Origin of the sequence: Pseudomonas sp. o96-267, assembly GCF_003935465.1 — a bacterium.
Lineage (GTDB): Bacteria > Pseudomonadota > Gammaproteobacteria > Pseudomonadales > Pseudomonadaceae > Aquipseudomonas > Aquipseudomonas sediminis.
Genome location: NZ_RHQP01000005.1, coordinates 1 through 56,011 on the forward strand (window position 1 = coordinate 1; position 56,011 = coordinate 56,011).

General features: G+C 62.3%; 53 protein-coding genes and 2 tRNA genes (1 of these 55 cut by a window edge). 29 read left to right on the plus strand and 26 right to left on the minus strand.

Features of this window, described 5'->3' with window-relative positions:
- Window positions 1–76, minus strand: a tRNA-Gly gene (locus EGJ86_RS04410).
- A gap of 15 nt (window positions 77–91) precedes the next feature.
- Window positions 92–167: transfer RNA gene (locus EGJ86_RS04415), tRNA-Glu, on the minus strand.
- Between the two features lie 243 nt (window positions 168–410).
- Between EGJ86_RS04415 and EGJ86_RS04420 the strand changes: the two genes are divergently transcribed.
- Together EGJ86_RS04420 and EGJ86_RS04425 are read left to right on the plus strand one after the other, a co-directional pair.
- Window positions 411–1,154: a hypothetical protein gene (locus tag EGJ86_RS04420; protein ID WP_125834301.1), complete on the plus strand. Its 744-nt coding sequence runs from the start codon at window positions 411–413 to the stop codon at window positions 1,152–1,154.
- Between the two features lie 58 nt (window positions 1,155–1,212).
- The gene (locus EGJ86_RS04425) at window positions 1,213–1,875 is read left to right on the plus strand and encodes a glutathione S-transferase family protein (RefSeq protein ID WP_125834197.1); all 663 of its coding nucleotides are present in this window, start codon (window positions 1,213–1,215) and stop codon (window positions 1,873–1,875) included.
- Between the two features lie 143 nt (window positions 1,876–2,018).
- On the opposite strand, the gene EGJ86_RS04430 is transcribed toward EGJ86_RS04425, so the two are convergent.
- Together EGJ86_RS04430 and EGJ86_RS04435 are read right to left on the minus strand one after the other, a co-directional pair.
- Window positions 2,019–2,501 carry a GAF domain-containing protein gene (locus EGJ86_RS04430; RefSeq protein WP_125834198.1) on the minus strand — a complete coding sequence of 161 codons (483 nt, stop codon included), beginning with the start codon at window positions 2,499–2,501 and terminating at the stop codon, window positions 2,019–2,021.
- Window positions 2,498–3,388, minus strand: coding sequence for an ATP-binding protein (locus tag EGJ86_RS04435; protein ID WP_125834199.1), 891 nt, complete (start codon window positions 3,386–3,388; stop codon window positions 2,498–2,500). The genes EGJ86_RS04430 and EGJ86_RS04435 overlap by 4 nt, the downstream gene beginning before the upstream one ends.
- A gap of 110 nt (window positions 3,389–3,498) precedes the next feature.
- Between EGJ86_RS04435 and EGJ86_RS04440 the strand changes: the two genes are divergently transcribed.
- Entirely contained in the window at window positions 3,499–5,820 is a 2,322-nt protein-coding gene (locus tag EGJ86_RS04440; protein WP_125834200.1) for a response regulator, read from the plus strand.
- On the opposite strand, the gene EGJ86_RS04445 is transcribed toward EGJ86_RS04440, so the two are convergent.
- From EGJ86_RS04445 to pdxB, 3 genes are all read right to left on the minus strand, one after another.
- Window positions 5,810–6,268, minus strand: coding sequence for a MarR family winged helix-turn-helix transcriptional regulator (locus EGJ86_RS04445; RefSeq protein ID WP_125834201.1), 459 nt, complete (start codon window positions 6,266–6,268; stop codon window positions 5,810–5,812). The two genes, EGJ86_RS04440 and EGJ86_RS04445, sit on opposite strands and share 11 nt — an antisense overlap.
- Window positions 6,265–6,750 carry a glutathione peroxidase gene (locus EGJ86_RS04450; RefSeq protein WP_037002727.1) on the minus strand — a complete coding sequence of 162 codons (486 nt, stop codon included), beginning with the start codon at window positions 6,748–6,750 and terminating at the stop codon, window positions 6,265–6,267. Before EGJ86_RS04450 ends, EGJ86_RS04445 begins: the two co-directional genes overlap by 4 nt.
- Window positions 6,751–6,930: 180 nt before the next feature.
- Window positions 6,931–8,061, minus strand: coding sequence for a 4-phosphoerythronate dehydrogenase PdxB (gene pdxB / locus EGJ86_RS04455; protein ID WP_125834202.1), 1,131 nt, complete (start codon window positions 8,059–8,061; stop codon window positions 6,931–6,933).
- A gap of 150 nt (window positions 8,062–8,211) precedes the next feature.
- On the opposite strand from pdxB, the gene EGJ86_RS04460 reads away from it, so the two are divergent.
- Together EGJ86_RS04460 and EGJ86_RS04465 are read left to right on the plus strand one after the other, a co-directional pair.
- Entirely contained in the window at window positions 8,212–9,585 is a 1,374-nt protein-coding gene (locus tag EGJ86_RS04460) for an MATE family efflux transporter (RefSeq protein WP_125834203.1), read from the plus strand.
- A 39-nt stretch (window positions 9,586–9,624) separates the two neighbouring features.
- Window positions 9,625–10,698, plus strand: coding sequence for a DUF3080 domain-containing protein (locus EGJ86_RS04465; RefSeq protein ID WP_125834204.1), 1,074 nt, complete (start codon window positions 9,625–9,627; stop codon window positions 10,696–10,698).
- Between the two features lie 90 nt (window positions 10,699–10,788).
- Here the strand turns inward: EGJ86_RS04465 and tusA are convergent, their stop codons facing one another.
- Window positions 10,789–11,040, minus strand: coding sequence for a sulfurtransferase TusA (tusA, locus tag EGJ86_RS04470; RefSeq protein ID WP_003460892.1), 252 nt, complete (start codon window positions 11,038–11,040; stop codon window positions 10,789–10,791).
- An 89-nt stretch (window positions 11,041–11,129) separates the two neighbouring features.
- The gene (rlmM, locus tag EGJ86_RS04475) at window positions 11,130–12,185 is read right to left on the minus strand and encodes a 23S rRNA (cytidine(2498)-2'-O)-methyltransferase RlmM (protein ID WP_125834205.1); all 1,056 of its coding nucleotides are present in this window, start codon (window positions 12,183–12,185) and stop codon (window positions 11,130–11,132) included.
- A gap of 256 nt (window positions 12,186–12,441) precedes the next feature.
- On the opposite strand from rlmM, the gene acnA reads away from it, so the two are divergent.
- The 9 genes from acnA to EGJ86_RS04520 all read left to right on the plus strand — a co-directional run bounded on the left by acnA (window position 12,442) and on the right by EGJ86_RS04520 (window position 21,993).
- Complete coding sequence (acnA, locus tag EGJ86_RS04480; RefSeq protein WP_125834206.1) at window positions 12,442–15,183, plus strand: aconitate hydratase AcnA; 2,742 nt, start codon at window positions 12,442–12,444, stop codon at window positions 15,181–15,183.
- Window positions 15,184–15,360: 177 nt separating this feature from the next.
- Complete coding sequence (locus tag EGJ86_RS04485; protein WP_125834207.1) at window positions 15,361–16,926, plus strand: PAS domain-containing methyl-accepting chemotaxis protein; 1,566 nt, start codon at window positions 15,361–15,363, stop codon at window positions 16,924–16,926.
- Between the two features lie 287 nt (window positions 16,927–17,213).
- A complete protein-coding gene (locus tag EGJ86_RS04490) occupies window positions 17,214–17,936 on the plus strand; it encodes a hypothetical protein (RefSeq protein ID WP_125834208.1) in 723 nt (240 codons plus the stop codon).
- Window positions 17,937–18,021: 85 nt separating this feature from the next.
- A complete protein-coding gene (locus tag EGJ86_RS04495; RefSeq protein WP_256672151.1) occupies window positions 18,022–18,645 on the plus strand; it encodes a HEPN domain-containing protein in 624 nt (207 codons plus the stop codon).
- Between the two features lie 593 nt (window positions 18,646–19,238).
- Window positions 19,239–19,475 (plus strand): helix-hairpin-helix domain-containing protein, encoded by a 237-nt coding sequence (locus EGJ86_RS04500; protein WP_177432770.1) that lies wholly within the window; start codon window positions 19,239–19,241, stop codon window positions 19,473–19,475.
- Between the two features lie 31 nt (window positions 19,476–19,506).
- Window positions 19,507–19,869 carry a VOC family protein gene (locus tag EGJ86_RS04505; protein WP_125834211.1) on the plus strand — a complete coding sequence of 121 codons (363 nt, stop codon included), beginning with the start codon at window positions 19,507–19,509 and terminating at the stop codon, window positions 19,867–19,869.
- Window positions 19,870–20,120: 251 nt separating this feature from the next.
- Entirely contained in the window at window positions 20,121–20,822 is a 702-nt protein-coding gene (locus EGJ86_RS04510) for an SDR family oxidoreductase (protein ID WP_125834212.1), read from the plus strand.
- Window positions 20,823–20,870: 48 nt separating this feature from the next.
- On the plus strand, window positions 20,871–21,434 hold the full coding sequence (locus EGJ86_RS04515) for a GNAT family N-acetyltransferase (RefSeq protein WP_125834213.1): 564 nt from the start codon (window positions 20,871–20,873) through the stop codon (window positions 21,432–21,434).
- A 22-nt stretch (window positions 21,435–21,456) separates the two neighbouring features.
- A complete protein-coding gene (locus EGJ86_RS04520) occupies window positions 21,457–21,993 on the plus strand; it encodes a DinB family protein (protein ID WP_125834214.1) in 537 nt (178 codons plus the stop codon).
- A 40-nt stretch (window positions 21,994–22,033) separates the two neighbouring features.
- Here EGJ86_RS04520 and EGJ86_RS04525 read toward each other — a convergent pair whose 3' ends face one another.
- From EGJ86_RS04525 to EGJ86_RS04545, 5 genes are all read right to left on the minus strand, one after another.
- Window positions 22,034–22,741, minus strand: a complete 708-nt coding sequence (locus EGJ86_RS04525) for a type 1 glutamine amidotransferase (RefSeq protein ID WP_125834215.1) — start codon at window positions 22,739–22,741, stop codon at window positions 22,034–22,036.
- A gap of 237 nt (window positions 22,742–22,978) precedes the next feature.
- Window positions 22,979–23,323: a ribonuclease E inhibitor RraB gene (locus EGJ86_RS04530; RefSeq protein ID WP_017679242.1), complete on the minus strand. Its 345-nt coding sequence runs from the start codon at window positions 23,321–23,323 to the stop codon at window positions 22,979–22,981.
- Between the two features lie 319 nt (window positions 23,324–23,642).
- Window positions 23,643–24,404 (minus strand): SDR family oxidoreductase, encoded by a 762-nt coding sequence (locus EGJ86_RS04535; RefSeq protein WP_125834216.1) that lies wholly within the window; start codon window positions 24,402–24,404, stop codon window positions 23,643–23,645.
- Window positions 24,404–25,333 carry an alpha/beta hydrolase gene (locus tag EGJ86_RS04540; protein ID WP_125834217.1) on the minus strand — a complete coding sequence of 310 codons (930 nt, stop codon included), beginning with the start codon at window positions 25,331–25,333 and terminating at the stop codon, window positions 24,404–24,406. Before EGJ86_RS04540 ends, EGJ86_RS04535 begins: the two co-directional genes overlap by 1 nt.
- Window positions 25,317–26,792 carry an NAD(P)/FAD-dependent oxidoreductase gene (locus EGJ86_RS04545; protein WP_177432772.1) on the minus strand — a complete coding sequence of 492 codons (1,476 nt, stop codon included), beginning with the start codon at window positions 26,790–26,792 and terminating at the stop codon, window positions 25,317–25,319. Before EGJ86_RS04545 ends, EGJ86_RS04540 begins: the two co-directional genes overlap by 17 nt.
- A gap of 98 nt (window positions 26,793–26,890) precedes the next feature.
- Here EGJ86_RS04545 and EGJ86_RS04550 point away from each other — a divergent pair, with 98 nt between their 5' ends.
- The 3 genes from EGJ86_RS04550 to EGJ86_RS04560 all read left to right on the plus strand — a co-directional run bounded on the left by EGJ86_RS04550 (window position 26,891) and on the right by EGJ86_RS04560 (window position 29,460).
- Entirely contained in the window at window positions 26,891–27,904 is a 1,014-nt protein-coding gene (locus EGJ86_RS04550; RefSeq protein ID WP_218565871.1) for an AraC family transcriptional regulator, read from the plus strand.
- A gap of 176 nt (window positions 27,905–28,080) precedes the next feature.
- Window positions 28,081–28,959, plus strand: coding sequence for a DNA-3-methyladenine glycosylase (locus tag EGJ86_RS04555; protein ID WP_125834219.1), 879 nt, complete (start codon window positions 28,081–28,083; stop codon window positions 28,957–28,959).
- Window positions 28,960–28,962: 3 nt separating this feature from the next.
- A complete protein-coding gene (locus tag EGJ86_RS04560) occupies window positions 28,963–29,460 on the plus strand; it encodes a methylated-DNA--[protein]-cysteine S-methyltransferase (protein WP_106734348.1) in 498 nt (165 codons plus the stop codon).
- Between the two features lie 22 nt (window positions 29,461–29,482).
- Here EGJ86_RS04560 and EGJ86_RS04565 read toward each other — a convergent pair whose 3' ends face one another.
- The 5 genes from EGJ86_RS04565 to aroC form a co-directional block, all read right to left on the minus strand.
- Window positions 29,483–30,040, minus strand: coding sequence for a histidine phosphatase family protein (locus tag EGJ86_RS04565; protein WP_125834220.1), 558 nt, complete (start codon window positions 30,038–30,040; stop codon window positions 29,483–29,485).
- Complete coding sequence (locus tag EGJ86_RS04570; protein ID WP_037002762.1) at window positions 30,037–30,228, minus strand: PLDc N-terminal domain-containing protein; 192 nt, start codon at window positions 30,226–30,228, stop codon at window positions 30,037–30,039. The genes EGJ86_RS04565 and EGJ86_RS04570 overlap by 4 nt, the downstream gene beginning before the upstream one ends.
- Window positions 30,229–30,289: 61 nt before the next feature.
- Window positions 30,290–30,829, minus strand: a complete 540-nt coding sequence (locus EGJ86_RS04575) for an acireductone dioxygenase (RefSeq protein WP_125834221.1) — start codon at window positions 30,827–30,829, stop codon at window positions 30,290–30,292.
- Window positions 30,830–30,845: 16 nt separating this feature from the next.
- Entirely contained in the window at window positions 30,846–31,997 is a 1,152-nt protein-coding gene (locus tag EGJ86_RS04580) for an MFS transporter (protein ID WP_125834222.1), read from the minus strand.
- A gap of 13 nt (window positions 31,998–32,010) precedes the next feature.
- Entirely contained in the window at window positions 32,011–33,102 is a 1,092-nt protein-coding gene (aroC, locus tag EGJ86_RS04585; RefSeq protein WP_125834223.1) for a chorismate synthase, read from the minus strand.
- A gap of 124 nt (window positions 33,103–33,226) precedes the next feature.
- Here aroC and EGJ86_RS04590 point away from each other — a divergent pair, with 124 nt between their 5' ends.
- A complete protein-coding gene (locus EGJ86_RS04590) occupies window positions 33,227–34,219 on the plus strand; it encodes an alpha/beta hydrolase (protein WP_125834224.1) in 993 nt (330 codons plus the stop codon).
- A gap of 36 nt (window positions 34,220–34,255) precedes the next feature.
- A complete protein-coding gene (locus EGJ86_RS04595; RefSeq protein ID WP_125834225.1) occupies window positions 34,256–35,050 on the plus strand; it encodes a hypothetical protein in 795 nt (264 codons plus the stop codon).
- Window positions 35,051–35,122: 72 nt separating this feature from the next.
- Here the strand turns inward: EGJ86_RS04595 and prmB are convergent, their stop codons facing one another.
- On the minus strand, window positions 35,123–36,043 hold the full coding sequence (gene prmB / locus EGJ86_RS04600; protein ID WP_125834226.1) for a 50S ribosomal protein L3 N(5)-glutamine methyltransferase: 921 nt from the start codon (window positions 36,041–36,043) through the stop codon (window positions 35,123–35,125).
- A 78-nt stretch (window positions 36,044–36,121) separates the two neighbouring features.
- Entirely contained in the window at window positions 36,122–36,250 is a 129-nt protein-coding gene (locus EGJ86_RS25275) for a hypothetical protein (RefSeq protein WP_256579520.1), read from the minus strand.
- Window positions 36,251–36,405: 155 nt separating this feature from the next.
- On the opposite strand from EGJ86_RS25275, the gene EGJ86_RS04605 reads away from it, so the two are divergent.
- The 5 genes from EGJ86_RS04605 to EGJ86_RS04625 all read left to right on the plus strand — a co-directional run bounded on the left by EGJ86_RS04605 (window position 36,406) and on the right by EGJ86_RS04625 (window position 39,174).
- A complete protein-coding gene (locus EGJ86_RS04605) occupies window positions 36,406–37,002 on the plus strand; it encodes a cysteine hydrolase family protein (RefSeq protein WP_125834227.1) in 597 nt (198 codons plus the stop codon).
- 81 nt (window positions 37,003–37,083) lie between these two features.
- Window positions 37,084–37,404: a hypothetical protein gene (locus tag EGJ86_RS04610; protein ID WP_099525452.1), complete on the plus strand. Its 321-nt coding sequence runs from the start codon at window positions 37,084–37,086 to the stop codon at window positions 37,402–37,404.
- Window positions 37,405–37,559: 155 nt separating this feature from the next.
- On the plus strand, window positions 37,560–38,117 hold the full coding sequence (locus EGJ86_RS04615; RefSeq protein ID WP_125834228.1) for a Smr/MutS family protein: 558 nt from the start codon (window positions 37,560–37,562) through the stop codon (window positions 38,115–38,117).
- 77 nt (window positions 38,118–38,194) lie between these two features.
- Window positions 38,195–38,740, plus strand: a complete 546-nt coding sequence (folE, locus tag EGJ86_RS04620; protein WP_125834229.1) for a GTP cyclohydrolase I FolE — start codon at window positions 38,195–38,197, stop codon at window positions 38,738–38,740.
- 65 nt (window positions 38,741–38,805) lie between these two features.
- Entirely contained in the window at window positions 38,806–39,174 is a 369-nt protein-coding gene (locus EGJ86_RS04625) for a glutaredoxin (RefSeq protein WP_125834230.1), read from the plus strand.
- 206 nt (window positions 39,175–39,380) lie between these two features.
- On the opposite strand, the gene ligA is transcribed toward EGJ86_RS04625, so the two are convergent.
- The 4 genes from ligA to EGJ86_RS04645 all read right to left on the minus strand — a co-directional run bounded on the left by ligA (window position 39,381) and on the right by EGJ86_RS04645 (window position 47,026).
- On the minus strand, window positions 39,381–41,777 hold the full coding sequence (gene ligA, locus EGJ86_RS04630) for an NAD-dependent DNA ligase LigA (protein ID WP_125834231.1): 2,397 nt from the start codon (window positions 41,775–41,777) through the stop codon (window positions 39,381–39,383).
- Window positions 41,778–41,836: 59 nt separating this feature from the next.
- Entirely contained in the window at window positions 41,837–42,658 is an 822-nt protein-coding gene (gene zipA / locus EGJ86_RS04635) for a cell division protein ZipA (RefSeq protein WP_099525448.1), read from the minus strand.
- A 213-nt stretch (window positions 42,659–42,871) separates the two neighbouring features.
- The gene (smc, locus tag EGJ86_RS04640) at window positions 42,872–46,360 is read right to left on the minus strand and encodes a chromosome segregation protein SMC (RefSeq protein ID WP_125834232.1); all 3,489 of its coding nucleotides are present in this window, start codon (window positions 46,358–46,360) and stop codon (window positions 42,872–42,874) included.
- 6 nt (window positions 46,361–46,366) lie between these two features.
- A complete protein-coding gene (locus tag EGJ86_RS04645; RefSeq protein ID WP_106735237.1) occupies window positions 46,367–47,026 on the minus strand; it encodes a GntR family transcriptional regulator in 660 nt (219 codons plus the stop codon).
- 610 nt (window positions 47,027–47,636) lie between these two features.
- Here EGJ86_RS04645 and xdhA point away from each other — a divergent pair.
- The 4 genes from xdhA to guaD all read left to right on the plus strand — a co-directional run bounded on the left by xdhA (window position 47,637) and on the right by guaD (window position 54,076).
- Window positions 47,637–49,076, plus strand: a complete 1,440-nt coding sequence (xdhA, locus tag EGJ86_RS04650; RefSeq protein WP_125834233.1) for a xanthine dehydrogenase small subunit — start codon at window positions 47,637–47,639, stop codon at window positions 49,074–49,076.
- Window positions 49,077–49,138: 62 nt separating this feature from the next.
- Window positions 49,139–51,535 carry a xanthine dehydrogenase molybdopterin binding subunit gene (xdhB, locus tag EGJ86_RS04655; RefSeq protein ID WP_125834234.1) on the plus strand — a complete coding sequence of 799 codons (2,397 nt, stop codon included), beginning with the start codon at window positions 49,139–49,141 and terminating at the stop codon, window positions 51,533–51,535.
- Window positions 51,536–51,829: 294 nt separating this feature from the next.
- Window positions 51,830–52,660: a xanthine dehydrogenase accessory protein XdhC gene (xdhC, locus tag EGJ86_RS04660; RefSeq protein ID WP_125834235.1), complete on the plus strand. Its 831-nt coding sequence runs from the start codon at window positions 51,830–51,832 to the stop codon at window positions 52,658–52,660.
- A gap of 111 nt (window positions 52,661–52,771) precedes the next feature.
- Window positions 52,772–54,076 (plus strand): guanine deaminase, encoded by a 1,305-nt coding sequence (guaD, locus tag EGJ86_RS04665; protein ID WP_125834236.1) that lies wholly within the window; start codon window positions 52,772–52,774, stop codon window positions 54,074–54,076.
- Between the two features lie 181 nt (window positions 54,077–54,257).
- On the opposite strand, the gene EGJ86_RS04670 is transcribed toward guaD, so the two are convergent.
- Window positions 54,258–55,025, minus strand: coding sequence for a GntR family transcriptional regulator (locus EGJ86_RS04670; protein WP_024307768.1), 768 nt, complete (start codon window positions 55,023–55,025; stop codon window positions 54,258–54,260).
- Window positions 55,026–55,618: 593 nt separating this feature from the next.
- Here EGJ86_RS04670 and EGJ86_RS04675 point away from each other — a divergent pair.
- Window positions 55,619–56,011: the 5' end (the start) of an NCS2 family permease gene (locus tag EGJ86_RS04675; protein WP_125834237.1), read on the plus strand. Its footprint extends 948 nt past the window's final position; 393 of the gene's 1,341 nt are visible here — the first part of the coding sequence; the start codon lies at window positions 55,619–55,621; its stop codon lies off the right edge, out of view.

Below are 56,011 nucleotides of genomic sequence, written 5' to 3' on the forward strand. Positions count from 1 at the left end.
TGGAGCGGGAAACGAGACTCGAACTCGCGACCCCGACCTTGGCAAGGTCGTGCTCTACCAACTGAGCTATTCCCGCATTACAGCTTGAAAGTGGCGTCCCCTAGGGGACTCGAACCCCTGTTACCGCCGTGAAAGGGCGGTGTCCTAGGCCACTAGACGAAGGGGACACACCCCGGAACATCAAGCAACTTTCCGGCTTCCTTCGCTCTGTTTCTAGCATTGCGCTGGAAGTGGCGCGCATTCTATGGAGCCTTTCGAGGGTCGTCAACCTCTCTCTAAAAAATTTTTAAAATCAAAGACTTCAGCCCAGAAATCGATATGCCACTAGGAGCCATGCGACCAAGCCACTACACTCGGTCGAAAAGTCGATTCTCGAGAGGTCCCAAGCAGTGTCCGCACTCGTGATAACCATGCTGATCGTCGGCGGCATCGCCCTGCTGATGGTGATCGCTTACATCAACCACGCCGTCGAGAACAGCAAGCTGGAGAAAGCGCGCCAGCGCGCCGACCTGCTCGACCGTATCCGTCGCTGCCAGGATATCTCCGAGCGTATACCTGGCCAATTGATGACGCCGCAGCTGAAGCTACTGCTGAGCCAGTTACAGTTGCAGGCCAGCGAACGTTTACTGCCACTGGAGAAACAGAACGCCACCCTTCGGGGCGATATCGACACGCTGAAGGCGCAGGTCGCTCAGGGCGAATCCATTGCCGTGAAGAACCCGCCTCAACCCATCGCCAACGAAGCCAAAGCCAAGGACGTGCGTTTCCTGCTGGAAAACCTGCATGCCCTGATCACCGGTTCGGTTCAGGCTGGCCTGCTACCGGCGGGTGACGGCAAGCATTGGCTCAAGCAGATTCGTCAGATGCTGGTGCTGGTGCATATCGAGTTCTTCAGCACCTTGGGCCAGGCGGCCATGCAGCAGAAACAACCCGGCCAGGCCCGCCTGGCCTTCGAGCGCGGTGTGCAGTACCTGCGCAAGCAGCCTGACGCCACGCCCTATCAGACCCAGCTCAAGCGTTTCGAAGAGCAATTGGCGCGCGCCAATGCCATGGTGCTCAACAGCAGTGCACCCGCAGAGGACGAAGCTAGCCAGTTGACCGAAGGTCTGAAGGACCTGGAAGACGACTGGAAGAAGAAGAACATCTACGACTGAGCAAGCCGTTCGCGCGCCCTCGCTCAGTCGAGCACGCGGACCGCCGCTAGGAGTTGCAATGAGCCTGACCGTATACGGGGCACCGCTGTCCCCCTTCGTCCGCAAACTCTGCCTGTGCCTGATCGAAAAGGGCCTGGATTACGAACTCGAAGTGGTCATGCCCTTCGGCCAGCCTGATTGGTTTCGCGAACTCAACCCGCTAGGCCGAATTCCCGCCTTTCGCGACGGCGACCTCAAGCTGGCTGACTCCAGCGTCATCTGCCAATACCTGGAAGAACGCTACCCCGAGCACACACCGCTGTATGGCGCCGATGCAGAGCAACGCGCCAAGGTGCGCTGGCTGGAAAAATACGCCGACTACGAGCTGGCGCCACTGTGCACCTTCACCGTGTTCCGCAACCGCGTGCTGAAAGCCACCATGGGTCAGCCCTGCGACGAGGAAAAGGTGCAGCAGACGCTCAGAGACAAACTGCCCAACCACTTCGACTACTTCGAGACCACGCTGGGTGATACGCCCTATTTCCTCGGTGAGCAGCTGTCCATGGCCGACCTGGCGCTGGCCAGCCAGCTGATCAACATGGAGCATGGCGGGGAAACCCTGGATGCCAGCCGCTGGCCGAACCTGATGGCGCACTACGAGCGCATCAAGAACCGCGCATCCACGCAGCAACTGCTGCCGCGTGAACTGCGTACGCTGGAGAAGATCGGCGCCAAGCGCTGAGCCTGCTTCGTAGGGTGTGCCGTGCGCACCGATTGCGAAACCAGCTTCGGCGACGCCTCAAGCCGGCAGTGCGCGTGGCGCACCCTACCGGACCGAGCTCAAACCGCCGTATCGCCTCCGACAGAGCGGCACCATGGGCGTATTCAGCAGTCGCTGGCAGCCAGGAAGACCGCTGTCAGCGCTTCGATGCCAGCCTGATCCACTGCGGTGAAACGCCCTACCGACGGACTGTCCAGATCCAGCACGCCAATCAGGCGGCCGTCCTTGACCAGGGGCACCACCAGTTCGCTGTTCGACGCACTGTCACAGGCAATGTGTCCTGGGAAAGCATGCACATCCTCGACTCGCTGGGTTTGCAGGCTGGCCGCCGCTGCGCCGCAGACACCACGACCGAAGGCGATGCGCACGCAGGCCACCTTGCCCTGGAACGGGCCAAGCACTAGTTCGCCATCCTTGACCAGATAGAAGCCAGCCCAGTTCAGGTCGGCCAGCTCGTGAAACAGGAAGGCGGAAAACTGCGCGGCATTGGCAATGAAATCACGCTCGCCGGATAACAGCGCCTGCAACTGTGCAGTCAGCAGCGGATAGCCATTGAGGCCATCACCCGTCTGGGAAAGATCGATCATGCCTGTTGCTCCAGCAGTTGCAGCCCGACCCAGTGGCGGGCGAATTGATAAGCGCAGCGGCCATTACGGTTACCACGACCTAGCGCCCAGCGGATGGCGGCCTTTTCCAGCGCCTCGTCCCAGCTCCATTTCAGCCCGACCTGACGCGCCTGCACGTCCACCCAGTGGCGCACGACGATCAGGAAGTGATCCTGAGTGAAGGGATAGAACGACAGCCACAGGCCAAAACGGTCGGATAGCGCGATCTTGTCCTCCACCGCCTCGTTGGGATGCAGCTCGCCGTCGACCCTCTTCCAGTTCTCGTTGTCACTCTGATGCTCGGGCACCAGATGGCGACGGTTGGACGTGGCGTACAGCAGCACGTTGTCCGGCGCCTGTTCCAGCGAGCCGTCGAGCACGCTCTTGAGCACACGGTAGTCGCCCTCACCCGCCTCGAACGACAGGTCATCGCAGAACAGTACGAAGCGCTGCGGCAGGCCGGCCAGCAACTCGACCACGCGCGGCAGGTCAGCCAGGTGATCGCGTTCGATCTCGATCAGGCGCAGGCCGGCCTTGGCGTGCTCAGCGAGCAGTGCACGCACCAGCGACGACTTACCGGTGCCGCGCGCGCCCCAGAGCAAGGCGTGGTTGGCCGGCATGCCGCTGACGAACTGGCGGGTATTGCGCGCCAGTTGCTCGCGCTGGGCATCCACACCCAGCAGGTCGCTCAGCGACAGATCGAGACTGACATCCAGCGGCAGCAGGTAGCCGCTGCGCCCATCACGCACCCAACGCGCCGCCACGCACTTGCTCCAGTCCACTTCCGGACGCAGTGTAGGCAGCAGGGGCTCGATGCGCTCCAGCACCTGTTCGGCGCGGGCGAGAAAATCCAGCAATCGGGAATCCACGATCTACTACTCCTTTTGCGCAGAACCGCACGTTGCAGGCTCTGCCGGTACAGGGTCGCTATCAGCTATGCTTGGCAAGCGCCCAAGGATCAGAGACGACGCACGCATTCATGGATATATCGCTCACCAATCGTCTGTCGTTCAAACAGGCCGGTCTGACCGTCCTGGTGGCGTTTATCCTTGGTACGCTGCTCAGCGTCACCCAGGTGGCGGTCGATTATGCCAGCGAAGAGGCCTCCATCAACCGCGAGATTCGCGCGCTGCTGGAAATCAGCCACAACCCCGCCGCCCGCATCGCCTACAACATCGACGCCGAACTGGCCCAGGAGCTGGTCCTCGGCCTGCTGCGCTCCCCTGCGGTGACCCGCGCGGAACTGATCGACAACAGCGGCCTGGTTCTGGCCAGCGTCAGCCGTCCACGCAGCGAAAGCCGTTATCGGGTCTTGAGCGACAGCCTATTCGGCGCCCAACGGCAGTTCCAGGACCCGCTCCACGTCAGCCACGCCCCCGACGAGGCCCTCGGTTTTCTGCGCCTGGAGGTCGACACCTACGCCTTCGGCAGCCACTTCCTGAAACGCTCGATGCTGACCTTGCTCACCGGGTTCGCGCGCAGCCTGCTGCTGTCGCTGATCCTGCTGGTGCTGTTCTATTTCATGCTGACCAAACCCCTGACCGGGGTGATTCGCGCCCTCAGCGAACGCAACCCGCAGGACCCGCAGCATCGCCCGGTGCCCTGCCCCAAAGGCCATGAGCACGACGAGATCGGCACCCTGGTCGAGGTCACCAACCGCCAGTTGTCGAACATCGCGCTGGAGATCGAGCAACGGCGCAACGCCGAGGATCGCCTGACCCAGTATCTGAGTGAATTGGAAAACATCGTCTCGGCCCGTACCGCCGAACTCAAGGCGACCAACGTGCGCCTCAGCCAGTCCAACGCCGAGCTGGAAACGGCGCGCACCACCGCCCTGAACATGGCGCAGGCGCGCTCGGCCTTCCTGGCCAACATGAGCCATGAGATCCGCACCCCGCTCAACGGCCTGCTGGGCATGCTCGCACTGGCCCTGGACGGCCCGCTCAGCGCCGAGCAGCGTCAACAGCTGGGTATCGCACACGACTCCGGCAAGGTGTTGGTGGAGTTGCTCAACGACATTCTCGACCTGTCCAAATTCGAAGCTGGTCAGCTCGAACTGGAGGAAATCCCATTCGACCTCGGCGCCCTGGCCGAAGAAACCGCCAGCTTGCTGTCGCAGAACGCCGCCAACGCCGTGGAGCTGACCTGCCTGATCGATCCGGCACTGCCGGCGCAGGTGCTGGGCGACCCGACGCGAGTGCGCCAGATCGTCAGCAACCTGCTATCCAACGCGCTCAAATTCACCCGCTTCGGTCGCGTCGACCTGATCGTCGCCTGCGCTGTGGACGGCATCAGCATTCGCGTGCGCGATACCGGCATCGGCATCGCCGAAGACGCCCAGGCGCGTATCTTCCAGCCCTTCGCCCAGGCAGAAGTGGGCAGCACCCGTGAGTACGGCGGCACCGGGCTCGGCCTGGCACTGACGCGGCGCCTGTGCGAGGCAATGCACGGCAAGCTGAGCCTGCAATCGAAAGAAGGCTTCGGCAGTGAGTTCTGCGCCGAGCTACCGCTGCCTGCCCATGTACAAGCCAGCTCACAACCGGCGCTTGAGGGCCGCATCGTCGCGCTGACCCCGGCCAGCAGCGGCCTGCAACAGATGCTCAGCCAGTGGCTGCCCGCTTGGGGCCTGAGTTATCAGCGCCTGGATACCGATGCCAACCTGCACGGCGTGGAGGCCGACCTGCTGATCAGCGATTGCCCGGAATGCCTGTTCGGCATTCGTCCGGCGATGAGCACACCGGTGTTGCTGGTCACCGCCTACGGCAACTTCCTGCCACATGAGCAGGCACAACGCCTTATGCCGCTGCTGCAGATCGCCCGCCCAGTGTCGCGCAATGGGCTGCTACAGGAGCTGCGGCACGTCCTGCACAGCGACGATGGCGACGTTCACAGTAGTGCCCAAGCGCAGCCTGTGCGAGAAAGCAGCGCACGCGTATTGCTGGTCGAGGACAACCCGGTCAACCAGATGGTCGCCAAGGGCATGCTGGGCAAGCTCGGCTATCAGGTGCTGGTAGCCGGCCATGGTGGTGAAGCGCTGGAGGTTCTGGAGCAGGAACCTGTCGACCTGATCCTGATGGACTGCAATATGCCGGTGATGGATGGCTACGAGGCCAGCCGGCGCATTCGCAGCAACGGGCGCTGGCCGCAGTTGCCCATTGTCGCCCTGACCGCCAATGCGCTGTCCGACGAACGCGAACGCTGCCGCGCCGCCGGCATGAACGACTACCTGGCCAAACCCTTCCGCCGCGAGGAACTGGCAGCCATTCTGGATACCTGGCTGCCCGCCGACCTCACTCGCTGAGCCTGGCCAACAGGCGATCCAGACTGCGGCGCAGCCCTTCCATCTCCAGCAGGTCCTGATCATCGAACTGGCAGAGCAGCTGCGCCTTCAGCGGCAAGACCTGCGCCTGGAGCGCCCTACCAGCATCGCTCAAGGCCAGATGCACCTCGCGTTCGTCCACCTGCGCGCGACGGCGCTGCACCAGCCCCATCTGCTCCAGACGCTTGAGCAGCGGCGTCAGGGTCCCGGAGTCCAGTTGCAGGCGTTGCCCGAGTGCCTTGAGCGTCGGCTGCTCAGGCGCCCGCTCCTGCCACTCCCACAGCACCAGCATCACCAGATATTGCGGGTAGGTCAGGCCGAGGCCGTCGAGCATCGGTTTGTAGGCGCGAATCACCGAGCGTGAAGCGGCGTAGAGCTTGAAGCACAGCTGGTTGTCCAACTGCAGCCCAGCGGTATCGAAAGCACTCATTTCAGCAGGGCTTCGATCTCGCTGCTCAGCTCTTCGGGCTTGGTGGTCGGGGCGAAACGCTTGACCACCTGGCCATCCTCGCCAATCAGGAACTTGGTGAAGTTCCACTTGATGCCCTGACTGCCCAGCAGGCCCGGTGCGCGCTTCTTCAGCTGCACGAACAACGGGTGAGCATCGCTGCCATTGACGTCGACTTTCTTGAACAGCGGGAAGCTGACGCCGAAGTTCAGCTCACAGAATTCCGAGATGGCACCCTCGTCGCCCGGCTCCTGCTTGCCGAACTGATTGCAGGGGAAACCGAGCACCACCAGACCCTTGTCCTTGTATTGCTGCCAGACGTTTTCCAGGCCCTTGTACTGCGGGGTGAAGCCGCACTTGCTGGCGGTGTTGACCACCAGCACGGCCTTGCCGCCGAAGTCAGCCAGGGTCTTCTGCTCGCCCTTGATGGTGGTGACCGGGATATCGAAAAGCGCGTTGCTCATGGGGAATCGTCCTGAATGGGCTGAAAGTGACGAACAAGGTAGCGAGCAATTAAATTGCATGCAATTTAATAAATGCAAAATAAGGCGCATGGATAGCGCCTTATCGTAGGGTGTCGCGGGGCCACCTAGGCTGTGCGCACCTCGGGGCTCTGCGATATCAGCCGGTGCGCACAGCGCACCCTACACAAGGGTCGCGCCCAAGGCTCGCACCAGCGCAGCCAGTGGTAATGAGTCACCCTGGATGCGCACATGCAGACCATCGATTTCGCGGCGCATGGGGTAATGCTTGCGCAGGCGGTCGAAGCCGGCGCGACGCGCATCGGCATCGCCGACCAGGCTACGGCGAAAATCCGCATCGTCGCGCCGCGGGTCGTACACCGAGCGGCAAATACTGGCCAGCGCCCATGTCGGATCGGCGCTGCTATCGATACTCAACTCGCTCAACCAGGGCGCCGGCAGCAGATCGGCCAGACTCACCTGCTCAGCCACGCCCAACGCTCGGCAGCAGGCCTGGTAGATCTGCGCTGTGCCACGCAGCTTGCCGTCCAGGCTGTAGCCGGCAACGTGCGGCGTCGCCAATTGGCACAGGGCGGCCAGCTCGACATCGGCCTGCGGCTCGCCTTCCCAAACATCCAGCACGGCCTTCAAGTCAGGTCGCTGCGGCAACAGGCTGCGCAGCGCAGCGTTGTCCACCACGGCGCCACGGCTGGCATTTATCAGCCAGGTGCCGGGTTTGAGTGCTGCCATCCGCGTCGCATTGAACAGATGGCGCGTCGAAGCATCCAGCGGCGTGTGCAGGCTGATCACATCGCATTCGTCGATGATCTGCCCCAGGCTGACGAAGTCGCCTCCCTCGGCAGCCTGGCGCGGAGGGTCACACACCCGCACCTGCCAGCCCAACCCCTGCAAAAGAGTCACCAGACGTCCACCGACCTGTCCCGCGCCCACCACGCCATAAACGCGCGCAGCCGGGTCGACGCCCTCGCGCTCGGCCAAAGTCAGCACGCTGCCCAGCACATAATCCACCACGCCACGGGCGTTGCAGCCAGGCGCACTGCTCCAGGCGATGCCGGCCTCGGCGAAGTAATCGAGATCCAGATGGTCGGTGCCGATGGTGCAAGTGCCGACGAAGCGCACCCGGCTGCCTTCGAGCAAGGCGCGATTCACCTGGGTCACCGAGCGCACCAGCAGCAGGTCAGCATCACGCACATCGGCCGCACTGATGCTGCGCCCCGGCAGGCGACGGATGCTGCCGAACGCAGCGAAGAACTCATCGAGCAGGGGAATGTTTTCGTCGGCGACTATGTGCATGGCAGGCTCCATCAGGCAGGTCGTCATTCTAAGTCAGCCGACACCTCAGCGTCGCCCCACAGGCCGCCAGACAGAGGGGCAGATCGTTCTTTCCTGACCGCTAAGTCAAGGCGTAGACTACGCGGTTTCCTGTTATCCCGAAGAGTCGAAATGTCCACCGACACCCGCCTTGGCCGCGTGCGCACGGAACTGCGCAGCCTGCTCATTCTGGCCACGCCGATCATCATCGCCCAGTTGGCGCACACCGCCATGGGCTTCGTCGATACGCTGATGGCCGGGCGCGTCAGCCCGCAGGACCTGGCAGCCGTGGCGCTGGGCAACTCGATCTGGGTGCCGGTTTTCCTGCTGATGACCGGCATCCTGCTGGCCACCACGCCCAAGGTGGCGCAGCGCTTCGGCGCTGGCGAAGAGGCCGATATCGGCCCGCTGGTGCGTCAGGCACTCTGGCTGGCGCTGGCCGTCGGCGGTAGTGCTGCGGCGCTGCTGTGGAACGCCGAGTTCATCCTGCGCACCATGAACGTCGACCCGGCGCTGATCACTCCGGCCATGGGCTACCTGCGCGCCGTGGCCTGCGGCTTCCCGGCGGTGGCGCTGTATCACGTGCTGCGCTGCTTCAGCGATGGCCTCGGCCACACCCGCCCGGCCATGGTGCTGGGCATCATCGGCCTGCTGCTGAACATTCCTGCCAACTACATCTTCATCTACGGCAAGTTCGGCCTGCCGGCCATGGGCGGTGTCGGCTGCGGCTGGGCGACCGCGCTGGTGATGGGCTTCATGCTGATCGGCATGCTGCTCTGGGTGAAGTGGGCGCCCTACTACCGCAATAGCGCGTTGTTCACCCGCTTCGAATGGCCGCAGTGGACGGTGATCAAGCGCCTGCTGAGCATTGGCGTCCCGATCGGCATCGCGGTGTTCGCCGAGTCGAGCATCTTCGCAGTGATCGCTCTGCTGATCGGCGGGCTTGGCGCCACCGTGGTGGCCGGGCACCAGATCGCGCTCAACTTCAGCTCCATGGTGTTCATGATCCCTTACTCATTGGCCATGGCCGCCACCGTACGCGTCGGTCAGGCGCTGGGCCGTGGTCAGCCGCGCGAGGCGCGTTTCGCTGCCGGGGTAAGCATGGCGGCGGCGCTGGGCTACGCCTGCGTATCGGCCAGCCTGATGTTCCTGCTGCGCGAACAGATCGCGCAGATCTACACGCCGGACAAAACGGTGATCGCCGTGGCGGCAACACTGATCGTCTATGCGGCGCTGTTCCAGTTCTCCGATGCCATTCAGGTGACTGCGGCCGGCGCGCTGCGTGGCTACCAGGACACGCGCATCACCATGCTGCTGACCCTATTCGCCTACTGGGGCATCGGCCTGCCGGTGGGGTATGCGTTGGGGCTGTCCGACCTGTTCGGCGAGCCCAGCGGGCCCAGCGGCTTGTGGCAGGGCCTGGTGGTGGGTCTGACCTGCGCCGCGGCGATGCTCACCGTGCGCCTGGCGCGCAGCGCACGCAAGCGCATTCGCCGGGCCGCCTGAGTAATTGGATAGGCAGGAGATCAGCTCTAGACTGAGCGCATGATTCGACCAGCCCTGCTCCTCTGCCTACTTCTGCTCGCTGCATGCGGCCCGGCCAACGACGGCCTGGCCCTGCAGAGCGATTACCTGCAACGCCTGCAACGCTCGCTCGATGCTGCTGACGTCAACGCCTTCGACAATCGCAGTGTCAGCCAGTACCGCCTACCGGCCCGGCGTGAGCGGCTTAGCGAGATTCCCGAGTTGCGTATCGGCCTGCTCGATCTGGTGATCGATGCACGGCGCTGCCCGCATCTGCAGCAACTGATCAGCCAGCGTAACAGCAGCCTGGGCAAGCAACTGATGCCCAGCCAGCGCCTGGGCTACGAAGGTGATCTGCTGCGCGCCATCGATGACTGCCTGCCCCATCTGCAGGAAGACTCCAGCCTCAAGACCACGCTGCAACACCTGGCCAGCGACAAGCGCCAGCAACTGCCCGCAGTATTCTGGAATGCGCTGAACGGCAGCCCGGAGTTCGAGAACTATCTGCGTTTCGCCGATCAGGCCTTGCCGGTGGACACGCTGGAAGACAGCGCCGCGCTGGGCGCATTGCAGCGACTGGCCAGCATCGGAGCCGCCCTGCCTGCACAACTACCACCGAATACTGACGAGCTGGAGCCGCTGTTCTTTGCCCTCTATGCCAGCGAACAGGGCAGCCAGTTGATCACCAGCCTGGCCAGCCTGCGCCACACCCTCGACGTCGGCAGCGAGATGCTGGAGCAGCGCCAACAGGACCGCCCCCTTTGCCCACTGGGCCAGGCGACGCCGCGCGGGCGCATCCTGCAGAACATCTTCGTCAAGTTCTATGCCGGTGGCCTGCAGCCTTATCTGACAAAGGTCGACCAGCGCGGCCAGCAGTGGCAGGCGGCGCTGCTGCAATTGCAGCGCATCGACGGCATTCCTCCAGCCACCCGCGAGCACCTGCAGCGGCTGGCCGGCGAGCAGGATTCGTTATGGCAGGATTTCCGCGCCGCCACGGCGCGTCACGTCAAGGCCTGGCAGACACTACTGAACAGCTGCGGCCTGGCGCCGGGACAAGCAGGCTGGAACAACGCTGAAAAAGACGCAGAGCCGTAGGGTGCGCCGCGCGCACCAACAACCACAGATAACCCGGATCAAGGCACATCACCGGTGCGCACGGCGCACCCTACATGCGACATGCGTCGCCTAGTCGGCCTTCTTGCGAATCCAGTACAGGTAGGTGCCGTCTTCCTCGGCCTGACCGAGCAGCTCGTGACCGAGAAACACGCAAAACTTGGGAATATCACGGCGGGTCGACGGATCGGTAGCGATCACCTTGAGCAGGCCGCCCGGCGACAGGTCGCGCACCTTGTTGTGCAGCATCATCACCGGTTCCGGGCAATTCAGGCCGCTGGCGTCGAGCAGGTCATCGTGGTTGAGGGTCAGGGCTTCGGACATAAGGGGCTCCACAAACAGGCACGCATTGTCGCGCAAAGCTGACCTCCAGGTCACCTGCGCGCACAATCCTGAGACCTACATGCAGACAATCACTTGCCATGCCGACGCAGGTGGCAGGTCACTTCTTCACGGTCGTGATACAGCTGCTTGCAGCCGATGCTGACCTTCAGGCCGCGCTCGACCAGCCCCGATTCGATGCGATCGAGCAGGCGCCGAACCTCGGCGTAGCGCTGCTTCATCGGCAGCTTGAGGTTGACCACCGCCTCGCGGCACAGCCCCTCGCCCAGCCAGGTTTCGATCATCGCTGCCGTGCGCGCCGGTTTCTCGACGATATCGCAGACCATCCAGTGCACCGGATGCCGTGGTCGGAAGGTGAAACCATCAGCGCGCTGATGCACTACAAAACCGGAGTACATCAGGCTTTCGGCCATCGGCCCGTTGTCCACGGCGGTGACGCGGATTTCCCGATTGACCAGTTGCCAGGTCCAGCCGCCGGGCGCAGCGCCCAGGTCAACTGCGGTCATGCCGGGCGCCAGGCGCTGATCCCACTGCTCGCGCGGGATGAAATGGTGCCAGGCTTCCTCCAGCTTGAGCGTTGAGCGGCTCGGGGCCTCGCGCGGAAACTTCAGGCGCGGAATGCCCATCGGCCACATCGCCTGGTTGTCCGCCTCGGCAATGCCGGCGAATACCTCACGGCCGCTCTTGAAGGTCAGCAGCAGGCGCGGCTTCTTCGCGTCGTCCACCAGCTTGCCGGCCTTGAGCAGCGCCTTGCGCAGCGGCGCCTCGAACTTCTTGCAGAAGGTCGAGAGTTCCTTGCCGTCGTTGGTATCCACCACTTCCAGCCACAGGCTGCCGCACACCGGGTAATCAGCAAGCGCCTCCAGCAACACGCTGATACGGTCGCTTTCCGGTAGGCTGACGTAGGCCCCACGCGCCCATTGCCGCGGGAAAATCAGCTGATTGAAACGCACGCTGCGCATCAGCCCTTCGCAATCGGCCGCCTCGCTGCAGACGAACTCGGCGCACGCGCTGCCGGGCTTAGTCTTGGAGTAGCCTGGTACATCCAGGCGTGCAGCGAGGTCGGTGATCTCGGCGCACACCTCCCCTTCGAAACCGGGGCGGCAATGCAGAAACAGGGTATTCATCAAAGGCTCTCCTCGAGGCGCGCATGATACCCGAGACCGGAACCCAGAGCCGCTAAACCTGTCCAGCTATACATGTGCTGCCTACAGACATGAAGCCGCCAGTCATCGCGTTTCGATGAAATCCGGCCATCCAGACCGGGCAGCACATAGCAACCGATAAAGGATATGCGCTAGCCAGACCGCTCAAGCCGAACTAGCTTGAAGGTCTGCCGCCATCAGACACAGCCCGAACCGTGCGGGCCCAAGGAGATGTGCAATGCCCTCCCTCGATAGCCTGAACTGCCGCCGCGAACTGAAGATCGGCGACGCCACTTACCACTACTACAGCCTGCCCGAGGCTGCCCAACGCCTCGGCAACATCGACCGCCTGCCCAAGTCGCTCAAGGTGCTGCTGGAGAACCTGCTGCGTAACGAAGACGGCCAGACCGTGCAGCCGCAGGATCTGCAAGCCATGGTCGACTGGCTTGACCAGCGCGCCTCCGACCGCGAGATCCAGTACCGCCCGGCGCGCGTATTGATGCAGGACTTCACCGGCGTGCCGGCGGTGGTCGACCTGGCCGCCATGCGCGACGCCATGGCCAAGGCCGGCGGCGATCCGCAGCGGATCAACCCACTGTCGCCGGTGGACCTGGTCATCGACCACTCGGTGATGGTCGACCGCTATGCCTCCTCCAGCGCCTTCCACGACAACGTCGAACTGGAAATGCAGCGCAACGGCGAGCGCTACGCCTTCCTGCGCTGGGGCCAGCACGCCTTTGACAACTTCAGCGTGGTGCCGCCGGGCACCGGCATCTGCCACCAGGTCAACCTCGAATACCTGGCGCGCACCGTGTGGACCAAAGAAGAAGACGGCGCCACCCTCGCCTACCCCGACACCCTGGTCGGCACCGACTCGCACACCACCATGATCAACGGCCTCGGCGTACTCGGCTGGGGCGTCGGCGGCATCGAGGCGGAAGCGGCCATGCTCGGCCAGCCGGTGTCGATGCTGATTCCCGAAGTGATCGGCTTCAAGCTCAGCGGCAAGCTGAAAGAAGGCATAACCGCCACCGACCTGGTGCTCACCGTCACCCAGATGCTGCGCAAGAAAGGCGTGGTGGGCAAATTCGTCGAGTTCTACGGTGACGGCCTGGCTGACCTGCCGTTGGCCGACCGCGCCACCATCGCCAACATGGCCCCGGAATACGGCGCCACCTGCGGCTTCTTCCCGGTGGACGAGATCACCCTCGGCTACCTGCGTCTGTCCGGCCGACCAGACGCCACCGTGCAACTGGTCGAGGCCTACAGCAAGGCCCAGGGCCTGTGGCGCGAGCCAGGCGCCGAGCCGCTGTTCACCGACAGCCTGAGCCTGGACATGGGCAGCGTAGAAGCCAGCCTGGCCGGGCCGAAACGCCCGCAGGATCGCGTCTCGCTGGGCCAGGTCAGCCAGGCCTTCGACGATTTCGTCGGCCTGCAGCTCAAACCGGCGGCCAAAGACGAAGGCCGCAGGCTCAGCGACGGCGGCGGCGGTACCGCCGTGGGCGGCGACAAGCAGAGCGGCGAAGTCGACTATGAAGACGACGGCCATACCCATCGCCTGAAAGACGGCGCCGTGGTGATCGCTGCCATCACCTCCTGCACCAACACCTCCAACCCCAGCGTGATGATGGCCGCCGGCCTGCTGGCCAAGAAGGCCGTGGAAAAAGGCCTGCAGCGCCAGCCCTGGGTCAAGAGTTCGCTGGCCCCCGGCTCCAAGGTGGTCACCGAATACTTCGACGCTGCCGGTCTGACGCCCTATCTGGAGAAGCTCGGTTTCGACCTGGTGGGCTACGGCTGCACCACCTGCATCGGCAACTCCGGCCCGCTGCGCGAGCCCATCGAGAAAGCCATCACCCAGGCCGACCTGACCGTCGCCTCGGTGCTCTCCGGCAACCGCAACTTCGAGGGCCGCGTGCACCCGCTGGTGAAAACCAACTGGCTGGCCTCGCCGCCCCTGGTCGTAGCCTACGCCCTGGCCGGCAGCGTGCGCCTCGACCTGACGCGTGACGCCCTCGGCACCGGCAAGGACGGTCAACCGGTATATCTGAAGGACATCTGGCCGACCCAGGCCGAGATCACCCAGGCCATCGCCCAGGTCGACACCGCGATGTTCCGCAAGGAATACGCCGAAGTCTTCGCCGGCGACGAGAAATGGCAGGCCATCGCCGTGCCCAAGGCCGACACCTACGCCTGGCAAGGCGACTCCACCTATATCCAGCACCCGCCATTCTTCGAGAACATCGCTGGTGACCCGCCACGTATTACCGATGTTCGCCAGGCGCGCATCCTCGCCCTGCTTGGCGACTCGGTGACCACTGACCACATCTCGCCGGCCGGCAACATCAAGGCCGACAGCCCGGCCGGGCGCTACCTGAGCGAGCACGGTGTGGACAAGGCCGACTTCAACTCCTACGGCTCGCGTCGGGGTAACCATGAAGTGATGATGCGCGGAACCTTCGCCAACATCCGCATCCGCAACGAAATGCTCGGCGGCGAGGAAGGCGGTAATACCCTGCACGTGCCCAGTGGTGAGAAGCTGGCGATCTACGACGCCGCCATGCGCTATCAGGCCGAAGGCACGCCGCTGCTGATCATCGCCGGCAAGGAATACGGCACCGGCTCCAGCCGTGACTGGGCGGCCAAGGGCACCAACCTGCTGGGGGTCAAGGCGGTGATCGCCGAGAGCTTCGAGCGCATCCACCGCTCCAACCTGGTGGGCATGGGCGTGCTGCCGCTGCAGTTCAAACCCGGTACCGACCGCACCAGCCTGAAACTGACTGGCAAGGAAGTGCTGGCCATCGAAGGTCTGGAAGGCGTGGAACTGCGGCCGCAGATGCCACTGACGCTGATCATCACCCGTGAAGACGGCACGCATGAGGAAGTCGAAGTGCTGTGCCGCATCGACACCCTCAACGAGGTCGAGTACTTCAAGGTCGGCGGCATCCTGCACTACGTGCTGCGCCAGATGATCGCCAACTGATGCACCTGCCCTGCCGCGCCACGCGGCAGGGCCTCACCGTCGGGCCAAGGACGGCTCATGCCGTGACAAAAATGTGACGTCATTCAAAAAGCGTTTACACTCGCCAAAAATGGATTCAGCCCTCAACTTTGCCGTCCGTCGGCCGATGACAGGGCATTACAACGACGGATACCTGCCATGCGTAACAACCAGCCGGTCACTCAGCGTGAGCGCACTTTTCCTGCGCAACAACGCCTGATATCCACCACCGATCTCAAAGGGCAAATCACCTACTGCAACGACGCCTTCGTCGACATCAGCGGCTTCAGTCGTGAAGAACTGCTGCGCGCGCCACACAACATCGTGCGCCACCCGGATGTACCGTCCGCCGTGTTCGAGCACATGTGGACGACCCTGAAAAAGGGCCGCCCGTGGATGGGCATCGTCAAGAACCGCTGCAAGAACGGTGACCACTACTGGGTCAACGCCTACGTCACGCCCGTGACCGAAAACAACCAGGTCATCGGCTACGAATCCGTCCGTGTCAAACCGACCGCCGAGCAAGTCCGCCGCGCCGAAACGCTCTACGCCCGAATCAACGCCGGCAAGTCGGCCGTTCCAGCCAGCAACCATTGGCTACCCATCGTCCAGGCGTGGATGCCCTTCATCCTGGTCAGCCAGATCGGCTTCATGATCGGCCACTGGATGGGCAGCAACTGGGGCTTCATCCTCGCCGCTGTACTCTCCGTGCCGCTGGGCCTGGCCGGCATCGCCTGGCAGACGCGCGGCGTCAAACGCCTGCTGCGCATTGCCGAGCAAACCACATCCGACCCGCTGATCGCGCAGATGTACACCGACAGCCGTGGCGCCGAAGCACGCCTGGAAATGGCCATGCTCAGCCAGGAAGCACGCCTGAAAACCTGCCTCACCCGCCTGCAGGACACCGCCGAGCAACTCACCCTGCAAGCGCGTGAAGCCGACAAGCTAGCGCACAACAGCTCGGCTGGCCTCGAGCGCCAGCGCAGCGAGACCGAGCAGGTCGCTACCGCCGTCAACGAAATGGCCGCCCCCACCCTGGAAGTAGCGAGCAACGTCGCCCGCACCGCCATCGCCACCCAGGAAGCCAACCGCCTGACCAGCGAAGGCCGCACCATCGCCGCAGAAACCCGCGAAGCCATCCAGCGCCTGTCGCAATCGGTCGGCGATACCGGCGAGACCGTGACCCGACTGGCCCAGGACAGCAGCGAAATTGGTGGCGTGGTCGACGTGATCAAAGGCATCGCCGACCAGACCAACCTGCTCGCCCTCAATGCCGCCATCGAAGCTGCTCGCGCTGGCGAGATGGGCCGCGGCTTCGCTGTAGTGGCTGATGAGGTGCGCTCGCTGGCGCAACGCACCGCCGAGTCCACCGAACAGATCCACGCGCTGATCGCCAAACTGCAGCGCACTGCCGAAGAGGCCGTGCTGACCATGGAAATCGGCCGCAAGCAGGCCGACGAAGGCGTCGAACGCGTGCTGCAGGCCGATCAGGCGCTGTCCGGCATCAGCGACTCGGTGGCCAATATCGCCGATATGGCCAACCAGATCGCCGCAGCGGCGGAGGAGCAAAGCGCCGTCGCCGACGAGATCAACCAGAACATCACCACCATCGCCCAACTGGCCGACCAGACCGCCGGCGAAGCCAACGACACTGCCAAACTCAGCGAGGCCCTGACCAACACCGCACAGGGCCAATACGCCCTGGTCGAGCGCTTCAACCGCTGAAACAAAAGGCGCCGCGGCTCACCGCTGCGCCTCCCTCCTCCCCGCCCGGCGTTTGTAGGAGCGAGCTTGCTCGCGATCTCCCTACGCCCTTCCCAACCGTCCCCGCTTTCGCGTAATTGCCACTTGCCAGCAGTTATCTGACATGGTGTATAACCTCCCAAACACCCCATCGCCTCGCTACCTCCCGCAACCTAGAGAAGGATCTTGAAAATGGCCAGGAAGGTTATTCACCAAAGCCACCAGCAGGTTATGCACCATTTGGTGTCTATTTATAGTTAGGTATCACAATGGATCGATTGAGATATCTCGCACTAAATAATGAAATAAATTCGTCGCCGGGCATAAAATATTTGTCACGCAGAAAGGTTCGTGAATTTACTTACAATATTTTTTCTACCAACAGAGATCTATTGCTTTCGGCATGCGCAAAGCTTGACTCTCCAGAAAGTGCTATACGCCTCATGACACCCGACAACTACAAAGAAGGTACGGCTGCCCACATGGATGTCATGTGTCACTTCCATAATTTCTTAGCTGCAGCAAAAACTCTTGTAGATCACACTAGGTGCTTTATAACAGACCACTACAAAAACACACCAATTGAACAAGCATATAATCAAAAAATTTCATCAGATATCGCTAACGATGATCTAGTAAGGTTTGTGCAGGACCTTAGGAATTACATGCTCCACAAGGCCCTCCCACACTCCAGCATCTCCATAAACATTAAAAAAACAGGAAAGATCAACAGCAACAACATCAAAACATCTGTACACATCAATAGAGAAAAAATAATTCATTGGGAAAAATGGACCGCGCCCAGCAAAAAATATTTATGCAATGCGCCAGCCGAAATTAAAATATCCGACATTGCGATGAATTATGGTAAAAAGATAAGTGATTTCCATAACTGGCTTGACGCACGCATAAACAAATATCACGCTAAGGACTTAGCTCATCTAGAGTTTTTAGAAAAGCAACTAAGGCTAGTCACCAGCGGGCAAACCTAACAAATTTTGAAGCCGCTCGCTTCGCTCACTCGGGACGGGCCAAAGCCCGCCCCTTAACCAAACGTCATAAATCCAAGGAGAGATCGTGCCATCGAACGCACATAGCAAGTTTCTAAAAACCATAAAGCGGTGCGAGTCCTTGGTTGATTCCTACAAGCAGTTGCAGGCGATTGACCAAGCGAATGGTGTTGCGGTCCCCACCCCAAAGGATATTGTTAGAGGTGCAGTTGTGCTGGCTGTCGCTGCGCTGGACACGTATGTAACCGACGCGTTCTCAGAAAAATTGGTTCCTTACCTTCAGAGATATAAACCAGACGATGAGCTGATTGAGCTTCTTTACAAATCCGGCTTGGATACCAAAGAGGCTCTGGTTCTTCTAGGGATGGAAAGGCCATACCGACGTATAAGAACCCTCATCGAGAATTACTACGGCTCATATACGACTCAGAAATTTGATGTGATTGACCAGATCTTTAGACCATATCGATTAGCGAACGTCACGGAAAACGCAGCACGGAAAAGTGGAAAGCCATCAATTAAGACATCTGTGGGTAAGCTGGTTGAGCGAAGGCATCAAATTGCTCACGCAGGAGATTACAACAGGCACGGCCGAATTATTGACATCAATGAAGAGCAAATTGCAAAGCGAATCAAACACCTTGAATTGCTGGTGACGAGCATGGATGAAATACTGTGCAACAGGGTGTAGCGAATTATAACCATGCATTGCATGCGGACAAGCCGCTGCAATGCGGTGTTATGCAATGGTTTACAACTCAATCGCACCTAAAGGGAGATAGATTCATGCACGATAAAAGTAAATTCTTCTCTGATTACTCTACGACTGAAAATAAACTCTCTAAAGAGGTTCGAAGGGAAATTTTACTCTGCGCGAATCTTTCAGAGGAAAGTAAATTCTTTGGCGCTTGTCGAATACTTCAAGATCTACGCAAATGGGAAGCAGGACAGCTTTCTAAAACGAGGTTATCGCTCTCTCCTCGAGCACTCCTGAATACAAAGGAATATTGAATCAAATTAGTTATGCCAGAAAGCTGGTATCCCAAAGTTTAAATATCTCAATAAAGACCGATAAAATTGCTGAACTCTGGATTATCAGCAGCGCCACACTAAAAAGAAAGGCAATAATAAGAAAGTGGAGTGGTGAAATATCCGAAATTAATTATTGCTTACAGCAGTAAACTCATAATTCTAGAGCAATTCCTAACAGCATTAAAATTGATCGATTCGCTCACAGAGACGGACTAAATCCCCCCGTCAGTCAATGTCCCGGTAACAATCCCAATGCCCTTCCCAACAGATGAACACCAAGCCCTTCTAGACGTTAAAGGCGTAGGCCCTACCGTCGTGCAACGACTCGAACAGATCGGCATAAACTCCTTGCCGGAACTGGCCGAAGCCAGTGTCGGCGATATCGTCACCGCAGTAGCCGGTCAGTTGGGCTCGACCTGCTGGAAAAACAGCCCACAAGCACGTGCGGCTATCCAGGCCGCCATCGACCTGGCCAAATCACGTCAGTAACTCCCTCTCTTTTACCGCCAAGGAATCCGGCATGCCTGCCCACGAGAAGATCAACTACGTCGAATACCCCACCCGCGACCTGCCGGCAACCCAGGCCTTCTTCCAGGCCGCTTTCGGCTGGCGATTCACGGACTACGGCCCCAATTACGCAGCTTTCGCTGATGAAGGCCTGGATGGCGGTTTCTTCAGCGCCGAGATGTCCGCGCGCAGCGACAACGGCAGCGCGCTGATCGTGTTCTATAGCGCACAGCTGGAAGACACCCTGGCCAAGGTCGAGGCCGCCGGTGGGGAAATCGTCAAACCGATCTTTGCCTTCCCCGGAGGCAGACGCTTTCACTTCGTCGAGCCGGGCGGCAATGAATTTGCCGTATGGTCGGAGCCGGACGGCCAGTAGTCGGCCCTCGAATCCGTAGCCCCCTGCTGCAACCGTCGTTCCCGCCCAAGCGGTTACCCAGAACAACTCTCTGGGCTCCCGCCTTCGCGGGAACGACGGTGAGAGCAATCCCCCACACGATAAGTGCTTGTCTGGCATATCCCGTTTGACCCACCACCAGTTCCCCACTTAACGTCCCAGTCTTCCTCTCGGGCGAGCGTTACCCTCGCCGGAGCCATGGAAGAACCCAGCATGAATCAAGGAGGCACAGGATGCGCATCATGGTGATCGGAGCCAGCCGAGGTCTCGGCCGTGCGCTGGTAGACGGCTTGGCGCAAGGCCACGAGTTGATCGGAATTTCCCGTAACCGCCCAGCCGATCTGCCTACAGGCATCCAGTGGATCGAGGCGGATATAAGTGATCCACTGCGGGCCGTGGACGCCATCGAAGCACAGTCGCCTCAGCGCCTGGACGCGATCATCTACAACCTGGGGATCTGGGAAACTCGCGCGTTCGAGGATGACTACAGCTTTCTGCAGGACGACGACGCGCAGATTCTCGAGATGGTCAGCGTCAATATCGGCGCGACCTTGCTACTGCTCAAACGCCTGCTACCGCGCCTGCTCGGCGGCGCCAAGCCGCAATTGATCCTCACCGGTTCCACCTCGGCCCTGCCACAGAGTGGCCGCCCGGAAGTCACCTTTGGCGCCAGCAAGTTCGCCCTCAAGGGCATTGTCGAGACCCTGCGCGAAGGTTTTCGCGATCATCGTCTGGCCGTCACCTGCCTGCAACTGGGCTACCTCAATACCCAGGATGGCCTGCAAATACCGGTTGAACAGGCGGCGCAAAATGGCGAAGGTCAGCTGATTCCGTTGCACGATGTCGTCGCTCTGGTGCAAACCCTGCTGAGTCTGTCCGATGCCAGTTACGTGCGTGAGCTGGTACTGCCAGCCATCGCCGACGAGCGCTTTTGAGCACCTGAGCACCTGAGCACCTGAGCACCTGAGCCTCGAGGAAATCCGATGCCCGATCTTTCCGTCACTCTGACGACGCCACGTCTTGTCCTGCGCCCTCTGCAAGCAGCGGATGCTGCGGCGTTGTTCGCGATCTTTTCCGATCCGCAAGTCATGCAGTACTGGAACACGCCACCTTGGAACTCCGAAGCCGTGGCGCAGGATTTCATCCGCGCCGAGCAACAGGCCATGCACGATGGCCAACGCCTGACCCTGGCTATTGTCGACAGGGAAAGCGCAGAGCTGATCGGCAAATGCCTGCTGTTCAACTATGAGCCGGTGTCGCGTCGTGCAGAGATCGGTTTTGGCATTGCATCGTCTGCCTGGGGCAAGGGTTACGTTCAGGAGGCGGCTGGCGAGCTACTGCGCCATGGTTTCGAAGCTCTGGAACTGAATCGTGTCGAGGCTGAAATCGACCCAACCAACAGCGCCTCCGGTCGTGCTCTGGAGCGCCTGGGCTTCAGCCAGGAAGGATTGCTACGTCAGCGTTGGATCATCGACGGACAGGTGTCGGACTCGGCACTCTTCGGGCTCCTGAGCGAAGATTGGCGCAGCCGCCACAGTCAACGGTAAGTCGTACGCAACAGGTGAAAACATGCAGAGAATCGACCATATCCGCCTGATGGCACGCTACAACAGCTGGATGAACGAACGGCTCTACACAGCGGCTTCCACCCTGCCTGACGAAGCGCTGAGTGCCGAGCGCGGTGCGTTCTTCGGCTCGATCCTCGGCACGCTCAATCATCTGCTGGTGGCTGACCGTATCTGGCTGGGGCGCTATAGCGCACACCCGGCGAACTTCCGGGCATTGCGGGCGCTCGCAGAGCTGGAAGCTCCGACGCGCCTGGATCAACCGATGGGTGCGGATATACGCGAGCTGGCCGCACTGCGTAAACAGCTGGACAGTTACATCGAAGCCCTGGCCGCCGAGGTGGGCGAAGAGCAGCTGGATCAGCCGCTGAGCTATCGCAACATGAAGGGTGTGGCCGCGCAAAAGCACTTCTTCGCCCTGCTGATGCATCTGTTCAACCACCAGACGCATCACCGCGGGCAGGCTACGACGCTACTAACCCAAGCGGGCGTGGATGTGGGTGTGACCGATCTGCTGGCGTTGATCCCTGACGAGCTTTGAGCTGCGGCCAAGTGCCGATGGCGCCTCGCCCTCTCCAGGCTCAAAGGCCAGCCAGTTTCAGCCAGTGTGCGTAGAAACCTTCGGCAACCTGGTTCAATGCCCTGACCTTCTCACTCAGGTCGTCACGCATCTCGGCGATGCTCTGCTGGCTGGGCTGGCTAGCATCGAGCAGATGCGCCCAGTCATCGAGCCAGAGTTCGATCAGCTCTTTTGTCATCTCCGGATGGCCCTGCAGCGCCAGCACCTTGTCACCCCAGGCGAAAGCCTGATTGTCGCACCACTGGCTACTCAACAGAGGCTGGGCGCCGTCAGGCAGCGAGAAGGTGTCGCCGTGCCACTGGAAGATGCTGAACGCTGCAGGCAGATGCGCCAGCCAGGGGCTATCGACAGCCTCTGCACGACGTTGCATGTGCTGCCAACCCGCTTCGGTGTAGGGCATGCGACGGACGCTGGCACCCAGTGCCTTGGCCAGCAGCTGGCCGCCCAGGCAGTGACCGATGATGGGAATGTCGTGCTCGATAAAGCGCTGCAACGCAGCCACTTCGTCGGCGATCCAGGGCAACGGGTCATTGACGCTCATCGGCCCGCCCATCACGGCGACCGCCTTGGGCCGCTCCAGGTCGTAACCGTGCAGTTCACCCAGATCGACGCGCAGCACGTCGAAACTGCAGCCACGCGCCTGCAGCACCTGCGCCAGGTGAGCTGGTGGGCAATAATCGATATGAGTCAGGATCAGAACATCGGCCATAGCTACCTCCGCCGCGCAGTCTGCGCGAGAAGGATTGGCAAGTCGAGGTGGGCTGGGAGTTGAAGCCATCGGCCGGACAACCGGCCGATGGTCTGAGCTGATGGACGCCGCTGCATCCACATTTGAGGATGTCCTGAAAAAGCCAGCTATCGTCACGCCCGCGAAGGCAGGAGCCCAGATAATTCGCTGGTTCTGGATGCCCGCCTGCGCGGGCATGACAACTTTTTCAGTGTTTCCCTAACGCATGGCTGACGCTTTCACCTCCTGGGTAACGCCCCAGCCATCCATCTTGCCGCCCAGCGGGACGACGATGGACTCCAGGTCATGTTCGAACTCGCCGATACCGGCATGGGTGGCATACATCACTTTGCTGATTTGCAGGTGCCAGATGCCGTCCTCACGGGCGGATATCTGAGCGTTGAGCGACTCGCCGCGAAAGTTTCTGGCCGCCGTTCTGGCCCGTTCTTCGTCGGGAAAGATGGCGTAGAACTCGATCGGGTGAAACTGGGCGAAGTCGAATCCCCCTTCTTTCATCCGACGCAGCACCGATGTGCTGGAGTCTTCGTGGAAGGCTGTGCTCATAAACGACCCCCTCTCAGGCTATGGATGGATTAACCGCTTTCCCAATGCGACCGCCCTACAGACGGTGTCGCGGCCTCTACCGGAAACCTCTGAAAACGCCCAGCGTCTAAAGAAGCCACCAATTGGCGCCGCCCCGAGAATCGAGCTGGTGCTCGATGTGTCTACTGCAAGCGTATCGACGACTGCCCGACAGAACGCCGGGCTGAAAACCGTCACCCCAAGAGTAGCCGCTAAACGCGAGGTTGGCGTCGCCCAGAAAGCCTTTGTGACAAAGCCGACGACCGACGGCAATTGGCCAGCCTGCACGCCTCGCCGGAAATCATGAACGACTGAGCCAGGCCATCAGTAACCTGTTGATCCAGCCCGGCGTGATCTGCCCAAGGTTGAACAACAGCCCGAACTGTAGCCCCACCGGGCGATGCACGGTGCTGGCGTGGGCCTGCTTCCAGGCCGCTTCGGCGATCTGCACAGCGTCCAGGCGCACGCCCAGGCGACGCATCACTGGCGGACGCTGCGCCTGGCTGCGCACCATCGGCGTGTCGACGAATGGCGGCATCAGGTCACCCCCGCGGCTGCCGTATTCGCGCCATTCCAGCTCCAGCGTCTCGGTCAGGCCGCGTACGGCGAACTTGCTGGCCGAGTAACTGGCGAGCTGTGGCACGCCGTAAAGCCCCGAGACCGAGCCCATGTTGATCACCTGCGCCTCTGGCGTGGCCTTGAGATAGGTGAATGCCGCATGGCAGAGGTTGAGCACGCCGAGCACATTGATCTGTACCAGGCGCGTGTGCTGCTCCAGCTCGATATCGGCGAAGGCACCGGTGTGCAGAATGCCCGCGCCGTTGAACAGCAGGCGCAACTGGCCGCCGCTCTGCGTGCAGAAGTCGGCCAGCGCGATTTTCACAGCCGCGGCATCGACTACATCCAGCGACGCATGCCAGGCACCGCCCAGTTCGGCGGCCAAGGCCTCCAGTGCCTTTTCATCGACATCCAGTAACCCGACCCGCCAGCCCCGCGCGTAAAACAGCCGCGCGGTGGCGGCGCCAATGCCCGATGCGGCGCCGCTGATAAGGATGTTGTTCATCACATGCCCCGCTCACGGAGAAAAGCCACCACGCGGGCAATGGCGTAATCCGCCGCTCGTAACATGCCGACATGCGCCTGGAACACGTGCCACAACCCCGGATAGCGCTCCAGGCACAGGTTGACCCCAGCCGCTTTGGCGTGCTCGGCCAGGCGCAGGCTGTCATTGAGCAACAACTCGTCTTCGCCTACCTGGATCAGCGTCGGCGGCAGTTGGCTGAGGTCAGCGAACAGCGGCGACAGGCGCGGATCATTGCGCGGCAGGTCGTCCGGGCAATACAGCTGCGCGGCCTGTTCAATCCAGCTGGGGTGGAGCAGCGGATCGCCGGCAGGCGGCTCGTGCATATGCTCGCCGGTGAAGTCGGTGACCGGCGAGAAGCACACCAGGGCGGCGGGCGCCGGCAGACCGAGTTCGATAATGCGCAGGCAGCCGACCAGGCTCAGGTTGCCGCCGGCCGAGTCGCCGCCAATGGCGATCTGTTCGGGTCTATAGCCAGCGTCCAGCAGCGCCTGGTAAGCCGCCACCACGTCATCGCGTGCAGCGGGATAGGGATATTCCGGCGCCAGGCGGTAATCCAGGGCACAGACCTCAAGTACAGCGCGTTTGGCCAAGCTGGCGCAGATGCCCCGGTGCGTGTCCGGCCCGCCGATCATGAAGGCGCCACCGTGCAGATAGAGCAGCACACTGCCGCTGCTGGCAGGCGGCCGATGCCATTCGCAAGGGCGCCCGGCCAGGGTATCGGCGCTGCGCGTTACGCCACGCGGCGTCAGGGTGATGGTGGTAAGCACGCGCAATATGCGGCGCTGCGCCGGCACGGGCATCGGTGGCCGCACCAGACCGCGAAAGAACAGACGCAGAAAACCGCGCAACAGGCCGCGCAGCAACATCTGCTCGGCGGCTGGGGCTTTGAAATCAGCGGACGCAGTCATAGTCGGCAAGCTCCGGAGTACGGGTCATGAGGCGATAGGTGAAGGTGAACCCCGGCCAGTTGTTGGTGTTCTTGCCGGTAGCGGTCTTGTACCAGCTGTCGCAGCCCTGTTCCCATATCGTTCGATGGGTCGCCTGTTGCAGCTCCGCGTTGTAGTGCCGTTGCACCGTCGGGCGCAGATCGAGATAACGCAGCTGCTGTTCGCGCAGCACCTGCAGGCAGCCCAGCACGTAGGCGTACTGGCTCTCGAGCATATACAGAATGGAGTTGTGGCCGAGGTTGGTGTTCGGCCCATAGAGCAGGAACAGATTGGGAAAGCCGCTGACGCTGATGCCCTTGTAGGCCTCGGCGCCCTCCTTCCAGGCCTGATTCAGCTCCAGCCCGTCGAGGCCGCGAATGCGCATCGGCGCGAGGAAGTCGGTGGCGGTGAAACCGGTGCCATAGATCAGAACATCGCAGGAGTGCTCACGACCATCGGCCGTCACCAGGGAATGCTCGCGCACCTCGCGAATCGCCGCGTCGACGATCTCGACATTGGCCTGCGCCAGCGCCGGGAAGTAGTCGTTGCTGATCAGGATACGTTTACAACCCATGGGGTAGTTCGGCTGCAACTGCGCGCGCTTGCCAGCATCGGGCATATGCCGCTGCAGGTGGCGGGTGAAGCTATGGCGAAACAAGCGCATCAGCCAGGGAAAACGAATAAAGGCCAGCGCCCGCCCCTCGTGATGCAGGTATTGCAGGAGGCGGTCGGCGCGCTGCAGCAGGGGCAAACGCTGTTTTAGAGCAATTTCCCAGGGCCGATACGTACGATCCGGCTTGGCCAGCACATAGGCCGCCGAACGCTGAAACAGGCTCAGGCTGGCCACCTTGGGCTGGATCTGTGGCACGAACTGGATCGCCGAAGCGCCGGTGCCGATTACCGCCACGCGCTTGCCGGTCAGATCCAGATCATGCCGCCAGCGCGCCGAGTGAAAGGCCTCGCCACGGAAATGTTCCAGCCCGGGCAGTTTCGGGTAAGCCGGCCGATTGAGCTGGCCGCAGGCACTGACCAGCGCCTGCGCCTCGATCACCTCGCCCCCTGCCAGCTCGACACGCCAAATGCCGCGCTCGGCATCGAACTCGGCGCCGAGCACTTCGCTGTTCAGGCGGATGTGCGGACGCAACCTATGTTTCTCCACGCACTGCAGGATATAGGCGTGGATTTCCGCCTGCGGCGCGAACTTGCGCGACCAATCGTGCTTGGGCTCGAAGGAAAAGGAATACAGGTGCGAAGGCACATCGCAGGCGGCGCCCGGATAGCTGTTGTCGCGCCAGGTACCGCCGACCTCGCCAGCCTTCTCGAGCAACAGGAAGTCGTCCTCCCCGGCCTTGCGCAACTGCATGGCCAGACCCAGACCGGCAAAGCCGCTGCCGATGATCAACACGCGCCAGAGCGCGTTCGTACGGGGGTTGTTGTTCATTGTGATGACCCGTGTATGACGATGAGCTGATGCTACTTGCCTCGCCCTGCCCGGGTTATGGCATAGTCGGCCAGGATATTGTGATTTTCGGACAATCTATGCCATCTCCCTGGCCTGCACGCCGCAGTATCACCAGCATTCAGCTGCTTACCCAGCTGGGGCTCGATCTGGGTCTGAGCCTGGACAAGTGCCTGCATCAAACAGGGCTCAGCCCGGTGCAGTTGGCCAGCCTGAACGGGGAGATCGAGGCGCAGCGTGAGCTGCAGTTGATCGCCAACCTGATCGAGGCGCTGCCCGCAGTCGAAGACCTTGGCCTGCAGGCCGGTCGGCGCTACCACCTGACCACTTATGGCGCCTGGGGTTACGCCATTCTCAGCAGCGCCACGGTGCGCCAGGCCGCTGAGCTGGGCCTGCGCTATCACGGTCTGACCTACGCCTTCACCCGCATCAGCCTGAACGTGGATGTTGCCGTCGCCAGCCTGAATTTCGACGACAGCGCCCTGCCCCCGGCGCTGCATGATTTCATCGTGCAGCGCGATATGGTCGGCGCCCTGGTGGTCGTGCGTGAATTACTCGGTAGCACGCTACGACTACTGGATGTGGAACTGCGTCAAGCCGCACCGGCCGATACAGCGCCGTTCATCGCAGCCTTCGGCCAGGTGCCACGCTTTGGCGCGGCGTGCAATCGCATGGGCTTCGCCGCCGAGTTGCTGGACAACCCACTGCCACGGGCCAACCCGCAACTGGTCAGCGCCTGCGAGCAGCAATGCCAGGCATTGCTGGCGCGCCATCAATGGCATCAGGGTGTGGCCGGACGCGTGCGCCAGTTGCTGTTGCAGTCGCCAGGGCAGATCGCCGATATGGAACAGGTTGCGGAGCGCCTGCACCTGAGCAGCCGCACCCTGCGCCGGCGCCTGATCGAAGAAGACACGAGCTTCCGAGCCCTGCAGGACGAGGTACGCCAGGCGCTGGCCGAAGAGCTGCTGGCCGCCGGCGGCCTGAGTCTGGAAGAGATTGCAGAACGACTGGGGTATGGCGAGCTGTCGAATTTCATCCACGCCTTCAAGCGCTGGAAAGGCGTAACGCCGGGGCGTTATCAACGTGGCACCTAAGGGTTTGCGGTGTCCCTGGTGCGCGCGGCGCACCCTACCAAAAGCTCATCCGTCCGAACCTTGGCCCTCCGATACGCGCTTCATGTAGGGTGCGCCATGCGCACCGGCCAGGCCGTCAGAGTTTGAAAGTCATCTTCACGCTGACAAGCCGCAAACGCCGCGCTAGGGTGCCAGCCATGAACATCATCACGCTGCTTCTGCCCTACCAACCGCCCTGGGACTGGCAACAGTTCCACAGCCATTTCGCCCTGCGCGCGATTCCCGGGCTGGAGTCACTGAGCGCGGACAGCTACAGCCGCGGCTTCAGCATCGACGGCACACCCGGCTGGTTTCGAGTTGCCCCGTTGCCAGGGCAGAACTCGCTGGAACTGCGCTGTCGCCTGGCCTCGCCCTCGCATCTGGATCAACTCGAACAGCGCGTGCGGCGCATGTTCGATCTCGACAGCGAGCCCGAGGCGATTGCCCTGCACCTGAGCGCTGACGAACTGCTCGCGCCGCTGCTGCTGCGCAATCCCGGCCTGCGCCTGCCGGTGGCGTTCGATCCGTTCGAACAGGCGGTGCGCGCCATCGTCGGTCAGCAGGTCACGGTCAAGGCGGCGGTCACCATCGTCGGGCGTCTGGTGCAGCGTGTCGGCACGCCGATCGAGACGCCGGAAGCGTTGGGCATCAGCCATCTATTCCCTTCGCCGAAGGCGCTTGCCGAGGCCGACCTGACCGGTATCGGTATGCCCGGCAAGCGTGTGCAGTGCCTGCAGCACTTCGCCGCGCGCATCGCCGATGGCAGCCTGAAGCTTGATCTGGAAGAAGGCAGCCTGGCACTGATCGAGCGATTGTGCGCCCTGCCCGGCATTGGCCCGTGGACAGCGGAGTACATCGCCCTGCGCGCATTCGGTGAGGCCGACGCCTTTCCCGCAAGCGATCTGGGTCTACTCAAGGCGCCAGTGTGGGGAGCGGAAGGTATCGACGCACGGCGCCTCAAAGCTCACGCCGAGGCCTGGCGTCCGTTGCGCGCTTATGCGGCGGCGCATCTCTGGCACAACTATTCGGGAGGCTGAACCATGCATTACCGCCATCACGACAGCCCTGTTGGCCCACTGTTTCTCGCGGCCGATGAAAGCGGCCTGCAACTGCTGCTGATGGAGCTGGACAGCCGGCCCTGGCGCATCGAAGACCATTGGCAGCCCGCTAGCCGTGAGCTGGACGCCGTGTGTAGCCAGTTGGACGAATACTTCGCCGGCAAGCGCCGCCAGTTCGAATTGCGCCTGGCGCCGAGGGGCACAGCATTCCAGCAGGCGGTCTGGCAGGCGCTGCTGGCCATTCCCTACGGCCGCACCTGCAGCTATTCGGAGCTGGCCAATGTCATCGGGCGGCCGCAGGCAGTACGCGCGGTGGGAACGGCCAATGGCGCCAACCCCATCTCCATCATCGTGCCCTGCCATCGGGTGATCGGCCGTGACGGTAGCCTGACCGGTTATGCCGGTGGCCTGCCGCGCAAGCAGCAGCTACTGGAACTCGAGGGCGTGTTGCAGCCGGCTCAGGCGCAACTGGCTTTGTAACCGGACTCTTTACGAAAAGTGTCTAGGGTGCGGGTATGCGCGCCAGAGGCTCAGCACGCGGACGTAGGGGCAAAGCCAGAATCAGCCCTTCGCCCGAAGCCGGAAAGATGCCGGTCAGGGCGGTGATATTGACCTGATGAGAAATCAGCACCAACGGCGCGCCAGCAGGCAGTTGGTTGATCGAGCGAATCAGCTCGGCGGTCTGCTCGGCACCATCCTCGGGCGTGCCGAAGAACGAATCCAGCGCAGCAAATGATTGTACCGGGCCGCGCTGCATGCTGCTGGCCGTGTCCAATGCGCGGCACCAGCGACTGCTGAGAAGCCGCGGCTGTTCGATCCCCTGACGTGCGAGCAACTCGCCCCAACGCCGGGCCTCGGCACGCCCTTGAGCGTTGAGGTTGCGCTGGGTTTCGCATTGTCCAAGGCGGAAGCTAGCCGGGTCGCCCGTACCCGGCGCCGTGGCATGACGCATGAGTATCAGCGCGCGACCTTCACGCAATGCCTGCCAGGCGTCGGCGTTATCTGCTGCCACACTTAACAGCGGCAGCAGCGCCAAGGCCAGCAGCCACAGACGCCTCATATTCTGACGTTACCGCGCGGCCCCATCAGCGCCCAGATGATCAGGCCGATTACAGGCAACAGCACGATCAGCAGAATCCATAGAATCTTGATTCCAGTTTCCGCGTTGCTCTTGACCACGTTGATGATGGCCCAGATATCCAGGGCGAGGATGACCAGGCCAATCAGGCCATTGAAGGTAGAACCCATGACGACACTCCTGTCTGAAAGGTTACCTTCATAGGATAGCTGGCCACCGGCGCGGGTTCCCTTAGTCACCGAGCCTGGCAAATCGGCTGGCGATATCGTCGTCGGTGCGCACCGGTGCGTCCTCGCTGGCGCGCAGGCGCACCACCAGCGCATGCGGTTCCTCCCCCAGGTCGACCCAGTAGCGGGTACCCGCTGGCAGCGACAGCAGGTCGCCCTTCTCGCCCTGCAGCATGTAGACGTGATCGTCGATGTGCAGGCTGAGCTGGGCGAAGCCACCGAGGAACAACCAGGCACTGGCCGTCGATTGCGACTGCTCATCCAGATGACGCGCACGCAACTCCAGTTTCTGCGGATGGTTGCGCTGCAGGTTGAACAGCTCCTGCTGCACATAGCCTTCCTTGCCCATGAACGCCTGCAGCCACAGACCATAGGCTGCGTCGAACTCGGCCTGCTCGCAGCCGGGGCGCAACGCAGCCGGCAGCTCCACCTGGCGATAATCGATGCCCGCCGCCGCCAGGGTGCTGGCGATGTCGTCGGCGTGGTTCAGTATCTTGTTCGGCAGTTCCGAGGAGGTGTGCTGGTAGACGGCGAGGCTGCTCATGAAGGGTTCACTCGATTCAGGGCCGCTCGGGCGGCAGACGGGTGGCAATGATGAAGGCGGCTAGCAAGGCTACCAGACTGGCGATGGCGAAGGTCCAAGCCGGGCCTAGGCTCTTCCAGCTGTAACCGGCATACAGCGCGCCCAACGCACCGCCAATCCCGGCCAGACTGACATACAGTGCCTGGGCCTGGCCCTGCTGGCGATCGGCGAAACTGCGTTGCACGAAGTGAATGCACGCTGCATGAAAAGCGCCAAAAGTGGCGGCGTGCATGCACTGCGCCAGCAACAGCACCGGCAGGTACTGGGCCAGGTTGCCCAGCAGCAGCCAGCGCACGGCGGTGATCAGGAAGCTGGCCAGCAACACGGTGCGCAGCGAGTAACGCTGCAGCAGCCGCGCCATGACCAGGAACAGCAGAATCTCCGCCACCACCCCCAGCGCCCAGAACAACCCGATGGCGCCGCGGCTGTAGCCAACACCCTCCAGGTGCAGGGTCAGGAAGGTGTAGTACGGACCGTTGCTCAGTTGCATCAGCCCGACGCAAGCGTAGAACGCGAGGATGCCGGGGCGACGCAATTGGCGCAGAAAACCATCCGACTCCAGCGTGCTAGGGCGCAGCACAGGCTGCGCATTGGGCACCCACAAACTGCTGGCGACGATACCGGCCATGATCACCAGCAGCGCTGCCGGATAGGCATCCAGGCTCAGCCATTCGAACAGCAGGCCGAGGCCGACCACGGCAACGATGAAGCCGATGCTGCCCCACAGGCGAATCTGGCTGTAGCGCGCCGCCTGCTCACGCAGATGGGCCAGGGTGATGACCTCGAACTGTGGCAGCACCGCATGCCAGAAGAAAGCGTGAGTGGCCATGATCAGCGCCAGCCAGGCGTAGCTCTGGCTGAAGAAGATGCCGGCGAAGCAGACCAGGGTGCACAGCGCGCCGAAGCGCACGATCAGCAGGCGCTGACCGGTGTGGTCACCCAACCAGCCCCACAGGTTCGGTGCCAGGCAGCGCATCAGCATGGGAATGGCGATCAGTTCGCCGATCCGCGCTGGGGAAAAGCCCAGGTGGTCGAAGTACAGCGCCAGGAACGGCGCCGTACCCCCAAGCAGAGCGAAGTAGAAGAAGTAGAAACCGGACAACCGCCAGTAAGGCAGGGCCCCGCTCATGCCGCCGCCCGGATCACAGCTGCGGCAGCACCGGCGTGGTGACGCGCACGTCGGCATTCTGCCCACGGTGGCGCAGCAGATGATCCATCAGCACGATGGCCATCATGGCCTCGGCAATCGGTGTGGCACGAATGCCCACGCAGGGGTCGTGACGGCCCTTGGTGATGACGTCCACCGGGTTACCGTCGACGTCAATGGAGCGCCCCGGCGTGGTGATGCTGGAGGTCGGCTTGAGCGCCAGGTGAGCGACGATCGGCTGGCCGCTGGAGATACCGCCGAGAATGCCGCCGGTGTTATTGGAGAGGAAACCCTCCGGAGTCAGCTCGTCGCGGTGCTCGGTGCCACGCTGGGCAACGCAGGCGAAACCGGCGCCGATCTCCACGCCCTTGACCGCGTTGATGCTCATCAGCGCGTGGGCCAGCTCGGCATCTAGACGGTCGAAGATCGGCTCGCCGAGGCCCGGCATCACCCCTTCGGCAACCACGGTGATCTTCGCGCCTACCGAATCCTGGTCACGGCGCAGCTGATCCATGTAGGCCTCGAGCTCCGGCACCTTGTCCGGATCGGGGCTGAAGAAGGCGTTCTCTTCCACCGAATCCCAGGTCTTGAACGGAATCTCGATGGGGCCAAGCTGGCTCATGTAGCCACGGATGACAATGCCCTGGCTGGCCAGGAACTTCTTGGCGATAGCACCGGCCGCCACGCGCATAGCGGTTTCACGCGCCGAGCTGCGGCCACCGCCACGGTAATCGCGCAGGCCGTACTTGTGGTGGTAGGTGTAGTCGGCATGGGCCGGGCGGAACAGGTCCTTGATCGCCGAGTAGTCCTTGGACTTCTGGTCAGTATTGCGGATCAGCAGGCCGATGGAGCAACCAGTGGTCTTGCCCTCGAATACGCCGGAGAGAATCTCCACCTCGTCGGTTTCCTGGCGCTGCGTGGTGTGGCGGCTGGTGCCCGGCTTGCGGCGATCGAGATCACGCTGCAGGTCTTCCAGAGAAATCTCGACACCCGGCGGGCAACCGTCGACGATGGCGACCAGCGCCGGGCCATGGCTTTCGCCAGCGGTGGTGACGGTGAACAGCTTGCCGTAGGTATTGCCGGACATGGGAAGACACTCCGCGAGATTCAGCATCGGCCTGCCACTGCGCAGGCCCGATTCACAAGGTGGGCGAGTATACCTGCCACCTACTTGCAGTTCACCCCGAACCTTGTCCAGCCGAGCGCGTCCAATGCCAGTCTGCCACTACCCTACCCTCATCATGCTACGAGCCCTGCTCTTGTCCCTCACCCTGATCACCGGCCTGGCCCAGGCCAACACCACCCGACAACTGCCCATCAGCCTCGACACCGACCAGGGCACCCTGTACGGCAGCCTGCTGGTGCCGCAAAGCGACAAACCGGTGCCGGTGGCGCTGTTGATCGCCGGCTCCGGTCCCACGGACCGCGACGGCAACAACCCAGAGGGTGGCCATAACGATGCATTGAAAAAGCTGGCCCAAGTGCTGGCGCGTAATGGCATCGCCAGCCTGCGCTATGACAAACGCGGCGTGGCCGCCAGCCGCGCCGCCACACCGGACGAAAAGGACCTCAGCGTCGAGCGCTATGTGGCCGATGCCGAAGGCTGGGCCAAGCTGCTCAGGGACGATCCGCGTTTTGATCGACTGATTCTCATCGGTCACAGCGAAGGCGCAATGATCGCCAGCCTGGCCGCGCCTGGCAGCCAGGCCAATGCGCTGGTATCCATTGCCGGCCCCGCCTATCCGATCGGCCAGGTGCTGGACATGCAACTGGCCATGCGCCTGCCGCCGCCGTTGCTGGACGAGAGCCGGCACATCCTCGCCAACCTGATCCGCGGCAAGCTGCAGCCCAAGGTCCCCAAGGAACTACAAGCGATCTATCGCCCCAGCGTACAGCCCTATCTGATCAGCCTGCTGCGCCAGGACCCGGCGGAAAACTTCGCCGCGCTGCAGATACCCGCCTTGATCGTGCAGGGCACCCACGACGCCCAGGTCAGCCCGGACAACGCCGAGGTACTCAAGCAGGCCATGCCCGATGCCGAGCTGGCGTTAATCCCCAGCATGAACCACGTCATGCGCATCACCCCCGCGCCCTGGAACGAACAGCTAGCGTCCTACGACGATCCGCAGCTACCCTTGGCCCGTGCGCTGGGCGAACGGATCGTGTCCTTTATTCGCTCCAGTGCTGAGGAAAATGGCCGATAACGCATCGAAGGCCACCAAACAGTACACAGGACGCCCATGAGCGAAAACCCGGCCCCGGAGGCGCAAGCCGCCGACGCAGTCGCAGGCGAGACGCCCGCCGCGCCGCATCCCTGGACTGACCTGCCAGCCGAGCAGTTCAGCCTGCTGCGCCTGGCGCCACTGCCGGTCGCCCGGGAGACCGGGCCGCGACCGCTACGCGTCGGTCAGCTCGGCCGCGGGGAGCGCCACGCCAAGGATCTGAGCCTGCTGCGCCTGACCATCCAGGTGCCAGGCCAACGCCTGCATCGGCAGAACAACCTGCTGGAAGGCTGGGCCGATCATCAGCGCAAAGAAGTTCGCTTCGGCCCGGACAAGGGCCTCAGCGTGGAGCCCGCCAACCACGGCCTGGGGCGTTTTCTTATGGCACAGGGTATCGCATGGGCGCGCAAGCAATACGCGCACTACCAGGTCGAGGGCGGCGCCCTGCCGACCAAGGACAACTTCAACGAAGCGGCCCGCGCCCGCCGTGACCACGCGCTGAAAGCGCAGGGTTTCACCATCGAGTACAGCGACCCGTTGCAGCTCAAGCCGTTCTACAGCGCACCGCGGGTCAGCTCGCTGCACGGCGACTGGCATGCCGAGAAGGTGCAGATCATCGAGTTGCTGGATGCTGCCGCGATGCTGCAGCAGGCCGACCAGACGCTACAGGAGCAGGACGTCAAACTGCGAAAACTGGAAGATCGGCTCGAACGCCTAAAGCGCGAGGACAGCGGCCTGCGCTTCACAATCACCTGCCTGGTGGCGTTCAGCCTGTTTCAGGCCGGCCTGCTGATCTGGATCGCCACACGCTAGTGGCCCTTGGTGCGCGCGGCGCACCCTACGTCTGCCGTAACTCCCGCAGGGTGCGCCGTGCGCACCGGGGTATCAGCCTTCGATACGCGAACGAAACAATTCCTGATGCTCGCGGCACTGCTTGGCCGCCAGCAGGAACACGCCGTGCCCGCCACGCTGGAAGTCCAGCCAGGTGAAGTCCACTTCCGGGTAAAGCGCTTCGACATGCACCTGGCTGTTACCCACCTCGACGATCAGCACACCACGCTCGGTCAGGTGATCGGCCGCTTCAGCCAGCATGCGTCGCACCAGATCCAGTCCATCAGCACCGCAGGCGAGGCCCATCTCCGGCTCGTGCTGGTATTCGGCCGGCATGTCGGCGAAATCCTCGGCGTCGACATAAGGCGGGTTGGAGACGATCAGGTCGAAACGCTGCCCTGGCAACCCGGCGAAGCCGTCGCCCTGCACGCAGTAGACGCGATCCTCCAGGCCGTGGCGCTCGATGTTGAGGTTGGCCACTTCCAACGCGTCGAACGACAGATCGCCCAGCACCACTTCCGCTTCGGGGAATTCGTAGGCACAGGCGATACCGATGCAGCCGGAGCCGGTACACAGGTCGAGAATGCGCGCCGGTTCGGTCGGCAGCCAGGGGGCGAAATGACGGTCGATCAGCTCGGCAATCGGCGAACGCGGCACCAGCACGCGCTCATCGACGACGAAGGGCAAACCGCAGAACCAGGCTTCGCCGAGCAGGTAGGCGGTGGGCACACGCTCTTCGATGCGGCGCTTGAGCAATGCCTGCAAGTGGGCATGCTCGTCGTCTTCCAGGCGGCAATCGAGGTAGGCGTCGGAAATTTCCCAGGGCAGGTGCACCGCGCCAAGCACCAACTGGCGCGCCTCGTCCCAGGCATTGTCGGTGCCGTGGCCGAAAAAAAGTTGCTCGGCCTGAAAACGGCTGACGGCCCAGCGGATGTAATCACGCAGGGTGCGTAAACGGGTAGTGAGAGCAGTCACGGGCGGCCTCCGGGTGAAAAGTGCGGAAGTTTAGCCCAGTGCGGGTGGCTAGCGCATGAATGGCAGGTTAACGAATGCTCATAACCGCTCGCGCTTCTTGCGCAGCGCATCGTCATCAGGACGGCGTAGCTCGCGCAGAACGGCGATGGCCACAGCGATGGAGAACAACAGCCAGAAATGCGGTGAATATTGCGACAAAAGTGACATGGCAACTCCTTTTGCGTACGACCCTGAGTCCTTCAGGGCAGTTCCGATTCTGCGCCGGCAAAATGCTCCGAGCAAGCCTTGGCGCAGATAGAGGTTCACAGAGCGCTCTGGCAAGCGGACAATGGCACATTATCACCATCAGCCAGGAGCCCGAGATGTCCCATCCGCAAACCATGTTCCAGCTCACCGGTCGTGGCCACGCGCCGGCCAGCCTGAACAATGCGACCCTGCTGATCATCGACGCTCAGGAAGAATACCGCAGCGGCGTGCTTGCGCTGCCGGGCCTGGACCCTGCATTGGCCGAGATCGCCAACCTGCTGGCAGCGGCGCGCAGCGCCGGTGCCGACATCGTTCACGTCAAGCACCTCGGCATTCCCGGCGGCCTGCTCGACCCCAGCGGCCCGCGCGGTCGTCACCTGCCGGAAGCGGCCCCGCTGGCTGGCGAGATCGTCGTTGAAAAACGCCTGCCCAATGCCTTTGCCGGTACCGAGCTGCATGATCGCCTGCAGGCACTCGGCCACCTGGACCTGATCGTCTGCGGCTTCATGACCCATTCCAGCGTCAGCACCACCGTTCGCGCCGCCAAGGACTATGGCTACCGCTGCACTCTGGTCGACGCTGCCTGCGCTACCCGCGACCTGCCCGCACCAGATGGCAGCGTGATTGCCGCCGCCGAAGTGCATCGCATCGAGATGATCGCTCTGGGCGATAACTTCGCCACCCTGGTACCGAACGCCAAGTCGCTGGTGTGAAAGCGGTAGCAGTCTTGCCAGTGCAGCGGAACCTGAGTGCGACCAGCCGGTCATACCGCCGATAAACCAAAGGAAATCGGAATGAAGCTGTCCGACGATTTCGATGCACGCCGCCTGCGCCCGCGCCAGCCGAGAAACTGGCGCCTGCGTATCGGAGCCGGCCTGGGCGCCCTGCTCGCAGCCTTCGGTATCCTCCTGGCGATGGCCGGCGTCGCCTCGCTGGCGGGTCGTGCGCCAGTGCTGGGCGCGCTAAACGATTCCACCGGCGAGGCTATCGTCCTGCTGTTATTCGGTCTGTTCCTGCTGTGGGCCGGCATCGCCTTCTGGCGTCGCTGCCGCAGACGTCTGCGTCGCCCCAGCGATTTGAGCCTGTCGCCATCGCTGATGAAAAAGCGCGACTGACCACCCGAAGACAGCCCCCGACAACTTTAGGAGCTGGCTTGCCAGCGATGCTTTTCGCTGATCGCGCCTGACAATCCTGCACCTACAAATTCGTCTTTCTACGCTTACACCGCTGGCATTTAGGTAAAATGCCAGCCTGTTTCGTGGAGCCACCGATGCAAGACGACGACTTTTCCCTGTTCCAGGCCGAGCTGCGCGGCGTCAAGCCGCTCAAGCACGACCGCGCCGATACCGGCAAACCCAAAACTGATCGTAAACAGTTCAACACCCTGCGCCAGGCTGCGACCATCAGCCAGGGCGAGATCAAGGTGGATGGCCTGTCTGATCAGTTCGTCATCGACGTGGGCGCCGAAGACCCGCTGTACTGGGCTGGTAACGGCGTGCAGGACGGCCAGATGCGCAAGCTCAAGCTGGGCCAGATCCCCTTCGACGGCAGCCTCGACCTGCACGGTATGAGCGTTGAGAAGGCGCGTGACACACTGTGGGAGTTTCTTGCCGAAGCCACCAAGCTGGAGATCCGCTGCGTGCGCGTCACCCACGGCAAGGCGGTCCGCATGGACGGGCGCAAGCCGATGATCAAGAGCCACGTGAACACCTGGCTACGTCAGCACCCGCAAGTACTGGGCTTCAGCTCCTGCTTGGCCAAACACGGCGGTACTGGCGCGGTGTACATCATCCTCAAGCGCACCATGATGGATGGTCGCGACGAGTAATCAGAGAATCTGGCACTCTTGCCAGGCCCCTGTCGGCGCCCTACCCTGCGCCCATTCGATACCCAACAGGATTTTCCATGTCCCTGGAACAACAGTACACCGCGATCCTTGGCAAACTGGGCGAGGATGTCTCTCGCGAAGGCCTGCTGGACACGCCCAAGCGCGCCGCCAAGGCCATGCAGTATCTCTGCCGTGGCTACCAGCAGACGCTGGAAGAGGTCACCAATGGCGCGCTGTTCAGCTCCGACAACAGCGAGATGGTGCTGGTGAAGAACATCGAGCTGTACTCGCTGTGCGAGCATCACTTGCTGCCGTTCATCGGCAAGGCGCATGTCGCCTACATTCCCAACGGCAAGGTGCTGGGCCTGTCCAAGGTGGCGCGTATCGTCGACATGTACGCACGCCGCCTGCAGATACAGGAAAACCTCAGCCGGCAGATCGCCGAAGCGGTCGAGCAGGTCACTGGCGCCCTCGGTGTGGCGGTGGTCATCGAAGCGCAGCACATGTGCATGATGATGCGCGGCGTGGAGAAGCAGAATTCCTCCATGGTCACCTCGGTGATGCTCGGCGAATTCCGCAGCAACCCGGCGACCCGCGGCGAATTCCTCAATCTGGTTCGTTGAGCCAATTCTCAGACGACGGCCGCTCACTTCGGTGAACGGCCGTCGGCATTTCAGGAGTTAGAAACATGTTGCTCAAAGCCCTTCGTATCGGCCTGGGTCAGCTCGTCGTGCTCGTCGACTGGATCAGCCGCCCGCGCAAGCTCAAGCGCAGCCCCGAAGCGCAGGCCGAGGTCGAGCGCGCCACGGCCAACCTGGCGCTCTACCAGTTCCACGCCTGCCCGTTCTGCGTCAAGGTACGCCGCAATATGCACCGCCTGAACCTGCCGGTGCAGTTGCGCGACGCCAAGAACGATGCTGAACATCGTCAGGCGCTGGAGCAGCACGGCGGCCGCATCAAGGTGCCGTGCCTGCGCATCGAGGAAAACGGCCAGAGCACCTGGTTGTACGAGTCGAAGGCGATCATCGCCTACCTGGATCAGCGCTTCGCTGGTTGAGCCAAGCTTTCCGCAGGAGCCGCTTTTGAGTAAAGGATCGCCGGCAAGCCGGCTCCTACAGGTTCAGAATTCGGCACCTGAACTTCGTCCAGTCCTGCTGACTCTCGAGCGATCCGGCACTGGTTTTCGCGGCTGAAGCCGCTCCTACAAGATCGGCGTATCTTCGCCTGTTTCTGTAGGAGCGAGCTTTGCTCGCGAACAGCTCCCTAGAGGTCGATGCCGTAAGCCTTGAGCTGGTCGAGGAACTGCGCTTCGTCCAGTACCTTCACCCCCAGCTCGCTAGCCTTGGCCAGCTTCGAACCGGCACCCGGCCCTGCGACGACGCAATGGGTCTTGGCCGACACCGAACCAGCCACCTTGGCGCCCAAGCTCTCCAGCTTTTCCTTGGCCACGTCGCGGCTCATCACTTCCAGGGTGCCGGTGAGCACCCAGGTCTGGCCGGCCAGGGGCAGGCCTTCAGCGACTTTCTTCTCGCTTTCCCAGTGCATGCCGAAATCGCGCAGTTGCTGCTCGATGGCACGGGCAAGAACCTGATTATCTGGATTAGCAAAGAATGCTCGCAAAGACTGCTTGGCCTTCTCGTTCACCCCTGACAAGGTGTTCAACTTCAGCCATTGCCCGTCGGCATCCTTGTCGATCAGCCTCGCTACCTCGATCAGTGCATCTAAGGTTTTGAAGCGCTCCGCCAACTTCTGAGCCGCTCCGGGGCCGACACCTGGAATATTCAGCTTGTCGAGCATGCCCCCAAGGGTGGCGACGGCCGAAAACTCGGCGCTCAGTTCTCCCTCCTCCTGCAGTTCGAGGCCGCATTCGCCCAATAAGGCGCTGATCACCTGCTGGTTGTGCGCGTCCTCGAAGAAGCTGTGGATCTCGTGCGCGACTTCCAGACCAATGTCCGGCAAGTAGGTCAGCACCTGTGGCAGCGCCTTGCGCACGCGCTCCAACGAGGCCAGAGAGCGCGCCAGCACCTTGGCGGTTTCCTCGCCTACATCGGGAATACCTAGGGCGTAGATAAAGCGCGCCAGGGTCGGCCGCTTGCTGTCCCTGATGGCCGCCAGCAACTTGTTGCTGGACACCTCGGCGAAGCCTTCCAGACCGATGATCTGCTCGAAGGTCAGTTTGTACAGGTCGGCTGGCGACGCGATCAGCTTCTCGTCCACCAGTTGCTCGATGGTCTTGTCGCCGAGGCCTTCGATATCCATGGCGCGACGCGAGACGAAGTGGATGATCGCCTGCTTGAGCTGCGCCTGACAGCTCAGGCGACCGACGCAGCGATACACCGAACCTTCGCTGAGCGACTCCTTGCCCTTGCTGCGCTTGACCAGTTGTGTGCGCTCCACGGCTGAACCGCACACAGGGCATTGCTCGGGGATATGCACCGGGCGCGCATTATCCGGGCGACGCTCGGGCACCACCGCCATCACCTGCGGGATCACGTCGCCAGCACGGCGGATGATCACCGTGTCGCCGATCATCACGCCGAGGCGCGCCACCTCATCCATGTTGTGCAGGGTTGCATTGGCCACCATCACTCCAGCCACCTTGACCGGATTTAGGCGCGCCACCGGCGTCACCGCGCCGGTACGCCCGACTTGGAATTCCACGTCGAGCAGCTCGGTCAGCTCTTCCTGCGCCGGGAACTTGTGGGCGATGGCCCAGTGCGGCGTACGGGCGCGGAAGCCCAGCTGTTGCTGGTCCTCGATGTTATTGACCTTGAACACCACGCCATCGATGTCATAGGCCAGGCTCATACGTCGCTGACCGATATCGCGGTAGTAATCCAGGCAGGCCTCGACGCCCTTCGCCAGCTTCAGTTCGCGGCTGATGGGTACGCCCCAGGCTTTCAGCTGCTGCAACATGGCCACCTGGGTCCCCGGCAGTTCGCCGCTAACCTGGCCGACGCCGTAGCAGCAGAACTCCAGCGGGCGGCTGGCGGTGATCTTCGGATCGAGCTGGCGCAGGCTGCCGGCAGCGGCGTTACGCGGGTTGGCGAAGGTCTTGCCGCCGCTATCGGCCTGGCGTGCGTTGAGCTCCTCGAAGCCGGACTTGGGCATGAACACCTCGCCACGCACCTCCAGCACCTGCGGCCAGCCCTCGCCCTGCAGCTTGAGTGGCACGTTGCGGATGGTGCGCACGTTGCTGGTGATATCTTCGCCGGTGCTGCCATCGCCACGCGTAGCACCGCGCACCAACTGGCCATTCTCGTAACGCAGGCTGACGGCCAGGCCGTCGAGCTTGGGTTCGCAGCTGTATTCGATCTCGGCGCCGCCGCCGAACAGATCACCGCCCGGCACGCCAAGGCCGTTCTGCACACTGCGGTCGAAGGCACGCAGGTCGTCTTCCTCGAAGGCGTTGCCCAGGCTAAGCATCGGCACTTCATGACGCACCTCGCCGAAGGCGCTGAGGGCTTCACCGCCGACGCGCTGGGTCGGCGACTCCGGCGTAACCAGCTCAGGGTGATCTGCTTCCAGCGCCTGCAGTTCGCGGAACAGGCGATCGTACTCGGCGTCGGGTACGCTCGGCTCGTCCAGCACGTAGTAACGGTAGTTGTGCGCGTCCAGTTCGTTGCGCAGTTCGGAAATACGTTGGGCGGCGTCGGTCATGCTCGGTCTCTCAAACGAAAAGAGCAGCCTCGGCTGCTCTTTTGCAATGCACTGATGTTTCAGCGTTTCTGGGTCAGCTGCCGGCGCTCGAATTCGACGATGCGCTGGCGATAGTGTTCGATGGTTTGCGCAGTCATCACGCTGCGCTGGTCATCCTTCAGCTCGCCGCCCAGTTCGTGGGCCAGCTTGCGCGCGGCAGCGACCATCACGTCGAAGGCCTGCTTGGGATGACGCGGGCCAGGCAGGCTGAGGAAGAAGCTCACCGCGCGAGTGCTGAAGCCTTCGATGTCGTCCAGATCGAAGGTACCCGGCTTGAGAGCGTTGGCCATGGAGAACAGCACCTCACCATTGCCAGCCATGCTTTCGTGACGATGGAAAATATCCATCTCGCCGAAGCGCAGGCCACTTTCGAGGATGTTCTGCAGCAGAGCCGGGCCCTTGAAACCGAAATCATCGCGGGCGACCACGTTGATCACCAGCACCTCTTCCACCGGCGCGGCATCAGCGGCTGGCTTGGCGGCTTTTTTTGGCTCGACGGGTTCGTCATCGACCGGATTGAGCAGAGTCGGCACCGGCTCATCGACGGCCAGGTTGAGGTCTCCTTGCTGCGGTTCGTTGCGTGGACGACGCGGCAGATCCTTGGCAGTCATCGACGGCAGTTCGTCTTCGTCCAGCTGCGGCTCGTGGTCGCGATTGACCACACGCGGCGGGCTGAGAAGGTCCGGGTCACTGTCGTCATCAGGCATGTTGGCGAAGCTGCGGTCGAGCTTGAACTTGAGCCTGCCCTTGCCACCGCGCATACGGCGCCAGCCGTCGAAAAGAATGCCAGCGATAACGATGATGCCAATAACGATCAGCCACTCGCGCAGACCGAATTCCATGAAATACCTGACCCTTAATAATTCTGGTGAAAAAAAGATCCAATCAACCGGATCACAACTCAACTATAAAACGCGACGCCAACTTGATGTTCTATCTGACGTTTTCCGCGTGTAACAAAAGTGGGCAATAAGCTAGCACGACGAAAGGCAACTTTACACAGGGAGCCACATAAGGTTTTGCCTATATTCAGTTAATCTCGCGGCGCTCTGCCATCACGCCTCCACCATCGCTAGCGCCTCCTCGACATCCACCGCCACCAGGCGCGAACAACCCGGCTCGTGCATGGTAACCCCCATCAGTTGGTCGGCCATTTCCATGGCGATCTTGTTGTGGGTGATGTAGATGAACTGCACCGTCGCCGACATCTCCTTGACCAGCCGCGCATAGCGCCCGACGTTGGCGTCGTCCAGCGGTGCATCCACTTCGTCCAACATGCAGAACGGCGCCGGATTGAGCTGGAAGATGGAAAACACCAATGCCAAAGCGGTCAACGCTTTCTCTCCACCGGAGAGCAAATGAATGGTGCTGTTCTTCTTGCCCGGGGGCCGCGCCATGATGGTTACACCGGTATCGAGTAAATCTTCGCCGGTGAGTTCCAAATAAGCGTTGCCGCCACCGAAAACTTTTGGAAAGAGCGCCTGCAAACCGCCATTGATCTGATCGAAGGTGTCCTTGAAACGATTGCGCGTTTCCTTGTCGATCTTGCGGATGACGTTCTCCAGGGTTTCCAGCGCCTCGACCAGGTCGGCGTCCTGAGCATCCAGATAGCGCTTGCGCTCGGACTGCTGCTGATACTCGTCGATAGCCGCCAGGTTGATCGGCCCGAGACGAGCAATACGCGCGGCCATGCGCTCCAGCTCTTCTTCCCAGGCGCTTTCCGTGGCCTCGGCCGGCAGCGTGGCGATCACCCCGTGCAGGTCGTAATTGTCCTCGGCGAGCTGGTCGGCCAACGCCTTGCGCCGTACGTTGAGCGACTGCCAATCCATGCGCTGCTGCTCCAGCTGGCTGCGCAGCAGTTGCGCCTGCTGCTCGGCCTGGGTGCGGCGTTTCTCGGCATCACGCAACTCACGATCGGCATCTTCCAGCGCCAAACGCGCCTGACGCAGCTCGTCGTCCACCGCCATGCGCCGCTCGAGAAGCTCTTCGAGCTTGATACGCAGCTCTTCCAGCGGCGCCTCGCCCTCTTCCAGATTCAGCGACAACTGCTCGCGCCGCTGATGCAGGCGCTCGGCCTGCATCTCCAGGCGCTCCAGCGCCTGACGGGTGGAATCGTGCTGCGCCTTAAGCGAACCGACGCGCACCGCCAACTGGTGCGCATGATCCTTGTGCTGGCGGGCCTCCTGGCGCACACGGTCGAGGCGCTCGCGCAGGTTGTCGCGGCTGGCCAGCAGGCTTTCGCGCTGCTCGTTATCCAGCGCCATGGCGTCTAGCGCGTCCTGCAATTGCAGGCGCGACTCGCCCAGTTGTTCCTGCTCGATCTCACGCTGCTCGGCGGCCTCCTGCAGCTCGTCCTGCAGACGGCGGCGGCGCAAGCCCAACTGCTCGGCCTTGGCCTGGCTCGCGGACAGCTTGGCTTTCAGCTCAGCCAGCTGGCGCGCCAGTTCCTGGCCCTGACGGCGCTGCTGCTCGCGTTGCTCTTCCTGACGACGTTGATCATCGCGCAGCGCCAGCAGGCGCTCATCCAGTTGCGCCAGGGCCGCTTCACGCTCTTCGCGCTCCAGTTGCAGACGATCCAGCTCCTGGCCACGCGCCAGCACGCCACTGTCGGCTTCAGCAGTACGGCGTACGCGCAGGAAGTGTCGGCCGACCCAGTAGCCGTCGCGGCTGATCAGGCTTTCGCCTTCGGCCAGTTGCGCACGGGCGGCCAGCGCCTGCTCCAGCGATTCCACCGGACGCACACTGGCTAGCCAGGGCGACAGATCATGGCTCGATTCCACCTTATCCAACAGACTGCCGGCGCGGCGGGCACCACCCGCAGCCGGGCTGGCCAAGCGCAGCTCGCCCTGCTCCAGCGCGGAGAAATCCAGGCCGGCGAAATCATCCAGCAGCACGGCCTGCAGGTCGGCACCGAGCACGGTCTCGACCGCTAGCTCCCAACCGGACTCGACGCGCAGGCCTTCGGCCAGACGCGGACGCTGCAGCAGGTTCTGCTCGCGCAGCCACTCGCCAGCGCCCTGCCCCGGATCGAGCGCAGCCTGTTGCAGCGCTTCCAGCGACGCCAGGCGACCGTTCAGACGTTGCAGCTCGCCTTGCGCCTGCTGCTGGGCCTGGCCGGCCTGCTGCAATTCCTCGCGCAGTTGCTGTAGGCGCTCGGCCTGCTGTTCTTCGGCCAGTTGCAGCGCTTCATATTCCAACTCACCGGCAGCGAGCTGTTCGTTCAATTCGAGAATGGCGGCGTCTTCGGGATCGGCCGCCAGTTGCTGCAATTCTTCGTTGAGGCGGCGCTGGCGTTCGGCCAGACGCTCCAGGCTCTGCTCCAGCTGGGCGATGCGCGATTGCTGCACTTCGGCCTGGCGGCGCGGTTCGGCGCTGCGCTGGTTAAAACCGTCCCACTGTTCCTGCCAGCCATGCATGGCGGCTTCGGCCTCTTCCAGGCTGGCGGCGGACTCCTCGGCAGCGGCCGCGGTCATCTCCTGCTCAGGCAGGAGCATCTCCAGCTCTTCGCCCAGGATGGCCAGCAAGGTTCGGTCGTGCCCCAGGTGCGATTCGGTTTCCAGGCGCGCCTTTTCCGCTTCGCGCAAATCGTCCTGCAATTGGCGCAGGCGCTGCTGGCCGTGCTGGATGCTCTGCTCGACGCGGGCGATATCGCCGCCCACCGAGTAGAAACGGCCCTGAACCAGATTGAAGCGTTCCGACAATTCGTGATGGCCGTCGCGCAGGCGCTCGATGCTGGCATCGGCACTGCGCTGCTCAGCCACCAGGGCCTCGAAGGCCACTTCCTGATCACCGATCACCTGCTCGCGACTGCCGACCTGCTGGTTCAGGGTCTGCCAGCGCAGGGCCAGCAGTTGTGCCTTGAGCTGGCGCTCCTCGGCCTTGTATTCCTGGTACTTCTCCGCCGCCTGGGCCTGGCGGTGCAGGCGCTCGAGCTGGCGCTCCAGCTCTTCGCGCAGGTCGGTCAGGCGTGCCAGGTTTTCCTGGGTGCGGCGAATGCGGTTCTCGGTCTCGCGGCGGCGCTCCTTGTACTTGGAGATGCCGGCGGCTTCCTCGATGAAGTTGCGCAGCTCCTCGGGCTTGGCCTCGATCAGCTTGCTGATCATGCCTTGCTCGATGATCGAGTAGCTGCGCGGCCCCAGGCCGGTACCGAGGAAGATATCGGTGATATCGCGGCGCCGACACTTGGTGCCGTTGAGGAAATAGGTGTTCTGAGCGTCGCGGGTGACCCGGCGGCGAATGGAAATTTCGGCGAAGGCGGCGTACTCGCCCACCAGCGAATTATCGCTGTTATCGAAGATCAGTTCGATGGAGGCCTGAGTCACCGGTTTACGGGTGTTGGAGCCGTTGAAGATGACGTCGGTCATCGACTCGCCACGCAGGTTCTTCGCCGAGCTTTCGCCCATCACCCAGCGCACGGCGTCGATGATGTTCGATTTGCCGCAACCGTTGGGCCCGACCACCGCCGCCATGTTGCTGGGAAAGCTTACCGTCGTCGGATCGACGAAGGACTTGAAGCCCGCCAGCTTGATGCTCTTAAGGCGCATCTGGGCTTAGCGCTCGGCCAAAGTCGCCAGCACCAGCTGGCAGTTGTGCTCGCCATAGGCCTGCAGCACCTCGCGGGCGCTCACGGGGTCGCGGGCGATGATCGCCTGCAGCAGGCTGGCGAAGGTATTCATGAACTGGCCCATCTCGCCTTTGCGCCGCTCCAGCGCCAGGTGGTAGGTGCGGCTGATGGCCGGCAGCAAATTCTCCAGGGTTTCCTGCAGATAAGGGTTGTCGGCGAAGGGAAAGGCAGCGCGCATCACGTCGAAGCTGTTCTCGACAAAGGCGCCGATATCACCGCGCTCCAGGCTGGCCAGCAGGCGCTGCTGGATATCGATGAAAGGCGCCAGGTCGGTTTCCACCTTCCAGCGCTCGATCACCGCGCGCGCCAGCATGATGTAGAGCTCGATGCTCAGCGCATAGAGGCTGGTGACGTGGTGCGGGGTCAGTTCACTGACCTGGGCACCGCGGCGCGGAAGGATCACGATCAGATGACGGCGCTCGAGAATCAGTAGCGCTTCGCGTACCGAACCACGACTGACGTTAAGGGCCTGGGTGACTTTCTGCTCCTGAATGCGCTCACGTTCCTTGAGCTCACCGCGAATGATGCGTTCGGCCAGGTAATGCGCGATTTGCTCGGCGAGGCTGTCCGGGGCCTTGAACGTCATGACATTCCTTATTTACGTCGATCCAGGGGCAGGCGGTCGAGTCTGGGAGCCCCGCCACGGCTGGGCGGGAGCAAGAAAATCTGGCGGCAAGTGTACCACAGGGCGTTACCGGGCCAAGCTCCGCTATCAGGTGCTGCATCACGCCTACAGCGAACCATAACGCGCGCTCCACGCGCCCGGCTAAGCCCTTGGAGAGCACCAACTGAGTGAGTCGCAGCTGGCTGGAGCCCCTCGTTCGAGCACACCCGATGCCTCCTGCAACGCAAGCTTGCGGGCTTCATATTGCAGTGTGGCTGCGGTCGCGCACACCTGCTGCTCCGCGAAAAGCCTCACTGCGTAAAGCCCAGACGGCCCCGCGACACCCTGCGAAAGACCCGCAGCAGAGCGCTCGCTGGCACGAAACCCGCTACGCTCAGGGCATGAATCCAGCCCGCCGCGCTCATAACCGAAACGCATGACAAGCAGCTGACCACCAGGTCAAATATTTGTTGACCCAAAAGTCAGAAAACTCTAGATTGCCTCCATGGCCAATCACGTCCGGGGCCTTGCAATGCGCGCACATACCCGGCGAGCCACCGATTCATAACAATAAAGTGCCTGGAGGTCGTCCTTGATCCAGTTTTTACTCAACCGGGAGCTGCGCACAGAGCATGCCCTGGACCCCAACGTTACCGTGCTCAACTACCTGCGTGAGCACGTCGGCAAAACCGGAACCAAGGAAGGCTGCGCCTCCGGCGACTGCGGTGCCTGCACCGTGGTGGTGGGCGAGCTCGAGGGCGACCGCGTTCGCTACCGCACCCTCAATTCCTGCCTGACCTTCGTTTCCAGCCTGCATGGCAAGCAACTGATCACCGTCGAAGACCTCAAACACCAGGGCAAGCTGCACAGCGTGCAGCAGGCGATGGTCGACTGCCATGGCTCGCAGTGTGGCTTCTGCACCCCCGGCTTCATCATGTCGCTGTTCGCCTTGCAGAAGAACTCTACCGGGTACGACAAGGGCCAAACCATGGAGGCTCTGGCCGGCAACCTGTGCCGCTGCACGGGCTACCGCCCGATCATCGACGCCGCCGAACAAGCCTGCTGCCAGAAGCAGCCGGATCAGTTCGATGCCTTCGAAAGCGATACCGTGGCCCGACTCAAGTCCATCGCTCCGCGCGAGACGGCCGAGCTCAATAGCGGCGACAAGCGCTGCCTGGTACCGCTAACCGTGGCCGACCTGGCCGATCTCTACGCCGCCAACCCTGAGGCACGCCTGCTTGCCGGTGGCACCGACCTGGCCCTGGAAGTCACTCAGTTCCACCGCGAACTGCCGGTGATGATCTACGTCGGCCATATCGAAGACATGAAGCGCATCGAAGTGACCGACAGCGCCATCGAAATCGGCGCTGCCGCGGCGCTGTCCGACTGCTACGAAGCGCTGTCGCGCGAATACCCGGACTTCGGCGAGCTACTGCACCGTTTCGCCTCCCTGCAGATCCGCAACCAGGGCACCCTGGGCGGCAACATCGGCAACGCTTCGCCCATCGGCGATGCTCCGCCACTGCTGATCGCCCTCGGCGCGCAGATTGCCCTGCGCCAGGGCAACACCCGCCGTATCCTGCCGCTGCAAGACTACTTCCTCGATTACAAGGTGACTGCTCGTCAGGAAGCCGAATTCATCGAGAAGATCATCGTGCCGCGCGCCCAGGCCAACCAGGCGTTCCGCGCCTACAAGGTATCCAAGCGCCTGGACGACGACATCTCCGCCGTCTGCGCGGCCTTCAACCTCACCATCGAAGAGGGTGTGGTCACCGAAGCCTGTATCGCCTTCGGCGGCATGGCCGCCATTCCCAAACGCGCCAGCGCCTGCGAAGCGGCCCTGGTCGGTTCGGCCTGGTATCCGGGCGTGATCGAACGCGCCTGCAACGCACTGGCTGAGGACTTCACCCCGCTGTCGGATTTCCGCGCCAGCAAGGAATACCGCCTGCTCACTGCCCAGACCCTGCTGCGCAAGTTCTTCCTGGAGCAGCAGTCGCCCGAGATCGAAACCCGGGTTACCGCCTACGCGTAAGCGTGCAGTGAATTGATCCGCCGCCGGCGCACCCGGCGGCATGCGAAGTTTTGGAGGCGAAGATGTCCAGTCATATCGAACACAAATCCCAGGAAGAGCTGGCCGCCCTGTTCCGCGCCGGCATGACCAGCGGCGTCGGCCGCAGCGTCAAGCACGAGAGCGCGGACAAGCACGTGTCCGGCGAAGCGGTCTATGTCGACGACCGCCTGGAATTCCCCAATCAATTGCACGTCTACGCACGCCAGTCCGATCGCGCCCATGCGCGCATCGTGCGCATCGACACCAGCCCCTGCTACGAGATTCCGGGGGTGGCCATCGCCATCACCAAGGATGACGTACCGGGCCAGTTGGATATCGGCCCGGTGGTCGCCGGTGACCCGCTGTTGGCCGACGGCAAGGTCGAGTACGTTGGCCAGGTGGTGCTGGCTGTAGCCGCCGACAGCCTGGAAACCGCACGCAAGGCGGCCATGGCTGCCATCGTCGAGTACGAGGACCTGGAGCCGGTGCTCGATGTGGTCGACGCCTACCGCAAGAAGCATTTCGTGCTCGCCAGCCACACCCACCGCATCGGCGATTCGGCCAGCAAGCTGGCCAGCGCCCCACGCCGCCTGCAGGGCACCCTGCATATCGGTGGCCAGGAACACTTCTACCTGGAAACCCAGATTTCCTCGGTGATGCCCACCGAAGACGGCGGCATGCTGGTCTACACCTCGACACAGAACCCCACCGAGGTGCAGAAGCTGGTCGCCGAAGTGCTCGGCGTGCCGATGAACAAGATCGTCATCGACATGCGCCGCATGGGCGGCGGCTTCGGCGGCAAGGAAACCCAGGCAGCCGGCCCGGCGTGCCTGTGCGCAGTGATCGCGCACCTCACCGGCCGGCCGACCAAGATGCGTCTGCCGCGCATGGAAGACATGAGCATGACCGGCAAGCGTCACCCCTTCTACGTGGAGTACGACGTCGGCTTCGATGACGACGGTTTGCTGCACGGCATCGAGATGGACCTGGCCGGCAACTGCGGCTATTCGCCGGACCTGTCCGGCTCCATCGTCGACCGAGCCATGTTCCACTCGGACAACGCCTACTTCCTCGGCAACGCCACCATCAACGGTCATCGCTGCAAGACCAACACCGCTTCGAACACCGCCTACCGCGGCTTCGGCGGCCCACAGGGCATGGTCGCCATCGAGGAAGTGATGGACGCCGTCGCGCGCAGCCTGGGCAAGGACCCACTGGAAGTGCGCAAGACCAACTACTACGGCAAGACCGAGCGCAACGTCACCCACTACCACCAGACGGTGGAGCACAACGTCATCCACGAGATGACCGCCGAGCTCGAGGAAAGCGCCGAGTACGCCAAGCGCCGTCGCGAGATCATCGAGTTCAACCAGAAAAGCCCGGTACTGAAGAAAGGCCTGGCCATGACCCCGGTGAAATTCGGCATCAGCTTCACCGCCACCTTCCTCAACCAGGCTGGCGCGCTGATCCACATCTACACAGACGGCTCGATCCACCTGAACCACGGCGGCACCGAGATGGGCCAGGGCCTCAACACCAAGGTCGCGCAGGTCGTCGCCGAAGTGTTCCAGGTCGATATCGAACGCATCCAGATCACCGCCACCAACACCGACAAGGTGCCCAACACTTCGCCCACTGCAGCCTCCAGCGGCACCGACCTCAACGGCATGGCGGCGAAGAACGCGGCCGAGACCATCAAGCAGCGCCTGGTGGACTTCCTGGTGCGCGAGTACAAGGTCACCCCGGAAGACATCGAATTCCGCAATGGCCAGGTGCGCGTACGCGATCACTTCCTGTCCTTCGAGGAGGTGATCCAGAAGGCCTACTTCGGCCAGGTCTCGCTGTCCTCGACCGGTTTCTATCGCACCCCGAAGATCTACTACGACCGCGACAAGGCGGCTGGCCGTCCCTTCTACTACTACGCCTACGGCGTGGCCTGCGTGGAAGTGCTGGTCGACACCCTGACCGGCGAATACCGCATGCTGCGTGGCGATATCCTGCATGACGTCGGCGACTCGCTGAACCCGGCCATCGACATCGGCCAGGTCGAGGGCGCGTTCGTCCAGGGTATGGGCTGGCTGACCATGGAAGAGCTGGTGTGGAACGCCAAGGGCAAACTGATGACCAACGGCCCGGCCAGCTACAAGATCCCGGCCATCGCCGACATGCCCATCGACCTGCGCGTGAAGCTGGTGGAGAACCGCAAGAACCCGGAAGACACCGTGTTCCACTCCAAGGCAGTCGGCGAGCCGCCGTTCATGCTCGGCATCGCCGCCTGGTGCGCGCTGAAGGACGCGGTGGCCAGCCTGGCCGACTACAAGATGCAACCGCAGATCGACGCCCCGGCCACGCCTGAGCGCGTGCTCTGGGGTGTGGAACAGATGCGCAAACTGAAGGCACAGAGCAAGGCTGCCAGCGCTGCCGAGGTCGAACCGGCCTGACCTGGCGCAGCCTCAGGCTGCCGTGGGAGGGGCTTTAGCCGCGACTGTCGCCGCTGCGACTGCAGGGATGCAGGGATGCAGGAGGTAGAGCGAAGCAGGATGCCCGAGCCGAAAGCGCCTCCCACAGACCTGCGACTGCGAACAAATGATGAATGGGTGTACAACAATGACAAAACACACCGAACCGAATACACCACCCGCTCGCCCGGCACCAGAGCCGATTCTGGCCCCTTCGCCGAGCAACTGGCGCCTGCCGCGCCCGGGACAAACCACGCCTTCCTGGAGGCTGAGCAAATGAGCTGGATCAGCGCCCTCGCCGACCTGCAACAACAAGGTGAAGCCTGCGTGCTGGTGACCATCATCGAGGAACGTGGCTCGACGCCACGTAATGCCGGCTCGAAGATGGTGGTCACCGCCGAACGTATCTTCGAGACCATCGGCGGCGGTCATCTGGAATACAAGGCCATGGAGATGGCGCGCGAGATGCTCGCCAGCCGCAGCCAGGACACCCGCCTGGAGCGTTTCTCTCTTGGCGCCAGCCTTGGCCAATGCTGCGGCGGCGCCACCGTGCTGCTGTTCGAACCCATGGGCCAGCCACAGGCGCAGATCGCCGTGTTCGGCGCCGGTCACGTCGGCCGCGCGCTGGTACCGCTGCTGGCCAGCCTGCCCTGCAAGGTGCGCTGGATCGACTCACGGGAGAACGAATTCCCCGAACACATCCCCGCTGGTGCGCAGAAGATCGTCAACGACGAGGTGGTCGACGAGGTGGAGAGCATGCCGCCTGGTAGCTACTACATCGTCATGACCCACAACCATCAGCTCGATCTGGAGCTGACCGCGGCGATCCTCAAACGCGGCGACTTCGCCTACTACGGCCTGATCGGCTCGAAAACCAAGCGCGTCAAGTTCGAGCATCGCCTGCGCGAACGCGGCTTCGAGGAAACGTTGATGGCACGCATGCGCTGCCCCATGGGCCTGGCCGAAGTGAAAGGCAAACTGCCGGTGGAAATCGCCGTATCCATCGCCGGCGAGGTGATCGCCACCTACAACGCAAGCTTCGGCCAGGACGTGAAGAAAGGCGAATCCAGCGTCGCCAAGCTGCTTCCGGCCTCACGCCGGTCCTGACTCTTGGTGCGCACAGCTCCCCCTACGCAGAGCAAGTCGTAGGGTGCGCCGTGGGCACCAGCTCCCCTTAAATGGTGCGCACGGCGCATCCTACTGATGAGATTTCGAATAATGAGTAACACCCGCAAAGCCTACCGCGCCGCCATCCTGCACAGCCTCGCCGACCCGGCTGTCGTCGGTGTCGAGCAGTCCTACCAGTACTTCGAAGACGGCATTCTGCTGATCGAGAACGGCAAGGTCGCCCAGGTTGGTGCAGCTGCCGAGCTGCTACCCAAGCTGGCCGGCGTCGAGGTCCAGCACTACCGCGATGCGCTGATCACCCCAGGTTTCATCGACACCCATATCCACTACCCGCAGACCGGCATGATCGCCTCCTACGGCGAGCAGTTGCTGGACTGGCTCAACACCTACACCTTCCCCACCGAGAAACAGTTCGAAGACAAGGCGCATGCCAGCGACGTGGCGGCGATCTTCCTCAAGGAACTGTTGCGCAACGGCACCACCACCGCCCTGGTATTCGGCAGCGTGCACCCGCAATCGGTGGATGCCTTCTTCGAGCAGGCGGACAAGCTCAACCTGCGCATGATCGCCGGCAAGGTGCTGATGGATCGCAACGCCCCGGACTACCTGACCGACACCCCCGAAAGCGGCTACGCCGAGAGCAAGGCGCTGATCGAACGCTGGCACGGCAAAGGCCGCCTGCACTACGCCGTCACCCCGCGCTTCGCCCCCACCAGTACACCGGAGCAGTTGGATCTGGCCGGTAAGCTGTTCGGCGAGTACCCGGACCTGTACATGCACACCCACATTTCCGAAAACAAGGCTGAGGTGGCCTGGGTCAAGGAACTGTTCCCTGCGCGCAAGGGCTACCTGGACGTCTACGACCACCACAAGCTGATCGGCCCGCGCGCAGTGTTCGCCCATGGCGTGCACCTGTGCGACGACGAGTGCAAGCGCCTGGCCGAGACCGGCTCGGCTGTCGCCTTCTGCCCGACCTCCAACCTGTTCCTGGGCAGCGGCCTGTTCGACCTGAACAAGCTGGAAGAACATGGCGTGCGCGTCGGTCTCGGCACCGACGTCGGCGGCGGCACCAGCTTCAGCCAGCTGCAATCGCTGAACGAGGCGTACAAGATCATGCAGCTACAGGGCAAGAAGCTCGATCCGTTCAAGTCGCTGTACCTGGCCACCTTGGGCGGCGCCAACGCACTGTATCTTGACGACAAGCTGGGCAACTTCCTGCCCGGCAAGGACGCCGACTTCCTGGTGCTGGACTACAACGCCACGCCGCTGATCAGCTACCGCATGCAGCAGGCCAAGAGCCTGGAGGAGCGCCTGTTCGCCCTGACCATGCTCGGCGATGACCGCACCGTGAAAGAGACCTTCGCCGCCGGTGTATCGGTGCACCAGCGCGATTGAAGACGACGATCTACGCACCTCGTAGGAGCGGATTTATCCGCGATCAGGCTGTAGGCAATGCCCTACAGCATCGCGAATGAATTCGCTCCTACACAAATGCGCTTCACCTCAGCCAGATCATCTCCACAACGAAAAAGCCCCGATGCGCGAGCACCGGGGCTTTCTTGTCACACGCAGTCGATCAGCGATTGGCAGCGCTGCGGCCGGGCTTCTTCTTGGTTTGCAGCAGGTGCGAGAACACCGCGTGCAGGTCGTCCGAGGCACTTTCCTCGTCCAGGTTCAGCTTGCTGTCGATGTGATCCATGTGATGCATCATCAGGTGCACCGCACGCTCGGCATCGCGCGCTTCGATAGCGTCGATCAGCTGATTGTGTTCGTCGTAGGAGCAATGCGAACGGCTGCCGCTTTCGTACTGGGCGATGATCAGCGAGGTCTGCGAAACCAGGCTGCGCTGGAAACTCACCAGCGGCGCATTACGCGCGGCCTCGGCCAGCTTCAGGTGGAATTCGCCGGACAGACGAATACCTGCGCCCCGGTCACCGCGCGAGAAGCTGTCCTGCTCGTCCTTGACCATCTGCCGTAGCTCAGCGAGCTGCTCAGCGGTGGCGTGCTCGACGGCCAGCTCGGTGATGGCACGCTCGACCAGACGGCGCGCATAGAAGATCTGCCGCGCCTCTTCGACGCTCGGGCTGGCCACTACCGCACCGCGGTTCGGGCGCAGCAGTACCACACCCTCGTGGGCCAAACGTGACAGGGCGCGACGAATAATGGTGCGACTGACGCCGAAGATCTCACCCAACGCCTCTTCGCTCAGCTTGGTGCCAGGCGCCAGACGCTGTTCGAGAATGGCATCGAAGATGTGGGCATATACGACATCGTCCTGAGTCCCGCTGCGGCTGCTTTTGCCCACGCGCGGCTGCTTCTTGAGAGGCTGCAATTGATCGTTCATTCTGGCTCGCGTCAATGAGAGTCGGCGACACTGCGACTCTACTGTGTTCTACCCGGTAGCTGACAAGCTCCGAGCGAAAAAACATCAGAAAAAAATTGGGGCAATTGTACACAAGTCAATCAGCCATCACACCACTCGTTGTACGACGTCGTAGCTGAGCATCGTCCGAACCTCAGCCATGGCTCAACCCAGAACAACAAATTCTTTCCTTATATACAGCTGCCCTCTCAGTTCATTAGTGGCTAAGGACCCGCTCAGGTCGACGCACCGACGCTTGATCGGTTACAGCCACCGATCACCCAATAAACATATCTTATTGTTTTATATGAATTTTATTTAATTATCCGAAAGGATTGTCGCCAAATCCGTTCGTTTCTCGATCCGCGCGATCGACTGGTGCGATTAATGCAACACTAAAAACATTAATTGCATTTTTTGTATACAACAGCATAATCGCGCCTGAGTGACTTCTTGACCGCTCGGTCAACAACTTAGCCAGGAAGCACCGTCGAAAACACCGCCTGCCTCAGAGAGCATTGTTCATGCGCAACGCTCTGGGCGGTACACAACAAGAGAGATGAGGAGTACCCGCTGTGGAAAGCGTCAAACAAGAACAACACGCGAATCAACTGGCAAGCGGTGGTCTGCTCGACCGCTTCTTCAAACTGACCGAGCACCGCACCACCATCAAGACCGAGCTGCTGGCCGGCCTGACGACCTTCGTCACCATGGCCTACATCATCTTCGTCAACCCCAACATCATGGCTACCGCCGGCATCGATCATGGCGCGGCCTTCGTCGCCACCTGCATCGGTGCGGCGCTGGGCTGCTTCCTCATGGGCCTGTACGCCAACTGGCCGGTCGGCCTGGCGCCGGGTATGGGCCTGAATGCCTTCTTCACCTACACCGTCGTCGGCGAGATGGGTTACAGCTGGGAGATCGCACTGGGCGCCGTATTCATCTCCGGCGTGCTGTTCATGATCATG

Excerpts from the sequence above, each read along its gene's own strand:
- EGJ86_RS04420 (WP_125834301.1), top strand. The coding sequence starts at position 411 with ATGCTGATCGTCGGCGGCATCGCCCTGCTGATGGTGATCGCTTACATC.
- EGJ86_RS04425 (WP_125834197.1), top strand. The coding sequence starts at position 1,213 with ATGAGCCTGACCGTATACGGGGCACCGCTGTCCCCCTTCGTCCGCAAA.
- EGJ86_RS04430 (WP_125834198.1), bottom strand. The coding sequence starts at position 2,501 with ATGATCGATCTTTCCCAGACGGGTGATGGCCTCAATGGCTATCCGCTG.
- EGJ86_RS04440 (WP_125834200.1), top strand. The coding sequence starts at position 3,499 with ATGGATATATCGCTCACCAATCGTCTGTCGTTCAAACAGGCCGGTCTG.
- EGJ86_RS04445 (WP_125834201.1), bottom strand. The coding sequence starts at position 6,268 with ATGAGTGCTTTCGATACCGCTGGGCTGCAGTTGGACAACCAGCTGTGC.
- EGJ86_RS04450 (WP_037002727.1), bottom strand. The coding sequence starts at position 6,750 with ATGAGCAACGCGCTTTTCGATATCCCGGTCACCACCATCAAGGGCGAG.
- pdxB (WP_125834202.1), bottom strand. The coding sequence starts at position 8,061 with ATGCACATAGTCGCCGACGAAAACATTCCCCTGCTCGATGAGTTCTTC.
- EGJ86_RS04460 (WP_125834203.1), top strand. The coding sequence starts at position 8,212 with ATGTCCACCGACACCCGCCTTGGCCGCGTGCGCACGGAACTGCGCAGC.
- EGJ86_RS04465 (WP_125834204.1), top strand. The coding sequence starts at position 9,625 with ATGATTCGACCAGCCCTGCTCCTCTGCCTACTTCTGCTCGCTGCATGC.
- tusA (WP_003460892.1), bottom strand. The coding sequence starts at position 11,040 with ATGTCCGAAGCCCTGACCCTCAACCACGATGACCTGCTCGACGCCAGC.
- rlmM (WP_125834205.1), bottom strand. The coding sequence starts at position 12,185 with ATGAATACCCTGTTTCTGCATTGCCGCCCCGGTTTCGAAGGGGAGGTG.
- acnA (WP_125834206.1), top strand. The coding sequence starts at position 12,442 with ATGCCCTCCCTCGATAGCCTGAACTGCCGCCGCGAACTGAAGATCGGC.
- EGJ86_RS04485 (WP_125834207.1), top strand. The coding sequence starts at position 15,361 with ATGCGTAACAACCAGCCGGTCACTCAGCGTGAGCGCACTTTTCCTGCG.
- EGJ86_RS04490 (WP_125834208.1), top strand. The coding sequence starts at position 17,214 with ATGGATCGATTGAGATATCTCGCACTAAATAATGAAATAAATTCGTCG.
- EGJ86_RS04500 (WP_177432770.1), top strand. The coding sequence starts at position 19,239 with ATGCCCTTCCCAACAGATGAACACCAAGCCCTTCTAGACGTTAAAGGC.
- EGJ86_RS04505 (WP_125834211.1), top strand. The coding sequence starts at position 19,507 with ATGCCTGCCCACGAGAAGATCAACTACGTCGAATACCCCACCCGCGAC.
- EGJ86_RS04510 (WP_125834212.1), top strand. The coding sequence starts at position 20,121 with ATGCGCATCATGGTGATCGGAGCCAGCCGAGGTCTCGGCCGTGCGCTG.
- EGJ86_RS04515 (WP_125834213.1), top strand. The coding sequence starts at position 20,871 with ATGCCCGATCTTTCCGTCACTCTGACGACGCCACGTCTTGTCCTGCGC.
- EGJ86_RS04520 (WP_125834214.1), top strand. The coding sequence starts at position 21,457 with ATGCAGAGAATCGACCATATCCGCCTGATGGCACGCTACAACAGCTGG.
- EGJ86_RS04525 (WP_125834215.1), bottom strand. The coding sequence starts at position 22,741 with ATGGCCGATGTTCTGATCCTGACTCATATCGATTATTGCCCACCAGCT.
- EGJ86_RS04530 (WP_017679242.1), bottom strand. The coding sequence starts at position 23,323 with ATGAGCACAGCCTTCCACGAAGACTCCAGCACATCGGTGCTGCGTCGG.
- EGJ86_RS04535 (WP_125834216.1), bottom strand. The coding sequence starts at position 24,404 with ATGAACAACATCCTTATCAGCGGCGCCGCATCGGGCATTGGCGCCGCC.
- EGJ86_RS04540 (WP_125834217.1), bottom strand. The coding sequence starts at position 25,333 with ATGACTGCGTCCGCTGATTTCAAAGCCCCAGCCGCCGAGCAGATGTTG.
- EGJ86_RS04545 (WP_177432772.1), bottom strand. The coding sequence starts at position 26,792 with ATGAACAACAACCCCCGTACGAACGCGCTCTGGCGCGTGTTGATCATC.
- EGJ86_RS04550 (WP_218565871.1), top strand. The coding sequence starts at position 26,891 with ATGCCATCTCCCTGGCCTGCACGCCGCAGTATCACCAGCATTCAGCTG.
- EGJ86_RS04555 (WP_125834219.1), top strand. The coding sequence starts at position 28,081 with ATGAACATCATCACGCTGCTTCTGCCCTACCAACCGCCCTGGGACTGG.
- EGJ86_RS04560 (WP_106734348.1), top strand. The coding sequence starts at position 28,963 with ATGCATTACCGCCATCACGACAGCCCTGTTGGCCCACTGTTTCTCGCG.
- EGJ86_RS04565 (WP_125834220.1), bottom strand. The coding sequence starts at position 30,040 with ATGAGGCGTCTGTGGCTGCTGGCCTTGGCGCTGCTGCCGCTGTTAAGT.
- EGJ86_RS04570 (WP_037002762.1), bottom strand. The coding sequence starts at position 30,228 with ATGGGTTCTACCTTCAATGGCCTGATTGGCCTGGTCATCCTCGCCCTG.
- EGJ86_RS04575 (WP_125834221.1), bottom strand. The coding sequence starts at position 30,829 with ATGAGCAGCCTCGCCGTCTACCAGCACACCTCCTCGGAACTGCCGAAC.
- EGJ86_RS04580 (WP_125834222.1), bottom strand. The coding sequence starts at position 31,997 with ATGAGCGGGGCCCTGCCTTACTGGCGGTTGTCCGGTTTCTACTTCTTC.
- aroC (WP_125834223.1), bottom strand. The coding sequence starts at position 33,102 with ATGTCCGGCAATACCTACGGCAAGCTGTTCACCGTCACCACCGCTGGC.
- EGJ86_RS04590 (WP_125834224.1), top strand. The coding sequence starts at position 33,227 with ATGCCAGTCTGCCACTACCCTACCCTCATCATGCTACGAGCCCTGCTC.
- EGJ86_RS04595 (WP_125834225.1), top strand. The coding sequence starts at position 34,256 with ATGAGCGAAAACCCGGCCCCGGAGGCGCAAGCCGCCGACGCAGTCGCA.
- EGJ86_RS25275 (WP_256579520.1), bottom strand. The coding sequence starts at position 36,250 with ATGTCACTTTTGTCGCAATATTCACCGCATTTCTGGCTGTTGTTCTCC.
- EGJ86_RS04605 (WP_125834227.1), top strand. The coding sequence starts at position 36,406 with ATGTCCCATCCGCAAACCATGTTCCAGCTCACCGGTCGTGGCCACGCG.
- EGJ86_RS04610 (WP_099525452.1), top strand. The coding sequence starts at position 37,084 with ATGAAGCTGTCCGACGATTTCGATGCACGCCGCCTGCGCCCGCGCCAG.
- EGJ86_RS04615 (WP_125834228.1), top strand. The coding sequence starts at position 37,560 with ATGCAAGACGACGACTTTTCCCTGTTCCAGGCCGAGCTGCGCGGCGTC.
- folE (WP_125834229.1), top strand. The coding sequence starts at position 38,195 with ATGTCCCTGGAACAACAGTACACCGCGATCCTTGGCAAACTGGGCGAG.
- EGJ86_RS04625 (WP_125834230.1), top strand. The coding sequence starts at position 38,806 with ATGTTGCTCAAAGCCCTTCGTATCGGCCTGGGTCAGCTCGTCGTGCTC.
- ligA (WP_125834231.1), bottom strand. The coding sequence starts at position 41,777 with ATGACCGACGCCGCCCAACGTATTTCCGAACTGCGCAACGAACTGGAC.
- zipA (WP_099525448.1), bottom strand. The coding sequence starts at position 42,658 with ATGGAATTCGGTCTGCGCGAGTGGCTGATCGTTATTGGCATCATCGTT.
- smc (WP_125834232.1), bottom strand. The coding sequence starts at position 46,360 with ATGCGCCTTAAGAGCATCAAGCTGGCGGGCTTCAAGTCCTTCGTCGAT.
- EGJ86_RS04645 (WP_106735237.1), bottom strand. The coding sequence starts at position 47,026 with ATGACGTTCAAGGCCCCGGACAGCCTCGCCGAGCAAATCGCGCATTAC.
- xdhB (WP_125834234.1), top strand. The coding sequence starts at position 49,139 with ATGTCCAGTCATATCGAACACAAATCCCAGGAAGAGCTGGCCGCCCTG.
- xdhC (WP_125834235.1), top strand. The coding sequence starts at position 51,830 with ATGAGCTGGATCAGCGCCCTCGCCGACCTGCAACAACAAGGTGAAGCC.
- guaD (WP_125834236.1), top strand. The coding sequence starts at position 52,772 with ATGAGTAACACCCGCAAAGCCTACCGCGCCGCCATCCTGCACAGCCTC.
- EGJ86_RS04670 (WP_024307768.1), bottom strand. The coding sequence starts at position 55,025 with ATGAACGATCAATTGCAGCCTCTCAAGAAGCAGCCGCGCGTGGGCAAA.